The sequence below is a fragment of the Allobosea sp. 10L417 genome (genome assembly GCF_056395485.1).
The window spans coordinates 562,990-620,660 of sequence record NZ_JBFTJP010000002.1 but is presented as its reverse complement, the minus strand read 5'-3'; the positions used below and the strand labels follow the sequence as shown (position 1 = coordinate 620,660).

Sequence of the window (57,671 nt, the reverse complement as noted above, 5' to 3'; positions counted from 1 at the left end):
TCGAGCAGGCTGGCACGAGCTTCCTGCTGCTGGTGACGCTGACCTCGGAAGACGGCCGTGTCGATGCCGTCGGCCTCGGCGATTATCTCAGCCGCAACGTCCTCGGCGAGATTCGGCGCGTCTCCGGCGTCGGCAGCGCGACTTTGTTCGCGACCCAGCGCTCGATGCGCATCTGGATGGATGCGGAGAAGCTGCTCGGCCTGAAGCTGACGGCGAATGACGTCATCGCTGCCGTGCAGGCACAGAATGCGCAGGTCGCGGCCGGCCGCGTCGGCGCCCAGCCAAACCCGATCGGCACGCAGCTTTCGGCCACGGTTCTGGTCCGTGGCCAGCTCACCACGCCCGAGGAATTCGGGTCGATCGTGCTGCGCGCCAACACGGACGGCTCCTCCGTCCGGCTGCGCGATGTCGCGCGGGTCGAGGTCGGCGGCGAGTCCTACAATTTCTCCACCCGCCTAAACGGCCAGCCGAGCGCGGCCATCGGCGTGCAGCTCTCGCCGACCGGCAATGCACTGGCCACCGCGACGGCGGTACGCGCCAAGATGGACGAGCTCGCCCGCTTCTTTCCCGCCGGGCTCAAGCACGAGATCCCTTACGACACATCGCCGTTCGTGAAGGTCTCGATCGAGAAGGTGATGCACACGCTGCTCGAGGCGATGGTGCTCGTCTTCGTCGTGATGTTCCTGTTCCTGCAGAACTTCCGCTACACGGTGATCCCGACGCTGGTCGTGCCGGTGGCTCTGCTCGGCACCTGCGCCGTGATGTTCGCCGCCGGCTTCTCGATCAACGTGCTGACCATGTTCGCGATGGTGCTGGCGATCGGCATCCTCGTCGACGATGCCATCGTCGTGGTCGAGAATGTCGAGCGCATCATGGCCGAGGAAGGGCTGCCGCCGAAGGAGGCGACCCGCAAGGCGATGGGCCAGATCAGCGGCGCGATCATCGGCATCACGCTGGTGCTGACGGCTGTGTTCGTGCCGATGGCGTTCTTCCCCGGCGCGGTCGGCATCATCTACCAGCAGTTCAGCCTGACGATGGTGGTCTCGATCCTGTTCTCGGGCTTCCTGGCGCTGACACTGACGCCCGCACTCTGCGCCACCTTCCTGAAGCCGATCGCCAAGGGCGGTCATCACGAGAAGAAGGGCTTCTTCGGCTGGTTCAACCGTAGCTTCGATCGCGCGACCCATCGCTATGCCGGCGCCGTCGGCGCGATCACGCGCAAGCCCGGCCGCTACATGGTGATCTATCTCGCACTGCTCGCCGGCCTCGGCTGGGGCTTCCTGCGCCTGCCTTCGGCCTTCCTGCCGAACGAGGACCAGGGCTATCTGCTCGTCGACATCCAGGCCCCGCCGGAAGCCAGCGCCAATCGCACCCTCGAGGTTCTCCAGCAGGTCGAGAAGATCGTACTGGCCGAGCCCGCCGTCTCCCGCATGGTCGGCATCTCCGGATACAGCTTCGCCGGAGCCGGCGAGAACGCGGCGCTCGCCTTCATCACCCTGAAGGACTGGAGCGAGCGCGGCCCGAGTGATTCCGCCGCGGCGATCGCGCAGCGCATCAACGGCAAGATGTTCCAAATCAAGGACGCGCAGACTTTCGCGCTCTCGCCTCCGCCGATCTCGGGCCTCGGCAATTCGACCGGCTTCAGCTTCCGCCTGCAGGATCGCGGCGGCCTCGGCCAGGAGGCGCTGTCGGCGGCGCGTACGCAGTTGCTCAACGCCGCCACGCAGAGCCCCGTGCTGGCGGGAGTGCGCGTCGAGGGCCTGGCCGACGCGGCCCAGGTCAACCTGATCATCGACCGCGAGAAGGCGAACACTTTCGGCGTCGCCTTCGCCGACATCAACGCCACGATCTCGGCGAATCTCGGCTCCTCCTATGTCAACGACTTCCCGAATGCCGGCCGCATGCAGCGCGTGACCGTGCAGGCCGAGGCGAGTCAGCGCATGCAGGCGGCCGATCTCCTGCGCCTCAACGTCCGCAACGTGCATGGCGGCATGGTGCCCTTCTCCGCCTTCGCTACGGTCGAATGGCAGAAGGGCCCGACCCAGGTCGTCGGCTACAACGGCTATCCCGCCGTGCGCATCGCCGGGCAGGCGGCGCCGGGCTATTCGTCAGGTGCGGCGATCGCCGAGATGGAGCGGCTGGCGCGCGACCTGCCACAGGGTTTCGGCTATGAATGGACCGGCCAGTCGTTGCAGGAGATCCAGTCGGGATCGCAGGCGCCCTTCCTGATCGGGCTCAGCATCCTGTTCGTTTTCCTGCTGCTCGCGGCGCTCTATGAGAGCTGGTCGATCCCCATTGCAGTGATGATGGTGGTGCCGCTCGGCGTCATCGGCTCGGTCGCGGCGGTGACGCTCAGGGGCATGCCCAACGACGTCTACTTCATGGTCGGCCTGATCGCGATCATCGGCCTCTCGGCCAAGAACGCGATCCTGATCATCGAGTTCGCCAAGGATCTCCATGCCGAGGGCAAGCCGCTGCTGGAGGCGACTACCGAGGCCGCCCGGCTGCGCTTCCGCCCGATCCTGATGACCTCGCTCGCCTTCACCCTCGGTGTCGTGCCGCTGGCGATCGCTTCCGGCGCGAGCGCCGCGAGCCAGAACGCCATTGGCACCGGCGTGCTCGGGGGGATGATCTCGGCCACGATCCTCGCGGTCTTCCTCGTCCCGGCCTTCTTCGTCTTCGTGATGAAGCTGTTCAAGCCGAAGGAGCACTCCAAGCCGATGCCGCTGGAAGTCGCAGAGCAGAAATAAGAGCCGGGGCGGCTTTTCAGCCGCCCTTCGGCCCTTCCAGGCGCAGCCAGCAGTGCTCTGACGAAGAGGCGACGGCGCACTCGATGAAGCGGACGCCGCGGGCGCCATCGACCACGGTGGGGTAGTCGGCATCCAACGCATCGGCCACGCGGCCTGCCTGATGGGCGCGGATATCGGCGAAGATGCCGCGATAGATGTTGGCGAAGGCCTCGATGAAGCCTTCCGGGTGACCGGGCGGAATCCGCCCTGCCCGGCGCGCCGCTTCACACAGCCAGGGCGTGGCGCGCGTCAGGATCTGCGTCGGGCCGTCCTGGCGGTGGTGGACGAGCCGGTTCGGCTCCTCCTGCCGCCATTCCAGCGTTCCGAGCTCGCCCGAGACACGCAGCCGCAGGTCATTCTCGAGCCCGGCATTGATCTGCGAGGCGATAAGCACACCTCGCGCGCCTCCGGCGAAGCGCAGCAGGATACTCGCGTCATCATCCAGCGCGCGGCCGGGCACGAGCGCGCCGAGATCGGCGACGAGTTCCTCGATCGCCAGACCCGTGACGGCCGAGACGAGGTTTTCGGCATGCGAGCCGATATCGCCCAGCGCTCCGGCGATGCCGCTGCGGGCGGGATCGGTGCGCCACCCGGCCTGCTTGTTGCCGGTCTTCTCCAGCGCGCTGGCGAGCCAGCCCTGATTGTACTCGACCACGACCTTGCGGACGGCGCCGAGCGCGCCCGAGCGCACCATCTCGCGCGCCTGCCTGATCATCGGGTAGCCGGTGTAATTGTAGGTCACGCCGAAGACCGTGCCGACCGCCTCGACCGTCTCGACCAACGCATCGGCCTGGGCGCTGGTATGAACCAACGGCTTGTCGCAGACGACGTTGAAGCCGGCCTCTGCAAAAGCGTGCGCAATCGGGAAATGGCTGTCGGTCGGCGTGACGATGACGACGGCATCGACACGGGCCTCCAGCGGGCGCTCCAACTCCGCTTCGAGCAGCGCCTGCCAGCTTGGATGGTTGTTCATATCGCTCAGGCCGAGCGCACGCCCGGAGGCCAGGGCCTTCTCCGGCGTCGAGGACAACGCACCGGCCGTCAGCTCCGCCTCTCCGTCGAGGGCGATGGCATGGCGGTGCACGGCGCCGATGAAGGCGCCGTGACCGCCGCCGACCATGGCGTAGCGCAGCCGGGGGGGGAATGCGTCGGTCATCGGCCTGTCCATGCGTGAATCTGGCGGCCGCTCCGCGGACGGAGCGGCCGGGAAGAGCCCTCAGCGCCTCAGAACGGCGAGTCGGGGAAGTAGAAGTCCTTGGCGTTGCTCTTGTCGATCAGCACCGAGGGGATGATCGTGGTCGCCGGCAGCTTCTCGCCCTTCAGCCGCGCCTCGGCCGTCAGCTTGATCGCGTCGTAGATGAATTTCGGCGAATAGCTGACATTGGCCTGGATGCGCGGGTCCTTGTTGTCGAGGATGACCTTGACCATGTCCTTGGCGCCGGCACCGCCGAAGATCACCTTGATATCCTTGCGGTTAGCCTGGTCGATGGCGCGGATCGCGCCGAACGCCATGTCGTCATCCGCCGCCCAGAAGGCGTCGATGTCCTTGAAGCGCGTCAGGAAGTCCTGCGTGACCTTGTAGGCGTCGTCGCGGTTCCAGTTGGCGAACTTGGCATCGAGCAGCTTGATGTCGGGGTTGTTCTTCAACACGCTGTTGAAGGCGTCCATGCGCTCGGTGTCGAGCGTGGTCGGGATGCCGCGAAGCGCGACGACCGTGCCCTTCCCGTTCAGCGTCTTGGCGATGTACTCGGCCGGGATCTTGCCGAAGGCGGTGTTGTCACCCGCGACATAGGCGTCCTGGGCGGAGGTATCGGTGAGGCCGCGGTCGACCACCGTCACATAGGCGCCCTTCGCCTTCACATTGGCGACCGGCCGGGTCAGCGCCGCCGACTCGAAGGGGAAGACGACGAGCGCGTTGATCTTGTTGACCGTGCTGAGATCCTGGAGCTGGTTGGCCTGCTCGGTCGCGTTGGCCGCCGTGCGGATCGTGATCTTGAGGTCCTTGTGCTTGGCCTCGAGATCCTTCTTCGCCTGGTTTGCCCAGTAGTTGATGCCGCCCATGAAGCTGTGCGTCGCGGCGGGAATGGAAACGCCGAGATTGACGGGCTCGGCGGCGGCACTCGTCGCCGCGAAGGCGAGGCCCGCTGCGGTAGCGGCGAGCAAGAGGCTGCGTCTGGTCTGCATGGACATCGCTTCTCTCCCTGTGTGGCCAACCTTCAGCGGCGGCCTTTCTGCAAAAACGCGACAGTGATGATGACGAAGCCCTGCACGGCAGCGTTGAGATAGACGCTGATCAGGCTCGTCAGATTGAGAATATTGCCGATCACCGAGAGCAGGATCGCGCCGACGACCGTGCCGGTGATGCTGCCCTGTCCGCCCTTCAGCGCGGCACCGCCGACGATAACGGAAGCGATCGCCTCCAGTTCCCAGAGCAGGCCCGTGGTCGGTGATGCCGAGCCTAGACGCGGCACGTAGAGCAGCGTGGCGATACCGACGCAGATACCGAGCAGCATGTAGGTGAGGATCTTGACCCGCTCGACATCGACAGCCGCATAGCGGGCAACGGTCTCGTTGGAGCCGATCGCCTGGACATGGCGGCCATAGACCGTCTTGTTCAGGATCAGCGCCCCGACCACGGCGACCAGCAGGAAGACGATGACGGGGACGGGCACGCCGGCCAGGCTGCCGTAATAGACCGGGGCGTAGATGTCGGCGAGGCTGTTCTCCAGCGTCAGCGCGCCGCCATCGGCGAAATAGGTCAGATATGCGCGGAAGATGCCGAGCGTGCCGAGCGTGACGATGAAGGGCTCGATGCGGCCCTTGGCGATCAGCACGCCATGAATCAGGCCGAAGACGGCTCCGAGCAGCACCGCGAGCATCGCCCCGCAGAGGACCGCGAGCACAGGCGATCCCAGCGCGCCCGCCGCCCAGTTGATGAACATGATGACGCAGCCAGCGATCAGCGCCGCCATCGAGCCAACCGACAGGTCGATGCCCCCGAGGATGATGACGAAGCACATGCCCACCGCGATGATGCCGATAAAGGCGGTGCGGGTGAGCACGTTCAAGCCATTGTCGAGCGTGGCGAAGTCGCCGTTGAGCAGCGCACCCAGACCGCAGAGCAGGATCAGGCCGACGATCGGGCCAATGCTGGCGATGCGCTCGGCGAGTGGGGTTCCCGCCTCCCGGCGCGCTGCCGCCGGCCCGGCCTGCAAGGTCTCAGGCTGCGACATGGCGCGCTCCCGTTGCATAGGCGATCATGGTCTCTTCGGTGAGTTCGTCGCCACCCACCACCGTCACGAGCCGGCCCTCGCGCATGATCGCGACGCGATGGGCTAGCCCGATCAACTCGATCAGCTCGGACGAGATGACGATGACGGCAAGTCCCTGGGCCGCCAGCCTCTGGATCAGGAAATAGATTTCGCGCTTGGCGCCGACATCGACGCCGCGCGTCGGCTCGTCCAGCACCAGCACCTTCGGCTGCGGATGCAGCACCTTGGCGAGCGCCAGCTTCTGCTGGTTGCCGCCGGAAAGGGAGGCGGCGCGAGCCTCCAGCGAGCCAGCGCGGATGCCGAACTCGGCGACGGCGCCCTTCAGCGCGTCACGCTCGGCGCCCTGATCGAGCCAGGGCCGGGAATAGCGTTCCAGCGCCATCAGCGTCAGGTTGGGGCCTAGCGGCAAGGCGGTGTGCAGCCCCTTTCCCTTGCGGTCCTCGCTCAGATAGGTGAGCCCGTTGCGAGCGGCGTCGCGCGGCGAGCGCAGCGCGACCGGCTTGCCGCCGAGCCGGATCGCGCCACTGCCCGGCCTCAGGCCCATGAGGCCTTCGAACAGCTCGGTGCGGCCGGCGCCGACCAGCCCGGCGAAGCCGAGGATCTCGCCCGGCCGCACGGCAAAGGAAATATCCTGCGCCCAGCCCGGGACCGTGAAGCCCGCGACCTGCAGCGCCGGAGCTGCCGCCGCCTCCGGCTCTACCTTGTCGGGGAAGAGATCGGCGATCTCGCGGCCGACCATCATCGTCGCCATGTCGTGGCGGGTGAGCGAGGCAGTGGACGCGCGGCCGACCAGCCGGCCGTCCCGCATCACCACCACTTCGTCGGTAATGCGCTCGACCTCGTCGAGCTTGTGCGAGATGTAGACGATGGTGACGCCCTGCGCCTTCATCCGCTCGATCAACCCGAAAAGGCGCGCCACTTCCGAGGGCGTCAGCGTCGCGGTCGGCTCATCCATGATGAGGAAGCGCGCCTTGCGCGACAGGGCCTTGGCGATCTCGACAAGCTGCTTCTCGGCAACGATCAGGCGACGCACCGGCTCGTCCGGATCGCGGGCGAGGCCGACCTCCGAGAGCGCCGCCTGTGCTTCGCGGTGCATGGCGCGTTCGTCGAGGAACCAGCGCTTGCGGCGCTCATGCCCGAGGAAGATGTTGCCGGCGATCGTCAGATCCTCGGCGAGGTTGAATTCCTGATGGATCAGCACGATGCCGCGCGCCTCGGCGTCGCGGGAGCCGGAGAAGGAAACGGGCTCGCCATCGATCAGCACCCGGCCTTCGCTCGGCTGCTCATAGCCCGCGAGGATCTTCATAAGGGTGGACTTGCCGGCGCCGTTCTCGCCGAGCAGCCCGCAGACGCGGCCGGGCTCGAGGACAAAGGAGACGCCATGCAGGACCTGGACCGACCCAAAACGCTTCACGATCCCGTCGAAAGCGACGGAGAGGCCCGCTCGCTTCTGCGGCGCTTCGCTCATGCCGGGCTCCCGCTGCGCAAGGCTTCGCGCATGGCGAGCACGCCCGCGCCGATCAGGCCCGTCTCGGAGCCGAGCGGCGCGGCGGTGATCTCGAGATGGCGGGTCGAGAGGGCGAGCGAACGCTGGTTCACGCTCTGCCGGATCGCGGCAAGGAACATCGGGCCGATGGCCGCGACGCCACCGCCGATGAAGATGTGGGACGGGTTGTAGAAATTGACGAGCGCCGCCAGCACCTGCCCGATCAGCCGGCCGGAACGACGCACGATCGCATCGGCCTCGGCATCGCCGGCACGGGACGCCGCGCCGACATCGACCGCCTCCACCCTGCCCATCTCGGCGAGCTTCGCGGCGAGCGCCGGGCTGCGCCCGCTCTTGGCCGCCTCCATCGCCATCGCAACGATGGCGGGCGCAGCCGCCATGGCCTCGACGCAGCCGCGATTGCCGCAGCGGCACAAAGGCCCCTCCGGATCGGCGCAGATATGACCGATGTCGCCGGCCGAGCCGGTGGCGCCGCGATAGAGCTCGCCATGGCAGACGATGCCGCAGCCGATGCCGGTGCCAACCTTGATCACCAGGAAATTGTCGATCTGCTTGCGCTGCCGCCAGAGCACGCCGAGCGCCATGAGATTCACGTCGTTGTCGACGAAGACGGGGGCAGCGGTGATTTCGCGCAGATCGTCGCGGATGGCGTAGCTGTCCCAGCCGGGCATGAGCGGCGGATTGACGAGCTGGCCGATGGCGAAGTTGACCGGGCCGGGCACGCCGATGCCGATGGCGAGGACGCGGTCCGGCGCGATGCCGTTCTGCGCGAGCATCGCCGGCAGCAGGCTGCGCAGCCGAGCCATGATCGGGCCGGGCCCGGCGCCGACATCGGCTTCCTGGGAATGGCGCGCGATGATCGAAAGGTCCGGCTGAAGCAGCGCCACGTCGAGGCTGGTCGCGCCGATATCGACGCCGACGAGGACGCCGATGCGGCCATTGACCCGCAGCGTCTCGGGGCGGCGCCCGCCGGTCGAATGCTGAAACCCGGCTTCGTCGAGCAAGCCCTGATCGAGCAGCCCCGCCGCCAGCGCATTGGTCTTGCTGCGCGAGAATTGCAGAGCATCGGCCAAAGCATAGCGCGCAACGCCGCCCGACCAGAAGGTCGCTTCGAGCAGCGCGAGCTCGTCCGGGCTCAACCTGTGCCAGGGCAAGGCGATGGCCGTCCTCCCTATCCATTCGATCTTGTCGCGACCGATTACCGAACAGGCTAGGAAAGCCGCCGCGGAGGCTCAAGACCGAACTTCGGCTAGATTTCGGCCGAAGTGCAATCAAAGCCGCTTATGACTTGCGAATTTGCGACGATCCGCCCGAGCAGATCGCAACCGGCGCGGCAGCGTGCAGGCGACAGCCTCTCGAGAGAGCCGACGACGCGGCCCGCAACTCCGTCGCGATCGCCGCCGGTTCGAACGCCTGGCGTCCGGGCTGGGGATGAGATCACACGCCTGACAGAACGGGCATCGGCGACCTCCTGCGCACTGCGCAGGCAAACTCCTGCCGACGAAGGGCCGCGCGGCCGGCAATCTGCGTCGGCCAGATCTCCGTTCATGCGCCTTCGGTCCATCAGAAGGCCGCTACCCAAGACCTAGCGGACTCCGTCAGACTTGATAAACGCTGGCGGCGGACTTCATGAGCGCTTTGTCCGCATCGGTGGAAGAGAACTGGGAGTTGTTGTTCGCCGGCTGCAGCTGCAATGCGTTGTTCATTCCCCAGATCGCAGCCTGCGTTCGGTTCTGAACCCGGATCTTGCGCAGAATGGCTTTGACGTGAACCTTTACCGTCGCCTCGGCGATATCGATCTTTCGCGCGATGGACTTGTTGGCGTCCCCTTCGATCAGACAACGCAAGATCGCCATTTCCCGCGGAGAAAGCAGCGGCGCGCCCGCACTCTCAGGCGGAGAGCATGACGCAACCTGTTCATCGTCGTTGGGAACGGGGACGGCTTTAGGGCGGCGATTTTTTTTGGCCGAGGAGGCCGCCGATGACGGGAATGCAGGCGGGAACACTGTCTCACCCAGCATCACCAGCTCGATCGACTTGACGAAGGAATCGCAGGAAATGACGTTGGCGAGGTAACCGCTTGCCCCAGCCTTGAACGCCAAAGCTGGCTCGTTAGGCTCATAGTGATCCGTCACCACGGCGATCGGCACGTTCGGGTGCTGGTCCTTTACCAGCTCGATTTCCGCCACTGCGAGATCGAAATCATCGCTGGTATGGGCGATGAGAAACATGTGCCTCTGGGCTCGAAGCTTGCTCGCCAATTGCTCTTCATAGGATGACGCAGAAAGAATGCGAAAATTCTTCTCTAGAAGAACCCGGGCGATGCCTTCTTTCATCAGGGAGTATTTTCCAATGAGGACGATACCATACGCTTTACTCTCCCTCATTAGCCCCTCCTGAATCATCAGGAAAACTCATATCCCCTCGAGATAGGCCAGGCGCCGTCTTTAACCGTCATCATCAATATTCGTCGACAGATAGCATAAGGCTTTACTTGCAAATATCAGGTTCGACGATATTCGGCCAACAGATACTTGCGCAACGCACTCTCGCTGCGGTCGATATTTGATCGGCCCTATATTTGCCTTGAATCGTCAGGGAATTTTTCAGCCACTGAAATGCCCGTAACGAATTAGTCATCAGCTCGACGTGGAGTCGAACGGTCGGCATCGGCAGAGATCATTGATAGCTAAAATTCACACGACCGGCAAGCCAATTAGCAAATCATTTACCATTGCCCCAAGACTTCGCACCGACTCTGCCCTTGCGTCACGTCGCACCGAACCTTGATTATCGGCTTGTTTTTTATCGATTAAATTCCACAGCACCCATGGGTTAACCTAAAATGCAGACGACATTCTGAGCATGTGCCAAGAGCTCCGCCTCTTGCCCGATAGCTGTGTGCCGCACCGAGGCAGATTCCCGAAAGCTCAGCCTACCATCCCCACAAGAACAGCGCTGCTGGGTGCGATCAAAGTCGGCTCTTCAAGCCTGGAACATGGCCGCCACCCCAACATGCCGGCCATCGGCAATCTCGCAAACGACCCTGTGAGAATTCCCAACACTCCGCCCGTTGGAAATTCCATGAAATTGCTCCGGGCGTCGTTCGCACTCGACTTTCTCGACCGAAGCGAGCTTCGAGCCAAATTGAAGCAAACCCTTGAGGTCGAGCGTCATCCACCTTTCGATGTCGCGCGCGCACCTCTCAGCATATAGTGCAAGCGAATTCGCCCGCTCAGCATCTGGAATGTCTCTTTCGGGTTCAAGATCAGATCGAATGCTTTTGCCACAATTCCCATGGACAGCTTGCGCCCGTCGAACTGATATCCGAGATCACGCAGGCGCTCGGCGTGATAATCCCAGAATTTCCTATCCTTGAATTTGAACGCACTGGCGGACAAATACGAATAGTATTGGTCCAGCAGCTCCCCGATACGCTCCTCGCGTTCGCGTCTGGTCAGGTACCAGTCGCCATATTCCTGGCAGTCGCTGATCTCTGCCGAGACATAGGCATTGAATTCGAGAGAGGAGGTCGTTGCTCTGCGATAATGAATTCGTTCGTACGCGAGAACCTGATGCACGAAACCGAAATCCGCATATCGCAGATGCTTAAGGCAGGCGCTGATATCTGCTTCCTGAGTCGGGTTGGGAAAGAACGCTTCAGTATTCCGCACCAGATCCGAGCGATATAGAACCGATGTCGGGTTTCCAAACACTCTCTGCGTCCCGAGGAGGTAAGAACGACAAATGTCTCGACCCGAAATAACGGTCTTCGAATACGGCAATCCGAGATTCCGGACGTACCATATGTCCCGGCCGCCACTCAGTTGATACGCACCGACAATACCGACATTCGGGTTCTCCTCAGCGAGACCCACCATTTTTTCCAGGCATTCCGGGTAGATCCAATCCTCTCCCAGAACCATCTTGCAATACTTACTTTTCTCTGAAATCAATTCAAAAGCTTTATTATATCCCGCAATACCTTGTTGCATATCTTTGTTTTTATAAATTTTAACGCGATTGTCTCGCCGACTATATTCGTCAGCAACACGCAAACTATCTTCATCCGCTGAATTACTCAGAATAATGTACTCAAAATCATTATAAGTCTGCGAAATGACACTCTCGATGCACTCCCGAAAGAATTCACCGCCATCCCCCAACGGCGTCACAACGCTTACAAACGGACGATGTTTATTTTTCATATTGCATGACCTCTTGGAGGCATTCTATTATATCGGATCGAATCCATTTTTACTTTATAAGACATAAGACAACCCGTCAGAAAAAGACGCTCTAAACCGAACGTCGCGACTGCCCGTACGAGCCAAGACTTCGTCCATGCCGGTATCAGGTGATCCGCCGCGCGCCTTAGCTCCTCCGCATCGCCGCGAAGGCGAAGCGCCGCGCATCAGCACGCACAGGATCAGTGCGTCGCAACTCCTCCGCATGCCGTTCGAAAATTCGCGTTGGCGTGGCTGCGGATGGGCTGACGCCGGCTCATGGCCTGACCACATCGTATTCCCGCCATCGTGCGAATTCCTGTCACGGATAACCGGCGCCATGCCTTCGTCCCAGAGGCCGCCCGCCGGACCGCGGCCGGCCATTCCGTTTTCAAGCACGATGACGTTTGGCATGGATGCACGTCCTTTGGGTGCCGCGCTCCTTTACGAGGTCAACCTTTGGCCATCGGAAGCAAAGGCATCGGCGGGCCGCGTTCTGGCCGCGTCCTGCGCGGCATAGTCCTGAAGCAGATATTCGTAGCGCTCGATCTGTCGGCGCGTAAGGGATTGGAGATCCTGCCCTCCTTGAAAGGCGTGATACCATTCGACGGTCCAGGCCAGGCCCTGATCGAGCTGGAGGACCGGATGCCAGTCGAGAGCCGCCCTCGCCTTGGCGGTATCAAGACGCAGCAGCTTCGCTTCTGCGGGATGAGCCGTCGCGTCGAGCGTCCAGGAGGCGCCGTCGCCCCATAGCTTCACGAGCTTTTCGACGATCCAGGAAACCGGCTTGGCATCCGTCTCCACCGGCCCGAAATTCCATCCCGATGCGTAGCGGGCTCCGTCCTCGGCGAGCCTCTCGCACAGCAGCAGGTAGCCGTGGAGCGGCATCATGACGAACTGCCAGGGCCTGATCGCCGAGGGGCTGCGAATGCGGCAGGGCCGGCGCCCCAGGAAAGCCCGGACCAGATCCGGGATGAGCTGATTGGCGGTCCAGTCACCGCCTCCGATGGCATTTCCCGAGCGAACGCTCGCCAACGCGACGCCGTGCTTGGACAAGGTTTCCGGCGAGAAATAGGAGTCGCGATAAGCGCTGTTCACCAGCTCGGCACAGCCCTTGGAATTGGAATACGGGTCGTGACCACCCATCGGATCACTTTCGCGATAGCCCCAGACCCATTCCTGATTCTCGTAGCATTTGTCGCTGGTTACGTTGACCACGACGCAGGGGCGCTTGAGCTGGCGCACCGCCTCCAGCAGATGGACAGTGCCCATGACGTTCGTCCCATAGACCTCGACCGGCTCTTCATAGCCGCTGCGAACCACCGACTGGGCGGCCATGTGGATGACCACGTCGGGCCTGCATTCGGCGAGCGCCAACTTGAGGTGAGCGAAATCCCGGACATCGCCGCGGATCGAGCGCACGCATTCGCCGACCCTCGCCTGCTCGAAGAGGTTCAGCTCGGACGGCGGCTCGAGCGCGTAGCCGGTGACCTCCGCCCCGAGCGCATCCAGCCACAATGACAGCCAACTGCCGGTGAAGCCCGTGTGTCCGGTGACGAACACTTTGCGGTTCTGCCAGAAAGAACGATTCAGCATGGCTGATCTAGCTCCAGACTGATCACGTCATCGTCTATTCTGAAGCGCCTCAGGGCCCACGGACGTGCTCGGCTGCGCTACAGCTCCTTAGATCACGAGGCTGCCTCGACGCAGACGCGGCGCCTCGAAGCCTGCACCATCCCGATCGGCCGCCGCAGTTGCTGTTCGCACCACGTCACGCCGCAGCGACGTCCTGCCGGCGCAGTGACATCGTCGAACGAGGCCATCCGAAAAAACCCGCAACATCCGTCACACGGTCAGATAGGGGGTAGAGGCGACATGGCCGAGCACATGTGCTGCCGGCGGCCAGTCGCGGTCCTGCTCAGAAATCTCGGTTACGTCCAAGGGCCACACGATGCCGAAGACCGGATCGTCAAAGCGCACGCCCCTGACAGCCGTCGGCGCATAGAAGGCCGATGTCATGTAGTGCATCTCGGTATCCGCCTCGAGGGTCTGGTATCCATGCGCGCAACCCTCGGGTAGGTAGAGCATGCGCCCGTTGTCGCAGCTCAGCACCACGCCGTGCCAGGCGCCGTAACTCGGCGAATCCGGCCGCAGATCCAGGACCACGTCGAACATCGCGCCCCGCGTGCAGCGCACCAGCTTGGCCTCGCTGGCCGGCGCTTCCTGGAAGTGCATTCCGCGAACCGTCCCGCGTTTCGTGCTGCGCCCCATATTCGCCTGGACAGGCTCGAACGCGATCCCCTGATCGGCGAATTCCTTGAGACACCAAGCGCGCATGAAACGCCCGCGGATATCGGCATGCGGAGCGGGTTCGATTACCATCGCCCCATCGACGCTTGTCTTCGCGAAGTGCATGCGCCACCTCTAAATTTCTGCCCCCTGTACATCAACAATGCCCGTCATATTTCCGGAGTTCCGGCACAAGACTGTACTCGAATATGAATTTCCTTTTTGAACCGGGGGATTTCGCGACCTCGCCTGCTTGGCATATCGGCTGCCGTGGTAGCGAGCGCCGGGCCCGCGGGAGTAGCAGCTGCGTCAGATGGGAGACGTAGCTCCCGCGTTGCGAAAGAGATCAAGATGCAGTGCCTTCTCACCTGCGATGAGAAGCAGTGCCGCGACATAGGTTGCGCCAAACGAGCCCAGATCCAGCGCAAGACGCGACAGCGGCGACAACGCCGGCGCGGCGAGCGCATGCACCACATAAGCGATCATTCCCGCGACCAGGCTCGCAGCCAGCGGTCTCGCCAGTGTCCCGACAAACTCACGGTATCGAACCCCGGTATCACGCAGCGCCCAAATGGTCACCGGGATCACCTTGAGCACCATGACGGCGGAATAGGCCATTGCGACACCGCGTGGGCCGTAAGGAAGCCCGATCAGCACGCCCGTGATCATAAGTGAGACGGAGAACAGCCCGATATACACCCCGCGCTTGACCATGCCGAGCGCATTGAGCAGCCAGCCGAGCGGATTGGAAATTGCAAAGACCAGGATCGTCGGAGCAAGGATCCTGAATATTTCGGCAGCGCTCGCCCATTTCGGCCCCAAGACCACCACGATCAGATCGTTGGCGAAGAGCGTGCAGACGACCGTCAGGGGCAAGGTCAACGTCACCACCAGCGAATAGGCCTTCAGGAAGAAGCGCCGGAAGCGGTTGAGATCGCTCTTGGTCCGCGACAGCGCAGCAAAAGCCACCTCCCCGATGGTGGTGCTCAGACTCTCGGTCGGAAAATTGATCAGATAGAAACTGCGACCATAAAGCCCGGCGGCTTCGGTGCCCCAGACGCGGCCAAGCAGAAGCTTGTCGATATTGTTCGTGACATAGGAGAGGAAACCGGTCAGCGTCGTGCCGATGCCGAACCGCAGTATCGAACGCAGGCCGGCCGCGCCCCGCGGGCGGCCTGGAATCCAGCGTGTCGATAGCCACAAGCCGATGGTCGTGACGAGCGGCAGCGTGATGGTCATCGACACGATCGCCCAATAGCCGTAGCCGGTCCTGGCCATCTCGATCGACACGGCGGTCGCGATCAGCAAAGCGCAGATATCGACCTTCGCCGAGGTCCCGAACGACATCCGCCGCTGCAGCATCACGCCATGCTGGATGCCCGCGGCGGTGATGACGAAGGTGAAGGCGATCACGTCCATGATCGCGAGAAGGCGCGGCTCGCCGTAAAACGCGCTGACCAGGGGGGAGGCTGCGAGGGTAATCAGCGTGAGCAAGGTGCCGGATGCCATGTTCAGCCAGAACAGTGACGAGGACTCTTCTTCGCTCAACTCGTCGCGCTGAATGGCGGCCTGAAACAAACCGAAGCAACCGACCATATTGAGTACACCGGTGAAGGCTGTCACCATGGTGACCAGGCCATAGTCTTCCGGCGTCAGCAGTCTCCCCAGAATCATGAGCGACGGGATGCGGATCATGAAGCCGAGCCCGCGCGCGCCGACATTGATCAGCCCGGCGCGCGCAGTTCTGTTCTTTAAGTCCTGCATCTTGTTCTCGAGTGCCGGTTCAGAGCATCAACTTTCGGGCATAGAATGCCTCGGCATATCCACTGGGCGCGTTGCACTCGATTCCGCGCAGCCGCATCAGTGCCATGAAGGTCGAGCGGTCAAACCAATGCTTGTTGCTCTGGGATTTAAAGGTATTGAGGATCAAATCGACTTTCTTTTCGCAGACATCGTCTGAAAGAGCATTGAAGACGATCGGCTGCCCGAGATCGCCGTCATACTTCGGAATCTCGTATTCCAGGATCAGGTGACTGCGAAACGTGTTCCAAGTCAGCTCGGCGATCAGCCGGTGATCCTGATGGGAGTCGTGACGGTTGTGCGTGAAGATGATGTCCGGAGACACTTCTCGCTTGAGCTCTTCGAAGACGTTCTTGATGTCGGCTCCGACGAAAGGCATGTAGCCATCCTGAAAATCCTTCAGGATGACCCGCTTCATGCGGGCGGGGTCGACGAATTGTCGCGCTCCGCTTTCCGCTTCCGATGCGCGAACCCCGTTCGCGCTAAAGACAACCCAATGGAACACGGCGTCCGGGCGCTCCGCTGCGAGCTGCAGCACTGTTCCGCCGCAACCGATCTCAATGTCGTCGGAGTGACAGCCCAGGCACAGGACCTGCAAAGGGGCAGCGCCGCCGCCATCCGGCTTCAGGCGAAGCATGATCACCCCACCTGCATCATCGTGGGAGCCGCTTGCGGCATCGTGGGGGCCGCTTGCGGTACCGCGGGAGCGACCGGCGTCGTCGCGGGGCATGAGACGGCGGCGCAGTCCTTCCACACCTTCCACGGTGGATTGGTGTCATTGAGTTCCTCAAGGCGCTGCTTGTCCTTGAAGGTGTCCATGCACTGCCAGAAGCCGGTACATTTATGCGCCAACAAGGCTTGTTGCTGGATCAGCCGCGCGAAAGGCTCCCGCACCAGTTCGTCGCCGGGATTGATGTAGTCGAAGATCTCGTTCCGGAAGACGAAGAAACCACCATTGATCCAGATATCGGAGTGACTCAGCGCCGACACCTCGGCAACCTTGCTGTCCGGCGTCGTCCTGACGATATCGAAGCTCGCCGTCGGCTGCACGAGAAGCAGGGAGCCAACTGCGCTGCTCTGCCGCATCTCCTCGATCATCGTCGGAAGGTGCAGATCGCTGAGACCGTCGCCGTAGTTCGCGAGGAAATACTCGTCGCCACGCAGATAGGGCTGCACGGCCTTCAGTCGTTCGCCGATCGTCGCGTGCAGGCCGGTCTCCACGAAGGTGATCGTCCAGTCGTCGCTGTCGCGGTTGATGAAGTCGATCTTCTGGCCGCCACGGGACCAGACGAAGTCGTTCGAGATCGACTCGTCATACTTCAGGAAGTAATCCTTGATGGCATAACCCTTGTGGCCCAGGCAGAGGATAAAGTCCTTATGGCCGAAATGGGCATAATACTTCATCAGATGCCAGAGAATGGGGCGAGAGCCGATTTGCACCATGGGCTTAGGCACATCATCAACATAGCCCCGGAGCCGCATGCCGGCACCACCGCAAAAGAGCACGACCTTCATGATACTCTCCTTCCGTAAATGCCCGCGGACCGCGGCTCGGCTTTTCTTGTCTCAGGAAGCGGTCTCGACCTTCATTTCTTCAGGCCGTCTGTATCCATAACGTTTCATCGCCGCTTCATCGGCCATGTTGAGCACCGTGCCGATGAATTTAGGCCGGGCCTGACCAGTGGATTGAAAAGCCTGCCGGACAAGCTCGGATTCCGTGGCTCCCCATTTCACGACGAGCAGGAAGCCATCCAGGGACTGAGCAGCCGCCCGCACCTCGGGACCTGCCACGAGCGATGGCATATCGACGATCACCAGGTCATAGGAGCCTTCGGCCGCTCTCAGGATCTCGTCCAGCAGATCGCGCCGCATCGGACGGAGCCTTCCCTCGGGCCGTTCGGCCAGCGGGAGGACATGCAGCCCGGCCTGCGCCTTGACGCTGTGGCCAAGCGCTTCGGTCTGATCTGCTCCAGGACCGAGCGGAGAGCGCGAGAGGCTCGCAGCCCAACGCGAGACCGAGGGGTTTTCCGGTACGGCATCGATCAGCAGGACACGCTTTCCCGAGGCTGCCGCCATCTTCGCCAGGCCGATGGCAAGCGTCGTTGCCCCCTCGCCCGCCAAAGTCGACGTCACGCCGATCGTCCGCAGCCCCCGCAGGGAGGTGCCCTGCAACGTAGCAGCCACGCGTCGCAAGACCTGGGCTTCGGATGCGAACAGATGCCGGGCGGCGGCGTCCTCCCCCGATGAACCCAGGCTCGGGAAGCGCGGCACCATGCCCAGGCACTCCAGGTCGAGGACATATTCCATCTGTTGCGCGCTGCGGACCGTATCGTTGATCACGTCGAGCAGGATGGCGGCGGCCGCGGCGGCGCAGAGGCCAAACAACGCCGCGGCAACGAGGATCAATATCGCCGGCGGTCCGTCTGCCTTAACCGGCGGCTCGGCTTCCGAAACCACCTGAGCGCTCGGGCCGAGGTTCTGATAGAGCTCGCGTAGCGTAGGCGCCTTCGACGAGGCCGCATCCGATGCCCGTCCGCGCTCCTGCAGATAGACACGGATCACGCTGTTGACGATGCGCGCAGCCTTCTCGGGGTCAGAGGCTTTGAAACTCACCGTGATCATATGGCTCGTTCCGACCTGACGAACGCCGAGTTTGCTGTTGATCGCTTTCAGCGTCGCGCTATAGGCGGGCCCGTTCTGCGCCGCTTCCGAGGAAGCCTGCGCGGCATCGCCCTTTTGCGGCCCCGACGGGGCCCGGCCATCGGCGGCGAATTCTGGGTCCTGGGTCAGTTGCAGCGCGTCAATCACCTGGGTCAGCACATTGCCGGAGCGAAGAAGCTCCATCTGGTTCTGAACCATCGGAAGATCCGCCCGGCCCGGCAGGACCGCCATATCGGGGCCCGTGAGGACCTGTCTGATGTAGACGAGCAACTGGCTGGAAGCGGTGTATGTCGTCGAACGGGATCCGACATAGATGCCGGCGATCGCCAGACATAGAAGCGCACCGATACCGAGAAGTCGTTTGCGGCTCCGGAGGCTGCCCAGGCCGAACGACGGCCGCGGCCGTCTGTCGATCCGGTAGCCGGCTCCTTCAGCACTCTCTACGACCGGTGGATGGCTGCTCTTGTCCAGCATGGGGCTCAATCAAAAAGAGGGCCGCGATTCCTACGCCCGGCGCGGCCTGACAAACTTGCGGATGAGGAGAAGCACCCTGCCGGCGCGGTCGCGTCGTGATACGACGATAACGTCAGCGCCTGACCTTCCCCCCACCCGGCGCCGTCCGCCTGCAGTGGCATTCACAGAGCAAACGCTGGAGGATCAGCCTCCGTTCCTGCGGTGGAGCTTCAAAGCCGCATCGACAGCACCTGACGACGGGGAGAGAGGCGAGGAAACGGCGGGACGAGCCGACCCCGTCCGGACCTGCTGAAGCCGGCGGCCAGAGCGCGATCGTTGGGCAGCGAAGTCGGCTGGCAGCTTTCGTTGCGACACGGCCGGCCACGCGAGCGCCTGCTCGGCGCTACATGATCATCCGGCGATTTCTATTGGGCGCCGCCGCAAGCATTTCCTCCCGGCGTATCCAGGCACACATCGTACCCATGATAAACCAGAAGTACCAATTGAACGACAGATAGAAGTGCATGTTGTCCGAATAGGACTCAAGCACATAGGCAACGAGAAGGCACAACATCACCAGAAGTCCTGGCGGATCGCGCGGCATCGCCCTCACCAGGCGATAGGCCACCCAACCAATCAGCCAAGCGAACGCAAGAAGACCAAGCAGCCCCAGTTCGAAGCTCATCTGCAGATAGAAGTTGTGGCCGTCGATGCCTTGAGGGCCGATCAGCGGAAAGAAGCTCGGCGTCGCCGGCTTGAACGACTCCAGGCCGTGCCCGAGAAGCGGCCGCTCCAGCGCCTGCGGAATCGCGGATTCCCACAGCGCTTGCCGCCAGACGTATGAGTTCAGCCGGTTGCTTTCGTTGAGTTGGTCGAAGTTGTCGACCTCCGTTGCAGCCGTGATGTCCGTCAACCGATCCATCAGGCTGGGATTTGCGATGAACAGTACCGGAACCAGGAGAAAGCCGGCGAGAAACCGGCGGTCGATCTTGAGCGCGTAAACCAGAAACATCAGGCCGCACGCGCCCCAGGCGCTGCGCGTTTTGGTGAGCATCAGAAATGCTGTCAGGAGCGGGATGTAGAGCGTGACCAGCATGTAGATGCGCGGTGTCACGCGAATGATCCGCGATGCTCTGACATAGAGCGCCAGCCCCAGCACCAGCACGAGATAGAAGGCATAGATGTTCGGATGCGAGAACGTGCTCTGCAGACGGAACTCGGCAAAATCGGAGAGACCGCGTGCAATATCGACAAACGCGTAAAGCGTGGGCGGGATGGACGATCCGATTACCACGAGGACGAACTGGGAGACATCGCGGACCGACCGCAAGATGAAGAACGGAATCGCGAAAAACGCCCAGTAGGTTAGCAGCACGAAAGCAATCCGCGCCGCAGCGGTGAAGTCCGGCGCGTAAAATGTCGAGCCGAAGGCGATCAGCAGGAACGGTCCCCATAGCGCCAAGACGGCAAACGGCGCCCTCATCGGCTCCCGCGCGAGAAAGACGACTGAAAGCGCGATCACGAGCACATTGAAGAGGGCGCCCACGCCCATCGACGAGCCGCCGGCGTCTCCCGTCAGCAGATTGAAGATCGGGTCGGACGAGGCCCGGATCAGCAGGACGCCGAACACCGTGGCGCGCAGCAGGCTCCAGATCGCCTCACTATTGGCCGCTCGCACAGAGGTGGTCGGCGAGACGCGATCCGCGTCGCCCTGAAGCGCACCGCCCGGGACAGCGCCGACCATGCGGAGTGTCGGTTTCATGCTTCCCGCTCCCTGGCCCCGATCCAAGCTCGAGGATGCTGCGTGCTCACCTGGCTGGCATCGCGGATCGGTTGCAGCCAGAGTTCGACCTCCTGACGCCAGGAGATGGGGACCGCGGCCGCGGCGCGCGCCTGACCGAGCCGATCCGTAATCTGCGGCGCTATCAGCGCGGCGGCGACGCGCGGCAGTTCCCGCCATTTGCCGTGCCTGAACGCGAGCGCCGCGAAAATGGTAGCGGCGCGCCACCGCGCGCCACCGCGCAGAAGCTGCCTGGCGAGATAGCGTTCATGCCCCGCCTCGTCCGAGCTGACGCTGTAGGCCGCCGCCAGTGCCGCGTACCGCTCGGCGATGACCAGACGCCCCGCCCGCATGGGATTGATGTTCATCGACAGCGATTGCCGGCCCAGGCGATAGGCAATCAGGGGCCGGTCAACGGCCGCCAGCGGCGAATGCCGCGCCAGCCTGATCCAGAGATCCCAATCCTCGGAGCCCCGCAGCGCAGTGTCGAAGCCTCCGACCTCCCGGACAAGGTCGCGTTCGGCGATCACCGTCGATCCCGTCGGGATCCGATTGCTTTCGAGCAGAGCTGCCAGCACATCGCCCCCCTCGACGTGATGATGACCGATGACGCCCAGGTTCTCGTCGACGACCGCGACACCCGTACACCCCCACCGCGCCGAACCCGCGCGCAAGGCGCCTAGCTGTTTAGCCAGCTTGTCCGGCGCCCATAGATCGTCATCGTCGCAGAATGCCACCCAGCGCCCCGCGGCGCGCGCAAGACCGGCGTTCCGCGCGCCCGATATGAAGCGCGGCTGTTCATGATGCACGACCGCAACGCGCGGATCCGTAGCCGCGAGGCGATCGAGCCACGGCCGCGTGTCGTCGGTCGAACCATCGTTGACCACAACGAGTTCGATTGAAACGCTGTGCTGGCGCAGGACGGAATGGACTGCCTGGGGCAGCATGTGCCGACGATTATGCGTTGGAACGATGACGGTGACGTCAACCACTCAGGCGCTCCTCTTTCCTCTCGTGGCCCATCACCGCGTGATCACCCATTCGCGCAGGCCGAGTGGCCGGGGCGAAGCGTGACCACGTTGTCAGCTCTCGCTCCATGACCCTCGGCGGTCGCCGCTTCATAGGCGCTCGCGGGCTCATCGACCTCGTCTGCCCCGTCAATCGGCGCCGGATCAAACGCCTTCGCCCTGAAGAGAGCTGCCAGCTTCCGGCATTCCTGGACGATGTCGTGCTGCTCGAGCACGCGCTTTCGCCCGGCCGAGCCCATGGTCTTCACGAGTGTGTCGGGAGCCATCAGACATTGCCTGATCGCGCCCGCGAGTTGATCGATATTTCCGGCCGGCACGAGCCAGCCGCAGGCCTGCTCCGTGACCAGCTCGGGAATGCCGGCGACATAGGTCGTGATGACCGGGCGGCCGAGCGCCAGCGCTTCCATCAGGACCACCGGCAATCCCTCGGCGAAGCTCGGCAGAACCAGCGCCCTCGCCTCGCGTATCGCGGCGCGGACCTGGGCGTTGCTCATCCAGCCCGCCAGCACGACCTGCTTGTCCAGCCCGAGTTCCCGGATGCTTCGCTCCAGTTGCGGCCGCAGCGGACCGTCTCCGGCCATGGTCAGCCTGAACGGCACGCCCTCGCGCGCCAGGACCGCAAGGGCATGGAGCAAAACCAGTTGCCCCTTCTGTTCGCTCAGGCGGCCGACCGTCACCAGCTGCGATTTCGGAACGATTTTGAGCGGCTGCATGTTCAGGAAATCGGCGTCCAGCCCGCAACGCACCAGCTTGATCTTCGACCACTCCTCCGGGGGGATCCAACGGCAAAGCTGGCTTCCCGTAAACGAGCTCACGACACAGACGAATGCGGCATGCTTCACCTTGGCGGGCAAGCCAAGATATTCGGGCCTGTCGAACTCATCCGGGCCATGTATTGTGAAACTGTAGGGCACGCCGGTGAGAATATGGCAGAGCATGGCGACTTCCGCGCCATTCGTTCCGAAATGCGCGTGGACGTGCTGAATGTTCTCCTGCAGCACCCATCGCGCGAGGACCAGCGCTTCGGCAAGATAGGCGAGGTGCAGAGGTGCCGGGCGACTTGAGCGCCGCATCATTTTCAATGCAGCCCAAGTGGCTTTTGCCAGAGCTTTTGGCCTCTGCACCAAGGCGTCGGCAAAGGCGGCGGCGAACTTGGCGCGGTTGCCGTCGAAGATGTAGCGCGTGCGACCCTTCTCGCTAACGTCGTCCGGATCGACCAGCTTGCGGCCACTATTGCGAAGCGAGACGCGGAGAACGGAGATCCCGTTCTTCTCGAGCTCGACGATCTCGCGCCGAATGAAAGTGTGCGAGACCGCGGGATATTCAGATACGAAGTAACAGATCCGCATCGACGCTTCCCTTGTCGCTCAATATGCGTTGGTGTACGCGCGCTTCGATATGACGGTCAGGACCATGATCTTCAGATCAAAGAAGAATGACCAGTTATCGACGTAGTAGAGATCGTGTTCGATCCGATTCTGCATCTTCTCGAACGTATCGGTCTCGCCGCGAAGGCCGTTGACCTGAGCCCAGCCGGTGATCCCCGGCTTGACGTTATGCCGGCGGAACATTCTACGGATCTGGTCTGCAAACATGTGATTATGGGCAACGGCATGCGGCCGCGGCCCGACGATGGACATCTCGCCCCTGAGGACATTCAACAGCTGAGGCAGCTCGTCGATGTTCGTCCGCCGCAGCACCCGTCCGATGCGGGTTACGCGGGGATCGTTCCGGACGGCCTGACGAAACTCGTTGGTCGCGTCGTCCAAAGTCGTCATGCTGCGGAACTTCAAAACCAGAATCGGCTCATTGTTGAAACCCAGACGAGTCTGCCGAAAGAGCACCGGGCCCCGCGAGTCGAGCTTTATCAAGGTTGCGATGACAACGAAGAGCGGCCACAGGAGGGTCAGTGCCGAGGCGGCGACGATGATATCGAAACTGCGCTTCAGCAGCCGATCCCGCAACGAGCATGGCCCGCAGAACAATTCGAGCACCCGCTGCTGACCATAGTGTCCGATGCGGCTGCGGCGCATGAGCTCGGCCAATTCCACCGGCAAGAGCTGGATGCGGACGGGAAGCTCCGACAGCGCCCCAACGGTGCCGGCGACAACCTCCATATTGTCCGAGCCGAACAGAATGAGCACCGCGTCGATAGGCAACGCCCGGCATTCGCGCCGGATCTCCGAGAGCTGCTCCTCCAGGGAAGCATTGCCACCCGCCTGCCCGGACGCCGAGGGAAAGTCGTACCACCGCAGGATATGCTCGTGCCGTGCCGCCAGCCGCGCGCGAATATCGCCTACGGCCTGTGCGCCGGGCATGATCAAGACGACCATACTTTCCCGGCGCCATTGCCCGCGCCGGCGCACATGATCAATGACTTGCCAGAGAACCGCTCTGATCGCGATCTGGCCCAGCAACGCGGCCACCAGCTGCGCGAGGAACGTGCCGCGAGAATAGTCGTCGAGATTGTCGGTCACGTAGCCGATCGTCAGCAAGATGACGAATGAAAGACCGATAGCGGCGCCGCCCCGCGAACGGCTGTGCTCGTTCCATTCCGGGCCGAGCAGATCATACTGGTTGTCGGCGAGACACAGGGCGACGTACAGCGCTCCCGCCGCGACGGAAGCCAAGGCATATTCGGCCCGGAAGAAGATCACGCCGTAGACAGCCGCCGAATACGCGACGAATGCGCCATAGGCGCAAGCAACGACCACGACCATCTCGAGGCCGGCCACCACCACGGTCCAAAACACCTGCGTCCTGTGATTGAGCGCAGTTGCGGAATGATGCTGGGTTCCGGGAGAAACAACATTTGTTGACATTGGCTCGCCAAACGCTCCCGCAGTTTTCCAAAGCCTCTCGACGCCCGCACAAGCTCAATGCGGGCGAGAGGCGCGGGTTCTTTACGTTCGGTGAAGTTTGGTCTTCGCACGAGATCGTGAGCGTAATCGCCGACCAAAAGCGCAACCGGTTGCGCATTTGACCGACCCAATTCGATGCATGACGCAACGTCATCATTCCCGCTTTCTTGGCGATAAGCCAGATCATCCGCGCCAGCGGCAAGTGGCTCGCGGCGAACAAATCACCGACTCCGACCGTTAGCTATTCAGACGGCGTGCAGCGCAAATGCGCGACGCCCCCCCGCCGCGAAGGCTGGTGATTCAGCCATTGCCTTCGCTTGAGCACTTTTGCCTGAGGGATTTTCCATGCCGTCAGACACAGCTCAGCTTGCCTCACCTGAAGCAATACCTCCCGACCGGACGCAGATTCTGAATGGTCGCTTCGACAAGCTCTCCACGGAGCAGACCGTGGAAGAACTCATTCGGGCCATCCAGGCGGGAGAGCGCGGCGTCCTGGCGACGGTGAACGTCGCGATCCTGATGATGATGCGATCGAACGCGCGGCTGCAGCGCTTCGTCGATTCATCGCGCTGGACGGTCGCCGACGGACAGCCGCTCGTCTGGGCCTCGCATCTCTGGCAACAGCCTTTGCCTGAGCGCGTAACCGGTATCGACCTGATCGACCAACTCTGTGCACGCGCCGCGCAGGAGCGGATCGGCGTCTATTTTCTCGGCGCCGAGAACAGCACAGTGCGCGCGACGGTCGAGGCGCTGCAGAACCGGCATCGCAGCCTCGATGTCCGCGGCTATGCCGATGGCTATTTCGGGCCCGAGCAGGCCGAGGCCCGCGCGAAAGCCGTGGCGGAAAGCGGAGCCGGGCTTCTCTTCGTCGCGATGGGCGTGCCGCGACAGGAATGTTTCATCGAGGAGCAGTGGGACAATCTCGGCGCCCGGATCGTCATAGGGGTCGGCGGCAGCTTCGATGTCATCGCCGGCCTGCGAAAACGGGCGCCCGCCTTCGTCCAGCGCATCGGGCTCGAATGGGCGTATCGACTCGCCCAGGAACCCCGCCGGCTGTTCAGGCGCTATCTGGTCACGAACTCCCAGTTCCTCGGCCTGATTTCCTGGAGCGCGATCGCCCAGGCTTCCCATTTCCGGCGCGTGACCCCGCGACCCTAAACGAGGGCTGAGATGGCTTCCCGCAAACGCATTCTTGTCGTGATGGGCACCCGACCCGAGGCAATCAAGCTTGCCCCCCTGATCCTGACGGCGCGAGCCGACGCCGAGCGCTTTGAGATGCTGGCGGTGCGCACCAGCCAGCACAAGGAAATGCTCGATCAGGTCGTGGCCTATTTCGACCTGCCGATTCTCGCCGACCTCAACGTCATGCGCAAAGATCAAAACCTGGCGCATATCACGATGGCTGCGCTGGAAGGGCTGCAACGGGTGATCTCGGAGGTCCGACCCGATGTCGTCGTCGTACAGGGCGACACGACGACAAGCTTCGTCGGCGCACTGGCCGCATTCTATGAGAATGTTCCCGTCGCGCATGTCGAAGCCGGGCTGCGAACCTACGACAAGCAGGCCCCTTTCCCCGAGGAAGTCTATCGCCGCCTAACGAGCGTCATCGCCGACTATCATTTCGCTCCGACCGAAACGGCAAGGTACAACCTGCTGAAGGAGAATGTTCCGGCAGAGACGATATGGGTCACCGGAAACACCGCGATCGATGCGTTGCTGCTGACTCTCTCGAAGTCGGCCCCTACGCTGGCGCGCGCGTCCTCGCCGACCTTGCTTCTGACGACGCATCGCCGCGAGAACCATGGCGAGCCGATGCAGCGCATCTGCGAGGCCGTGCTCATCCTGCTCGAGCGTTTCCCGAATTTGCGCGTGGTCTGCCCCGTGCACCTCAGTCCGCGCGTGCGCCAGGTCGTGGAGCCGATGCTGGGCTCGCACGCACGCGTCTCGCTCATCGAGCCGCTTGCCTACGAACAGTTCGTGCTCGCGATGAACAGCGCCCACATCATCCTTTCGGATTCCGGTGGCGTTCAGGAAGAGGCGCCGGCTCTTGGCAAGCCCGTCCTGGTCCTCAGGGACACCACTGAGCGTCCGGAGGCTGTCGAAGCCGGCACTGCGCGCCTTGTCGGCACCGAGGTCCATACAATCGTCTCGGCCTGCGAGGAACTGCTTACCGACCCCGAGGCGTATCGCGCGATGGCGCAGGCCAAGAACCCGTTCGGCGACGGCCACGCTTCCGAACAGATCCTTGACGTCCTGGCCAGGTCGCTGGGCGGCACCGAACGCCGCGGCAAGGCCGATCCGACAAAAGCACTCGCGAACCTCCCGCGCGATCGAAGCGTGCCTGCCGAAGCAATCCTCCAAGCGGCACTCGCAGCGGAGGCGACGGCACGGATGCCAGCGAACGTTCCGGGGCCAGGGTCATCATGACGGCCGTGATCGGAACGGTCACCTTCGCATTGGTCATACTGGGTCTCCTGATCGCGATCGCCGTCGCTTTTCTCGCTATGCAGATTGGCGCGGCACTCCTGCCGACGCGGCGGTTGGCGGCAGCGCTCTCGACGCCCTGCCCACGCTTCGCGATCATCATGCCCGCCCATAATGAAGAAGCGATCATCGCGCACTCGATCGCTTCGATCATGCCTCAATTGCCCCCGGTCGGGCGCCTGCTGGTGGTGGCCGACAACTGCTCCGACGACACCGCGCAGGCGGCGGCGCGCGCAGGCGCAGATGTGACGATCCGCCGGGACACGACGCGGATCGGAAAAGGCTATGCCCTCGATCACGGTGTCCGGGCGCTCGGCTCCGATCCGCCGCAGATCATCGTCATCATCGACGCCGATTGCGAAGTGATGCCCGGCGCGCTCGAAACCCTGGCCAAGCAATGCGCTGCGACGGGGCGCCCGGCCCAGGCGCGATACTCGATGCTGGCGCCTCCATCGCCAAGCCCGGCGGACAAGGTTTCGCGGCTGGCCTGGACGATCAAGACCTTCGTGCGGCCATTGGGCTCCGCGCGTCTGGGGTGGCCGTGCCAGCTGATGGGCTCGGGGATGGCGCTGCCCTTCTCCCTCGCCAGCCAGCTCGAGCTCGCAACGGGGCATCTCGCGGAAGATCAGAAATTCGGTGCCGAGCTTGCCATTGTGGGAAAGCCGCCATCCTTTTGCCCCGACGCGCAGATCGTCAGCCAGCTTCCCCAGGGCGAGACCGGAAAGCGCCAGCAACGCACGCGATGGGAGCATGGCCATCTTGCGATCATCGGAGAGTTCTTTTTTCCGCTGATCCGGCACTCAATATCAAAGGGCAGCCTGAATCTGTTCGCCTTCACGCTCGACCTCTGCATTCCGCCGCTGACGCTGCTGGCGTTGTCAATCGTGGTGATGTGGGGCCTGAGCCTGTCATGGTTCGTCATGACGGGGGCTGCGAGCCCGCTTGTCGTCGCCTCGAGCGCGCTCGCCTGCTTCGCAGGGGTCATCGGCGTCGCGTGGTGGCGTTTCGCACAGGAGATCATTTCCTGGCGTGAGCTGGCGGCGGCGCCAGCCTATTGCCTGCGCAAGCTTCCATCGCTCATCCGCTTCTTCGTCAATCGCCAGATCAATTGGGTCCGGACGGAGCGATGAAGGCGTACCGCCGCCTGGATACGGGGGCGTTTTTTTGAGGCAGTCGGTCGATGGGATCGTATCGCATATCGCAAAGCCTGCGAGCTCTGCCCTTCCCGGTTCTGGCCCTGCTCGCCTGCCCATTCGCGATCGCTGTCGCCGCATGCTGGTCATCCGCTTCAGCAGACGACACACGGATCGCCCTCGGCGACAGACCGGGTGGTCAGTTCACCCTCGGCCAACGGCCATTCGCGGCCAGTTCGTCGTGGAACACGCCCATCGCACCGAACGCCACTTTCGAAGCGATCGATTGGCCAATGGGCGCCCGCTTCGGCGTCGCCTGGAGCAGCTATTCTCCCGCCATTCATGTGAGCTCAGCATCGGACCCCGTTGTCTCCGTCGAGCATCCAGCAAGCTGGGGGCTCCCCGCCGGCACCCTCAAGATCCGCATTCCCGCGTATGCGGATGGCGCGCCGGGGACAGACGGAGAATTGCTGGTGATCGACGGCGACACCGTTCATAACTTCTGGCAATTCAAGCGGTCGGGCCCCGAGACGGCGGCGGCTCAGTCCTACGCCGCAACGAACCTCGTCACCGGAGACGGCTGGGGGCGCAGGTCGCCCTTCCTGGGCGCCGGCATCGTGGCCACCGGATCGAGCCAGCTCGCCGGCCTGTTGGTCGAGGCGGAAACCGATCGCGGCGATATCCAGCATGCGCTGCAGATTGCGATCGATGCGACCTATGCGAGACCGGGCAGCGTCGGCGAGGCGATCAATGGCGACGGCAGAAACCCGGACGGTCTGGTCCAGGAAGGAGAGCGCCTGGGCATTCCAACCGGCGTTGCGATGCCGCGAGGCCTGTCGCCTCTCGGGCAAAAAGTCTTTCGCGCCTATCAAGTGTACGGTGCATTCGTGATCGACGTGGCCGGAGGCGTCACCAATTTGCGCGCCCAGGCAAATGGCTACGACCGGATGACGATCGTCGCGCTGCAGCAGGATCTCGCCCGGATCTCCCCGCTGCTTCAGCGCCTGGGGCAGCGGCGCCAGGGAAATCCGTGACCTCCGGATGACCGCAAGCCAAGGCCCGCTCGAAACGAGCGCCCTGAGAGCATTGCATCAAACGCATAGCTGTCAAACACTCGCGCTTGAGACTTGCGCCCCGCGCATCTCATGTCCATTGTGATTATCGGGAGAATCGTTGATTCTATAGAGCGTTCAGCCAAAGAAGCGGATCATATAGTTAAGATATCCCCAGATTTTTGTGCCCAAACAATTTCATTTTGGCATCACATTCCAAACACGATATCTGGCCACGTTCGCTGGTGGATGGGCCTTTGATTCGCCACCAGATATGGCGATGACCCGTCATCCGACCGCTAATCGCGCGGCGTGCCTGTCTATTTCGCTGCGTTTCCATGGAACGGCGAGGACTACCCGGCTGGCCTACTAATTCCGCTCCCGTTCCTTTCTATATAAAACTAAGGAAAATAGGCTTATGACCTCACTCGAAACTCGGCCATTTACTGCGTCTTCGAGTTGGAATACACAAGTTGCTAGTGACGCAACATTCACAAAACTCAATTGGCCCGGATCAACTGGATACAATTACGGCGCCGCCTGGAGCAGTTACTCACCTTCGGTTTATGTTGCTTCATCTTCCGATCCACTTGTCCAGGTCACGTATCCACCGGGATGGGGATATCCTGGCGGCACCATCAGCATTCACATGCCGGCGGCCGCGAACGGCGCCGCGGGTACCGATGGCGAACTGATCGTCATCGACGGTGACGTTGCGTATAACTTCTGGCAGTTCAAAAGGACGAGTAACACGACCGGTTCGGCCGCTTCGTTCGGGGCCGAAAACGTCGTCACCGGTGACGGGTGGGGCAGCAAGTCGCCCTTCCTCGGCGCGGGCATCACGGCTGTCGGCGCGAGCCAGCTCGGCGGCCTTATCGTGAAGGACGAGACCAACGATGGATCGATCGATCACGCGCTGCAGCTCGCGGTCGACTTCGGCCTCGCCAAGCCCGGCGCTGTCGGCCAGGCCATCTCCAGCGACGGCAGCAACGCTTCGGGCATCGTCCAGGAAGGGCAACACCTCGCGATTCCGCCGGGTACGCCGATGCCGGCTGGCCTCTCCGCACTTGGCCAGCAAGTCTTCAAGGCCATGCAGCAGTACGGCGCCTATGTCGTCGACGTAGCCGGCGGCACGACCAACGTCCGTATGCAGGCCAACGCCTTCGACGAGGCAACACACTCTGCGTTGTTGAAGGACGTGCAGAGCATCACGCCGTTGCTGCAAGCCGTGAGTGGTGGCACGCCGGGCTCGGGAAATCCGGGGACCAATCCTACCAATCCGACGAACCCGACGAACCCGACCAACCCCACTACCCCAACCAACCCGACAACCCCGACCACGCCCGCAGCCGACACGACTGCGCCGACGGTGCAGTGGGTTGCGGCCAACGGGACGGGGGTCACGAATGGTACCGGCACGGTCAAAGCCGGTGACACCGTGAGCCTTACGCTGAAATTCAGCGAGTTGGTCAACGTCAGCGGCACGCCGACCTTGTCGCTGAACAGCAACGGTACCGCCAAGTATGTGGGTGGTTCCGGCACCGACACCTTGCGGTTCGACTACACTGTTGCCGCGGGCGAGAATGCCGCCGATCTTGAGATCAGTGGTTTCAACCTGTCGGGGGTGAAGGACCTGGCCGGCAATGTTGCCAATGTCGCCTACGCACCGCATCAGCCTGCCGGAACGCTGGCTGTCCAGACCCAGGCGCCGATCGACCCCACGCCCCCGGTAAACCCAACGACGCCGGTCACCCCCACGACTCCGGCCGATACAACGAAGCCCAAGGTGCAGTGGATCGCCGCCAACGGCTCCGGTCTCACCAACGGCAACGGGACGGTTCGCGCCGGCGACACCGTTCGGTTGTCGGTCAACTTCAACGAGGCGATGACCGTCAACGGCACGCCGACCTTGTCGTTGAACAGTAACGGCACCGCCAAGTACGTCAGTGGCTCCGGCACCAACACCTTGCAGTTCGACTACACGGTGGGTGCCGGCCAGAAGGCCTCGGACCTCGCGGTCACCGGCTACAATCTGGGCGGCGTCACGGATCAGGCAGGCAATAGCGTCAACCTCTCCGGTGCGCCACTTCAGCCCGCCGGAACGCTTGTCGTCAGCGCGACGTCGTCGGCCGATACCACCAAGCCAAAGGTCCAGTGGATCGCGGCCAACGGATCCGGTCTCACCAACGGAAACGGCACCGTTCGCTCTGGCGACACCGTGTATTTTTCGGTCAACTTCAACGAAGTGGTCACCGTCAACGGTACGCCGACCCTGTCGCTGAACAGCAACGGCACCGCCAAATACGTCAGCGGCGCCGGCACCAACACCCTGCAGTTCAGCTACAAGGTGGGAGCCGGTGAGAAGGCCTCCGACCTTGCGGTGACCAAGTACAACCTGGGTGGTGTTGCGGATAAGGCAGGCAATAGCGTCAACCTCTCCGGTGCGCCACTTCAGCCCGCCGGAACGCTTGTCGTCAGCACGACGTCGGCCAGTCAACGGACGACAGCGCTCACCTCGTCGGCGACCGCTCTTGCGGCCCCTGCGACGGTGGCGTCCACTGTCGACCCGTCCGCGACCGCTTCGTCGTCGGCTTTGCCGACGACATCGGACGCTTCACTTGGCAACACCAGCCAGGCGAATCTGACGGACCTGACGTTCGGCAGCCGCAAGACGGTTGGCTTCCCCGGCTTCCAGGACAATGGTGCAAGCGCTGCACCGTCCGACAGCTCGGTGACGCCGAAGCTTGCCCTGTTGAGTCAGTACGCGGCCTCCAGCTTCGCCGCGCCTTCGGCGACGTCCACCGCTGCTCAGATGCAGGGATGGTTGAACAACGTCGCCCAGACGCTCGCGAAGTCACACGCGTAATGCATCGGCCCGAAAGGTGGGTTTCCCACCTTTCGGGCATCCGACGCGTCAAGACTGACGCCGTGCGTCCGCAAGGGCGCACGGCGATCCAAGACGACGATCCAAGTCAGCGAAACACCGAATTCTGGCGTCTTCGTATCAACGCGGCATGAGAGCGTTTTGACGCTCGTCGTAGTGTGCACGTGGGCAACTCCCCGCGCGCATGCGTCAAACGATTTATACGCGGGACAAAAAGCTTGAAAAAGCCCGATAACGATACCCTTCCGTTGCCTGATGGCGGCCTGGCCGCGCTCATGTTCATCCTGAGCAGTCAGGGCGTGAGCGTAACCCCGGAGCAGATCCAGCATCAGTTTCCAGGTCGCCGCATCGGCGTCACGGAGATGATCCGCTGCGCCAAGAGCCTGGGCCTCAAGGCCCGCTCCATAACGACGAATTGGGAGCGCCTGGCGCATACGCCGCTCCCCGTGATTGCCGCCATGCGCGACGGGAGCTTCCTGCTGCTCGGACGCTGCGGCGAAGACAGCATCCTCGTCCAGGCGCCGAACGCCCCGCGGCCGAGCATGATGTCTCGGGCCGAGCTGGAAGCGGCCTGGGACGGCCGGCTCGTGCTGATGACGAAGCGGGCTTCGCTGACCGATCTCGCCCGCCGTTTCGACGTCACATGGTTCATGGGCGCCATCCACAAGTACCGGTGGCTCCTCACCGAAGTTCTGGTGGCGTCGTTCTTCCTCCAACTCTTCGGCCTGATCTCGCCGCTGTTCTTCCAAGTCGTCATCGACAAGGTTCTCGTGCATCGAAGCATGAGCACGCTGGACGTGCTCGCTTTCGGCCTCGTGGCGATCGCCGTGTTCGAGGTCGTCCTCGGCGCCTTGCGAACCTACCTGTTCTCCCACACCACGAACCGGATCGACGTCGAGCTCGGCGCGCGCCTGTTTCGTCACTTGCTGGCGCTGCCGATCGGCTATTTCCAGGCGAGACGCGTCGGCGACTCTGTCGCTCGCGTGCGCGAGCTCGAGAACATCCGTAACTTCCTCACCAGCTCGGGGCTGACGCTCGTCATCGATCTGTTCTTCACGGTCGTCTTCGTCGCCGCGCTGTTCTTCTATTCGCCGCAGCTGACCTGGATCGTGCTGGCGTCGCTACCCGTCTATGTCGCGATATCCGCGGGCGTGACGCCGCTCTTTCGTCGGTACCTCGACGAGAAATTCGCCCGTGGCGCGGAGAACCAGGCCTTTCTGGTCGAGAGCGTGACGGCAGTCGAAACGCTCAAGGCCATGGCGATCGAACCCCAGATGCAACAGCGCTGGGAGGAGCAGCTGGCGGCCTATGTCGCAGCAAGCTTCCGGGTGCTGAGCCTGGGTAACGTCGCCAGCGAGACCGTTCAGCTCGTCAGCAAGATCGTGACCGCAGCGATCCTGTATGTCGGCGCGAAGCTGGTCATCGGCGGCAGCCTTTCGGTCGGCGAGCTCATTGCGTTCAACCTGCTCGCCGGGCGCGTCAGCGGCCCCGTGCTGCGGCTGGCGCAAATCTGGCAGGAATTCCACCAGACGCGGCTGTCGATCGCCCGCCTCGGCGATATTCTCAACACCACGCCAGAGCCGGCCTACAACCCCAGCCGCACGGCCCTCCCCTCGGTCCGCGGCGACATCTCCTTCGAGCATGTCACGTTCCGTTACCGGATCGACGGGCCGGAGATTCTTCGCGACGTCAGCCTGAATATTCCGGCCGGGCAAATGATCGGCATCGTGGGCCCGTCCGGGTCAGGCAAGAGCACCTTGGCCAAGCTCGCCCAGCGGCTCTACGTGCCGGAAAGCGGCCGGGTTCTGGTCGACGGGGTCGATGTCGCCCAGATCGATCCTTCCTGGCTGCGCCGCCAGATCGGCATCGTCTTGCAAGACAATATCCTGTTCAACCGCTCGATCCGCGACAACATCGCCTTGGCCGACCCCTCCCTTCCGGCGGAAAAGGTGATCGAGGCCGCGACGCTGGCAGGCGCGCATGAGTTCATCCTCAAACTGCCGGAGGGCTACGACACGATCGTCGGCGAGCGCGGCGGCAGCCTGTCCGGCGGGCAGCGCCAACGCATCGCCATTGCCCGCGCCCTGGCGACCAATCCGCGCATCCTGATCTTCGATGAGGCAACCAGCGCGCTCGACTACGAGAGCGAGCACATCATCCAGCAGAACATGGCGCAGATCGCGCGCTCAAGGACGGTGCTCATTATCGCGCATCGCCTCTCCACCCTGCGGATGGCCGATCGCATCGTGACCATCGAAGGCGGCCGCCTGATCGAGGATGGCACGCATGAGACGCTGATGCGGACGGGCGGGCGCTACGCCACGCTACACCGCCTCCAGTCCGGACTGCCTGAGGCCGGAAGCCCGCCGGCGACGGCGAGCCACACGGCCGCTCGATCCGCGACCGCGAACACCATCGACTCGACCGCCCTTTCCGTAGCCCAGGGGACACATGCGGCGCGCTGATTTCCCGGAGGGAAGCAGCCGCGGCGAAGCAAACGCCATGCACGCGCTCACAAACGATCAATCTGGCCTTCTTGCCCTGGAGATGCTGCTGCGACTGCGCGGCGTCGCCGCCACGGTAGAAGAGCTTCGCCGCCATATCGGCAACGGAGCCGTCGGCATCGCCGAGATGCTGCGCGGTGCACGGGCCTATGGCTTCGCAGGGCGGTCCCAGTCCGTCACCTGGGACAAGCTGTCCGAACTTCCGCTGCCCTGCATCGCAGAGCTTCGCGGCGGCGGGTTCCTCCTGCTCGGCAAGGTGGGAGAGGAAAAGGCCGTCGTCGTGGCCTCAAACCTCACGGAGCCTACCCTGCTGACGCGGGCCGAATTTGAAGCCCAATGGGCCGGGCGTCTCGTCCTGCTGAAGCAGGCCGAGGCCGCTGCGGGTCTCACGCGCTTCGACAAGGCTGTCGCCATCCGGGCCAAACAGGCTCTGACGACGACGGCACAAGGCCTCGCGACCCGCTCGCAAGCCCTTCAGAAGGCCATTGTCGCACGATCCATGAATGAAAACCGTATGAGATCTCAGGAGCTGGCGTTCCTGCCCGCGGCGCTCGAGATCGTCGAAACCCCGCCTTCGCCTTTGGGACGCACCATCGGCCTGACCATCATCGCCGTCTTCGCCGTCGCGCTGGTGTGGGCCTGCATCGGTACGGTCGACATCGTCGCCGTTGCCCCCGGCAAGATCATACCCAGCGGCCGCACCAAAACGGTCCAGCCGTTCGAGACCGGCGTCGTTCGGGCGATCCGGGTCCATGACGGCCAGAGCGTCAAGGCGGGCGAGGTGCTGGTCGAGCTCGATACGACCACCTCCGATGCCGAGCTCGGACATCTGCAAAACGACCTGATGGCTGCACGCCTCGACATCGCCAGACTGCAGGCGGCGATCACCAACAAGGACGATCCGCTTTCGGCCTTCGCCCCGCCCGAGGACGCTCCGCCGGATCTGCTCCGGATGTACCGCGGTTTCCTCGTCAGCCAGAACGGCGAGCAAAAGGCCAAGCTCGCTGCCATCGACGGTCAGCTCGCGCAAAAGGGAGCCGAACGCGACACGATCCAGGCTTCCGTCGACAAGCTGAAGTCTACCATCGTGCCGCTCCAGCAGCGCGTCGAAATCCGCGAGCAGCTTTTCCAGAAGGAGCTTGGCTCCAAGGTGACTTACCTCACCGAACTGCAGGACCTCGTCGGCCAGCGCCAGGATATCCTCGTTCAGGAGAAGCGCGGCAACGAGACGAATGCTGCAGTCACCGCACTCATGGAGACACGCACGAAAACCATTGCCGAGTATGAGCGGACCCTTTTCGACGAGCTGACCAAAGCGCAGCAGAAGGCCGCGGGCCTCAAGCGGGATATCGTGAAGGCCGAGCAGCGCAAAAACCTGCAAAGGCTGACGGCACCTGTCGACGGCATCGTGCAGCAGCTCGCTATCCACACGATCGGCGGCGTGGTGACGCCTGCGCAGTCGCTGATGCTCGTCGTTCCGGCGGAAAGCCGGCTGGAAATCGAGGCGATGATCTCGAACCGGGATATCGGCTTTGTCAGCGCGGGCCAGGAGGCCGCGATCAAGATCGACACCTTCAATTTCACGCGCTACGGCCTGCTGCGAGGAACCATTCTCAACGTGTCGCAGGATGCCATCGCGCGCGACAAGATCCCCGACAGCTCAGCCGACAAGACGTCGGGCGCGAACACCGACAGCAGCGAGCCGCGCGGCCAGGAACTGCTCTATTCCGCGCGCGTCTCCCTCGACCGCACGCAATTGGCGATCGAGGACAAGCAGGTCAATCTGTCGCCCGGCATGGCCGTGACGGCGGAGATCAAGACCGGAAGGCGGCGGATCATCAGCTATCTGCTCTCGCCGCTCTCCCGCTACCAGCACGACAGCTTGCGCGAACGGTAAGCGCGCGGCGGTCTCGCACGGGTTCCGTGCGAGACCGCTCGGAGATCGTAAGGTACGGCGCCGGAGCCTCGATTCTCCGGCGTTCAGAAAAGCCACCGCGTGGAATCCATGCCCTGATGGCCGACCATGACCGCGCGGGTCTGACTGTCGGAACCGATCTCGGCTACGCTATCGATCGCAAGCAACGCCGCCAATCGCGAGCGAGCCCGGTTGATCCTGCTCTTGATGGTTCCGGTCGTGGTGCGGCAAAGCGTGGCCGTATCTTCGTAGGATAGCCCGGCAGCCCCGACCAGCAGAAGCGCCTCGCGCTGGTCGAACGGAATCTCTCTCAAAGCCGCGCAGAATTCCTGATATTCCAGCTGGCCTTCCTGTTCCGGCGCGGAGCGCAACGCCTCGGAATAGCACCCGTCAGCGTCCTCCACCTCATGGCGGCGGCGCCGGAGATCGGAGAGGTAGCAGTTTCGCAGGATCGTCGTCAGCCAGGCGCCAAGGTTCGTGCCCGGCCGAAAGGTGTCGATTTTGCTGATGGCGCGCAGCAGCGTTTCCTGAACCAGATCGTCGGATCGGTCAGCGCTGCGGCTGATGGACATCGCGTAGGCACGCAGCTGCGGCTCGAATGCCAGCATCTGCTGTTGAATCGAGAGCCCGTCACCTTCCCTCGTCTTCCCGTAGTCCTTGTCGCCGAAGGCCATCGTCGATCTCCCACTCACATCAGCGCACGCAACAATCCATGACTCAAAAGCAAAACGGGGCCGGGCGCACGGCTACGCAGATCGCGCAGCCGCGCTGCTATTGCTTGACCCGAGCAGGCACCATGATGTTGGTCTGTTCAGGCGCGCCTATACCCAGCCCGCTCGGAAGGATGCTCCTCTGAACCCTGAGCACGTCTCCGGGCAGCAGTTCGGTGCTCTCCTGCGCGTCAATCGTCTGCGCCTTCCCGTCCTGCATACGCACCACCGTCAGGCTGCGGGTTTCGACAGTGGCGTCGGAATTGCCGACCAGGGTCGGGATCGTCACCTGGGCCTCGACGAGAAGGCTCCGGTTGGTCTCGAACTTGACGCTGATGTCATCGAGATCCATCCGGACTTTCTGCACTTCGGCGGTCAAGGACGCATTCCGCTCGCTCTTCAGATCGAAGATCCTCTGATCGACCTGCGTGATGTTCTGGCGCGCCCGCAAGATCAGCGTCTGCAAGCCCTGCTCGTTCATGTCGAGCTGAGCCTGCATGCGTTCAAGATTCGTCAAGCGGCTGAGGGTCGACAGACCACGCCTGACCAGATCACGAACTTCCACGAGCTCCTTTTCAGCGCTTGCGTATTGAGCCTTGTTGGCTTGGATCTGGCGTTTGACTGCGTCGATCTCGCGTTCATACAGGTCGCGATTCTGCTCGAGGCTCTCGATCTGCGTCTTGAGTGCGTCGACGCGGATGTTCAAAAGAGAGCGCTCTTCGTCGATGAGTTGCCGCAGCCCGGTGTCGTTCTGCGACCGCATCATAAGATCCGGCGGAAACTGGATATCGGCCTTCATCACCAGTTCTGCGTTCAGGCGAGCCCGGCGCGCCGTCAGCTGCTGGTACCGCTTGACGAGAGTCCGCATTTCACCGGTTATGGTGATGCTGTCCCGATCGAGCCGCATGAGGCCGGGGTCGTTGAACCGCAGCCACCCACCGGAGAGGCTGACGACCTGCAGGACGGTCATCCCTGGTCGGAATGGATACTCACCCGGCTTCTGCACATCGCCCAGGACATAGACCGGCCGCGTCTCGAGAATTTCAACCGACGCGCCAGGCTTGTCGGAGATCCCCGCCCGCACGAAACGATCGGAAATCTGGTTCGCGATCTCGTTGGCCGAAAGGCCGTTGACCGGAATATCTCCAACGGGCGCGATGGAAATCGTACCGTTCGCGCGAACAGTGTATTCGCCGCTCAACTCAGGATATTGGAAGATCTTGATCTTGAGCTTGTCGTTAGCGCGAACGCTGTAATCAGATGTCGCACGGACTGCGCTTCCACTCACCACGCACAGAACCAGAGAAATTGATCCCGCGACATTAAGCCATGAACGGTTCCGCTTCATCGTAGCACCTTTCCGATTCATGATTGCCCCGCGACAGGCTCCGCTGGCATCGCCAGTCCGAAGAGGCCTCGTCGAATTGTCGTTGCTGCTTCCGCCTCCCAGAGCTTGTCCCCGAACTGTCCGATCATCCGATCGTCCATCATGTTCAGGACTGCTCCGATGAAGTCCGATGGCATGGCGCCCGATACCGCGAAGGCGCGCTGGACCTGCTCCATCTCTGTTTTACCCCATCTGATAACGAGCAGGATTCCGTCGAGGTCCTGCGCGGCCATGCGGAATTCGGCTCCGCGTTCAAGCGGCGGCAGGCTCACGATGATGAGGTCATAATCGGCCGAGAACTTTTGATTGCTATGCATCCACCAGTTCGCGGGCGCTTCGATGCTGTCCCAGGCCGCAGTCACAAGAACATCAGGGCCGCTTGCACGATTGCTCCGACGAGTACCGTCGCTCGGCCGCTCATTCGTCCCGGAAACAGGCACTCCGCCCGGCGACGGGGCCTGAGCGAGGGCGCGCGGCGTCTCGTTTCGATCGAGCTCCACAAGCAGCACTCTCCGCTGGCTGCGAGCCGCCATATGTGCGAGCTGCCTTGCAACCGTGGTCGCCCCCTCGTTACCGACCGAAGACGCAATGCCGACGACGCGCGCCTTCGATGCTTCAATCGCGACCGTCATCCGGAGCAAAGTCTGATTCAGCAGCGGAACAGGCAGAAACGGATCCTCCCTCCCCTGCTCCTTCGTCGAGCGAGGCGACCGCGAAGCCGCCGAAGCACCGCATTTGAGCAAGGGGATCGCGCCGATGCATTCCAGGCCGAAATCCTCAACCTGCGCGGCGGTGCGGATCGTCTTGTCCTTGAAGTCCAGCAGCAGAGCCAGCATCGATCCGGCGACAAGTCCAACAATGAAGGCCCCGAGGATGACGAGGAGCTTGCGCGGTCCGCTCGGCCTGTCCGGAGCAAGGGCCCGCGTCATCACATAGACGCTGGGACCCAATCCCTGCAGGCGCTCCCGCAGCAGCGGCGACCTGCTGCCGTCCTGGTCCGCGCTGACCCGCGCCTGAAGCATGACCTGGCTGATGCCGTTCGCGATCCGCTCGGACTTCTCCGGGTCGGAAGTCGTTACGTTGACGAGGATGGTGTGGCTCGTTCCAATCCGCTTCAATTCGATGCGCTTGGTGAGCGCGTCGACGGCGAGTTCCTGTCTGTTGCGGCTTTCATCAGACGTCGCCGACGGCGCGCCGAACAGCCATTGCGCGATGCTTTGCAGGGACGTCGCTGGCGGAACGAATTCGGGATCCTCGGACAATTTCAGCGACTGCGCCACTTTGGTCAGCGTGCCGCGCGAGCGGATGATCTCGATCTCGTTCTCGACCTGTGTGAGATCGGCACGCCCCAGAAAAATGACCAGGTCCGGCCCCGGCTGGACTTCCTTCACGTAGATCAAAAGCTGCGTTGAAGCGGTATAATTCACCGGCCGGAGTAACGAAAAAAGCAGTCCGAGCACCGTTGAGAATACAACACAAGCAGCAACCAGCTTCCAGCGGCGACGGAGGCAATCTAAGCCGGACGGCATTAAAGATTGGCGCTCTCCAAAATAGACCGTCATTGGACTCCCGATCTCTATTCGTCTGCTGCCAATGCCCGCTCTCGGCTCGCTCGATACAGCGGCTATAGTGCCATCACCCTACTTCGGCACCGCAGGCAATTAACAAAAAGCACGCAACAATATTCACTGCAATTTGGCTGGCAGCGCCTCAAAGTTCTGAGGGGCGGGCGCGTTTGATAGTGTGAGCTCTACCCGTTCGGAATCCACGATCTGCGCAGCTCTCATCCAGACGAAAGCCCGGTTCCAAACCTCCCAACTCGTTTCTTCCATGATCGTCTCGTAGTCTTGCGGGCTGAGACGGCGAAGAATCAGCTCAGCTACCGCCCGTGCTCGATCGCCGCCGGCATTGCTGCGTTTCTCTTCAGTCGTCTTCAGAGTTTCAGGCTTGGAGAAGAACGACGAGGACATCCCTTCGCGTATCGAGCGATCGCCGGCGTCCGCCTTAGCCGTCGTCCTCGCATCCGAAGCCTGAGAATAGATTTCGTTGCGCGAGATGCGCTCGCCGTTCTCGAGCCGTTTCAGGATCGTACTACGGACCGCAGGTGGGATTTTCTTGGAAAGGTAGACGCGCAGCGTCGACGGAACCATCAGCGCGACGAGCTTCTCATCGGAATGCGCCTCACGCGCGAGCTTCATCAGGTCCTGCGCGGTTCTGATCTTGAACTCGCACGCCTTTTCGACCCACTTAACGAAGGCACCGTGAGGCATCTTTTCTTTAATGCTGAGTAGTTCACGCCCGATTTCCACAGCGTGTTCGGTCGCGGCCTTTCGAAGTTCCTTGATCCTCTGCGCGGTATCATGCAATTCCGTCGCCGAGATTTCTGCGCTCGATGCCACGATTACATCCTCACTACTCAACCCACGAGAGCAATGAGCTTACGCTTGGAGCAGTGCACAACGAAGCGAGCAAAGGGATTCCCGCCCGCACACATGAGGTAACCCTTCCGGATTACCTCAAAATTCGTCCGGCTTCTCTGAGACGCAGCCAAGGCATTGGACGAAGGCCATGAACGACTGCAGATCCGCTCCCCAAAATGACCACAGTCGCATTCCGGCCCGCTTCGGAGCCCCCAGAATGAGGCATGGATCAACGACGTTGCATTTTGGCTGATACGCGCAGTTCGCGGCGTCTGAGCCGAGCCGCCGTCTGTTCGCTTCGCGGACCTTCGGTTCGGCCACATCCGCAAGCGTCCAGGACCAGTGCGTGTTCAGGTCTTCTCCGTGGAAGCACCGTTCGCGGGATCAGGCACGACGATGGGTCAGCGCCGCCCCGCGGACGCACGACCGAAGCCAACATGCTGGCCAATGCCGGGACCTGCCCATCACTTTCTTGCTCGGCAGCCGCCATGCCGCTGATTGCACCAAAGGAGGCGGTCTACTCCGGCAAATACTTCCGCGCGCCCTTAGGCGCTGCGCCATGGCTCAAACGCGCAACGGGTTGCGCTTTTGCTCGGCGTGGGCTCCGACAACCGCCTTGTTGGCACAGATCGAAGCCCCCAAGCTCCCGGATTTCATCCGACAACGAGAAATGCTTCCAAGGCTGGGTGGTGGTCAGTCGTCCGGGCCGCAGAATCGCGCGTCGAAGCGACTCGCTCAGCCTGTGATCTCCGGAGAGTATTCGAACCCGATCACGCGCCACCGCGTTAAGCAAAGAGGGGCAATGGAGCCATCAATTCACCATGGAGAACCTTCGGGGAAAATCCATCCACGCCGGGCTCACAAAAATAATAGCCCAAATTGGACGAGTCATCATAAAAATACTGTCAACAATGGTGCTGGCGCGCCTGATTGCACCGAGCGACTATGGCTTGATCACCATGGTTGTGACTTTCACTGGCTTCTTAGGACTTTTCAGCAGCCTGGGGCTTTATCATGCTGCGATCCAGTGCGACTCGATCTCGGCGGATCAATCCTCGGCTCTTTTCTGGATAACCCTCCTCTTCGGCTTGATCCTTTTCGCCGTATGCGTCGCACTGGCCCCTGCTATCGCCTCCTTCTACGGCGACCCCAGACTTGTTGCTGCGACGATCATCATCGGAACTGGATTCATATTTTCGGGTGCCGGCATACAACATGGGGCGATGATTTCCAGGCAAATGCGCTACGGTAGAGTAGCGATAATTGAACTTACATCCGACCTGATCAGCGCAGCAGTGGCCATTTATTTCGCCTGGATCGGGTACGGGTATTTTGCTTTGGCATATATGATTGCTTTGCAGCCACTCATCGCAACTATTGGTGTGTGGTACAGCGCGAGATGGGTTCCCAAAATTCCGGGTATCGACGTGCATGTTACGATGATGTTGCGCTTCGGCAGGACCATGACGCTTACAAGCGCGATAACTTACTTCACCAGCAATTTGCAAAATGTCCTGATTGGAAAATTCTGGGGCGAAGAAGCGATAGGACTCTATGGACGCAGCAACTATTTAATATCGTTTCCAATAGATACTTTAAATAACGCCATAGGGGATGTCGCGTTCAATGCCTTGGCCCAAGTCAAGCGGGATCGCGCCCGCTTGCGGCGCTCATTCCTGCAAATCTATACATGTGTTGTTGCGTTGACGCTCCCGCTGACATTCGCTTGCGCGCTATTTGCGGACGATGTGATCGCGGTCCTCCTAGGCCCGAGATGGAGCGAAGTCGTGCCCATATTCAGGCTTTTGACGCCAACAGTGCTGGTTTTCGCAATCAACAACCCGATCGGATGGCTATTGAGCGCGCTTGGGATGGCTGAAAGAGGTTTGAAAATTGCGCTGGTCTCAGCCCCCCTGGTGCTGGCCGGGGTGATGATCGGACTACCTTACGGACCAGAGGGCGTCGCCTTGTCATACTCCGCCGTAATGATGCTGAAGGCCATTCCAATAGCCACTTGGGCACTGCGGGATACGGGAATTCACTTTCGGGATATCATGACGGGGCTGAGCGGCGCGCTTGTCGCGACTATCGCTGCCGGAATCCTATGCTACGTATTGGAAGCCGAATTATTGTCGTCAATGACGCCGCTCCTTCGACTGGCGATGCTGTCGCTGGTTTTTGCCGTAACTTACGTGCTCGTTTTGATGCGATCCGCGACGCACAGGGCGGTTTTTGCTGAAGTGCTGCAGGAAGCAAGAAATCTCGGTGTCGCTCCTCGAAAGTTTGGTTTCAAGCGCGCAGCTTGAACGGCAGGAAAGCGACTAGGGCGACCGAGTGCGCGCGCTCCGGGCCAGGCAGGGGGAAGAGTCCGAGCTTCTCGATTTCCAACTCAGCCGCGCGATCAACGCATCCGTGCTGCTGTTCGCAGCCCCTCCCGCGCGGAGACCGCTCTGGAACAGCGGCAATCGGCTGTCGTTATTTTTTTGAAGCTCAGGGGGACTGGAGCATGCGTCGCCAGGCAATGAGCCGCTCGCCAGATGCGACCCAAAATCCAAAGGCGCTGAACGCATCGAGGATGAGCACAGCAGCTCCAGCCGACCCCACACTGCGCCGACCAGCGACAGAACTCCCCCGATACCCCGGAACTCGGAATGATAAAAGCGCCAACCGCTCCTGCGGCTGGCTCGGACAAGACTGCACCGAATTCTAAACTGAACCTGCCAAGAGCCTCCTGGCATCGTCAGATGACCTTGATAAAGCGGATGGATGGAGTTTCCAAATGGCAACGCCAAAATTCAGCGTCTTGATTGCAAACTACAATAACGCTCACCTCATTCGGCAGGCGCTCGATAGTGTCCAAAAACAAACAGTTCAAGATTTTGAAATTATCGTCGTCGACGATGGGTCGACGGACAATAGCCGGTCAGTCGTCAATGAGGCGTCCGCATCGTTCGGCGGCAAGCTTCGATACATATATCAAGCGAACAAGGGCGTTTCTGGAGCGCGAAACACCGCCATCGGTGCGTCGATCGGAGATTACATCACGTTTTTGGATCCGGACGACTATTGGCATGACCGACGCCTCGAGGCTCACGCGGATGTTCTGGACAAGCATGAGAACGTCGATATTTGTTGTAGTGACTTCGAACGCCTCCATGAAGACGGCCGCTCAGAACGACACTTCAGCAAATGGGTTGCATTTCCGGACTTCCCATTTGAGAAAGAAATTTCGCGACAGGATGCGGTGAGATGGCTCCTTCGCGTCAATTTTGTAGGAACCAATGGGATTACCATTCGAAGATCATGCGCTTTGGCGGTGGGATTGTTTAACGAAGATTTGAAACAAGCCGAAGATTATGATTATTGGTTGAGATGCGCGACGAATTCGAATTTCTATGTTATTCCGCGCGTCTTACACACATACCGCATTCATCAGGGTGGGCTGACGAAGAATTTTCTTGAGAATTGTGAATATAGCCAGCGCGTCGTGCAGGAGTATGAAAGGGCCTATGGCAGTTTCATAAAATCGCACGGGCTGGAAGACGCGATCAAAAACTCGATCTCGCAACGGTGGTACGAGATCGGCAATTTGAACTTCGACAGCGGGCAGACGAGCAGAGCGTTTCGCTCGTATGTGACGGGACTTCAAGCGGAAATGTCGTTCGCGAACTTACTGCGGTTTATGTCGGTAACATTGCGCAAGACGGCCCGGCTTGCCACGTTCGATGCTCTCTCAAAAGAGCGCCTTGCTTATCGCTCCTGATCGGCAAATGGCCGCCTCTTGCCCCGCGGGATCTGCCCCCGCACCCGCCCCCCCCCGGGGGCGTTCGCCGGGGGCCATTTCTGCGATCTGCGAAACATGATCGCGGACGCGGCGACGCGTGAGGGGCACTCCAGCTCCGAAAAGCTTGGGATTATCCGGCTCTTAGACCGGTCGCGTCTGCCGCTACGCCAAAGGCTCGCCTATATTGGTCATCCAATTCGTCGCGAAACTCGAGCACTTTTTGCGCGATTTGGGCTTTGACGTCGCTGGCATCGGCCGTCAAGAGCTCGAAAGTTTGGATGAGCGCGTCTGAATCCAATGCGTGTATGTCCAAACAATAGGCCGACATGCCCATCGCAGCCATCAACGATGCGCATTTGTGATGAAAAGAAATGGCAATGACCGGCTTTCCGCCGAGCAACGCCAGCAGGACGTTGTGAAAGCGGGTCGCCACGACAAAATCCGATACGGTAAGCGCCGACAACAAGCTCTCGACCGAGGTGACAGGCTCATCAATGATCGCGTCGTCGTCCTGTGCTTGTGCGCCTTCGCCCAACAATTGAATAAAGCGGTCCCTTGCCGATACGTCCACTGTATCGCCGATGAGGGGCCTCACATTATAACCCTGGGAAATCAGCCATCTGGAGAACCGAACCAACTTGTCCCAGTAATCCTGGTCAGTCGATGCGCTGGGATTGGGGACGCTGTAATTTCCCGCGTAGCTCATGACCCCCAGGCCGATTTCGTGGGCCTTATTTCCCTCTGACGGCAAGGCCGGGATCGGCAGGCTAAATGCGAGATCCGGGTAGACTGGATCGCAGCCGGCCTTGAACCCAATACTCGCGAGGTATTCGCGGCTCGAAATCTCCCGATATGAGCGGAAATCAGCCAGCGATAGAGCCGACTTCGCGAAGAACCGGCCGAGCCGGCGGTAGAGCGGCCCTACACCTACACTCAGAAACAGCAGCCGGCATCCACAGAGCTTCGCAATAAGCGCCCATCTGAAGAGGCCGTAGGGCCCGCACCCCCCCAGCCCGAAGACATCCGTGAGCAATCCCGTCCCCGGGACGATCAACATTTGCGCGCGTCTCAGCACCATAATTGCGGAAATGCACCGCCACAGCTCGGCGGGAAACCCGAGAACGGCTCTGCGCACAAGCCGCCCCAGGGACGTCTTGGCCACCCAGAATTTGAACAGCTCTTGGTTGACTGGAACGGCTTCAACGTCGTCAGCTTTTGCAGCGTTCTCGTGATCATCGGTTATGCAGATAAATTTCGAACCGGGGTATAACCGACGAAGATTGTACAGAGCGGCCTGAAGACTACATTCATTTCCAAAATTCGTTGAGTTGAAATGACCGAAGAAAGCGATGGTCCCAGGCCCATTCCTACGCATGGCCTTGCCTTCCAAATATAAACGCCGCTTGACACGAAATTAACGCAGTCGCACATTAGCATATCTTCATGTATTTCTCAATCTGATAACGCCCTGACGAACCATCTGATCCCGCAGGCACCGCCATTTCGATAGCGCGGGCGTTACAAGGGGGGCGGGCCTATTGATCGGCAACCGCGATGCCCAGGCGCAGATGGCCGTCAACGAGCGGATGCTGTCCCCCAACCATCTGAGGGATGCTCTCGGGAAACGCACGATCGCGGGGGGCGCCATTGCGATAGGCGCCCAGTTCGTGCGCCTCGCGCTGCAGCTGGCCGGCTCGGCCATGCTTGCGCGCCTGCTTGAACCGAGCCAGTTCGGGCTTGTCGCCATGGGCAGCACGGTGACGGCCTTCGTCATCGTACTGACCGAACTCAATGTGGCGACGGCCGCGGTGCAGCGAGAGGAACTCGACCAAAACACAGCCAGCGCCTTGATGTGGATCGCCCTCGGCATGGGATGCTTGGCGTTCCTGCTCTCGGCGGTCGCTGCGCCAGCATCACTTTGGTTTTTCGAAGACCGGCGCTTACCGCTCGTTGTCCTCGGGCTCGGCCTGAACGCACCGATTTATGCGCTCGGCGGACTGCCCACCGCCCTGCTCACCCGTAACATGCGCTGGCTCGATCTGCAGATCGCCTCGCTTGGCGCTCTTGCAACCGGTCTCGTGGTCGCCGTCATCGCGGCTAAGCTGTTCTCCGCCGGCTATTGGGCGCTCGTCATTCAAACATGGGTGACGGCCTTCACGACGACGGCGGCGGTCTGGATTCTTTGCCCCTGGCGGCCAAGCATTGTGAAAGACTGGTCGGCCGCGAAAGCATCACTCAAATTTGGCTTCCATCTGACCGGCGCGATGATTCTGAATTACTTCCATCAGCAGCTCGATAATATTCTGATCGGAGCCCGTTGGGGTTCGGTCGAACTCGGCTTCTATTCGCGGGCCTACAATCTACTGGTGATACCGCTCAACTTTCTGAGCGGACCATTGGGCTCATCAATGGTGCCAGTGCTGAGTCGGCTACGCCGAGAGCCCGCAAGGTGGCGCGAAGCCTATCTCGATGCATTGAGCGTCGTCACGCTCGTAGGCGCTGCGATGGCCTGTCTCCTTTATGGAGGCGCCTCCCCTATCGTCGACATCGTGCTCGGCCCCCAATGGCAGCCTGTCAAGCTGATCTTCAGCTGTCTGGTGCTCGGCATGCTGGCATCCGTGCCGATGGGCGCGACCGGTTGGATCTATATCTCGACGGGTCGCACCGATCGCATGTTCTATTGGAGTCTGATCGGTGTCCCGATCTATGTCAGCTCGTTCTTGATGGGGCTTCCATATGGCCCGGTGGGCGTAGCGCTGTGTTACAGCATTTCGCGTTACGTCGCGTTCTTTCCTTCGATGCTCATGGCCACTTATCAGACGAATATCAGTATTTTCGATATCCTCGCCGTGATCGCCGTGCCGACGCTAACCGCAGCCGCGATCGGCTTCGCGCTCTCGCTGATAACCGCAAGTCTCTCGACGGCACCTGCGCTGGCAGCCATTGCGGCCGCCGGGCTGCTTTACGCAGGGGTTTGCGCCCTCGCCGTGCTGCATCTTCCAGTGTATCGACGCCTGCGAAGCCGCGGCCTTGACACGCTCAGCAGCGCCTATGTGCGTCTTCTACGACGCCGGCCGACCGGCTGAGATCACGCCGCAATCTTGAGCAGATCCTCGAGCCAGGTCTCGCCACGGAAATGGCGATATTGCTCAGCGCGAAGCGTGTCGGCTAGCCGTCCGGGCGGCAGGACGATGTCGTCATATGTCAGGACCTCGTCCTTCGCGATGTCGCGGACGAGGCGGCAGCCGGCGACCAAACCCTCTGGCAGATAGCGCCCGGCGCTCATTTCATCGACATTCACCGCTTCGCCATAGGTCATGTACATGCCGTAGTCGTCGAGCGTCTCGCCGGCCTTGAGGTCCCGCTTGGCGATCGCGCAGACCTCGACCACCGGGCCTCCGAGCGGCGGCGCCAGCTCATCCCGGAACAGAACCACCCGCGCAATCGACAGCGGCGTCTCGAAATGGACGAGGTGGTAAGGCGTGAAGAACGAATAGAGCGGCCCTTCGCCCATCTTGTAGAGATTGAGGTAGTGCTGCTGTTTTGGATCAGGATGCTCCGCGAGCACGAAGACTTTGGTGAGGGGGGTGCCGACGACATAGTCGATGGCGCCGCCGAGCTCTCGCAACTGGTCGATGTCGTATAGCTTGCCTATCGCCATGACGTCGTCGCGGTATTCGCGCCCGCGCGACATGCCCCGTTGAAGCACTTTGAAGCCGGTGGCATTTGCGACGATGGATTGCTCAAAGCTGATCTTGGAGCCGTCGGCGAAGCTCGTCACCATCGCCGCATTCTGCCCCCAGCGCTCCGCCCAGGCTTTTTGAGTGGTCGGGGTGCGGTACGGATCTTGTAGACCCTTGATGTTGCCGATGAGGCGAGGCGTCAGCCCCAGGCCCCGCACCCAGCGAACCAGATTCATCTGCACGCCCGGTTCATCGCCGTCGCAAGCGGAAAGAATCCGGCCATATCGGTGCGCATGCACCCGCAGGATCGGCCCGATGGTGGCATCGATCTCGGCGTTCATCAAAACCACGTCTTTGCCGTGTTTGAAAGCTTCCAGCACGAGGTGCGCGCCGAACTCGACCGAGCCGGTCGTATCGACCAGCACATCGATCTCCGGCGAGCGCGCCAATAGCATGGCATCTTCCGTTGCCGCCGGCTTTCCGGAGCGGATGATCTCATCCAGCTCCGTCTGCCTGTCCGATAGCTTGCTGTTCTCGAAGCCGGCATAGGCAAGAACGTTCAGGGCCCGCTCCGGACGGCGATTGGAGATCGCAGCCAGGCGCATTCCCGGCACGGAATGCGCGAGCTGGTTTGCAAGTCCCTGACACATGAATCCCGCGCCGAGAATGCCGACTCGGATCGGGTTGTTCTCTTCCGCACGCCTCTTCAGAGCAGTATCGACGATCAGCATGGCGCTCTACCCCTGTTCCTTCAGCCGGCCACCGACACTGGCTTGGAGCCCATTTTGGCCTTCAACTCGGTCTCGACCGCATCGAACGGCGCAAAAGCCTGGTCTTTGGGCGAGATGACCGTCACGGGCAGCGGCCATGTCAGGCCCAGACGCGGGTCGTTGTACATCAGGCCGCCTTCAGCGCTCGGCGTATAGAATTCGCCGACCTGATAGCTGGTGTCCGTCCCGTCTTCGAGCGCCTGATAACCATGCGCGAAACGCTCCGGCACGTAGAGCGCACGACCGTTCTCCTGGCTCAGCTCCACCTCGATATGCTCCAGGAATGTGGGACTCTCCGGACGCAGGTCGACGATAATATCGAGGATTGACCCGCGCGTGCATCGCACGAGCTTGGTTTCCGCCGCCGGGGGATATTGGAAATGCATGCCCCGCAGCGTGCCCTTGTGGATGTTCGAGGCGAGATTGGCCTGTGCGATCGTCGCCTTGAGGCCGTGAGCTTGGAATTCGTTCTGGCAGAAGGTCCGTGCGAAGAAGCCTCGTTCATCCTCCCTGCGTTCGAGCTCAAGGATGAACGCCCCCGCGAGCTTAGTAGCGACGAATTTCAAATCAGCCCCCCAAGATTCAGTTAAATGACACTGGCGAGCGATCCCTGCGGATCAGATCTAAGACTATAGCAAGCTTCGAAGCTTGGGCGCATAAAAAATGATCCCTTGCGACCTAAAAATCATACGCCAGCGCGGCACCGAGACATTCTTCCCTTAGGTAATTAAATCTGCTAGTAATAAGTCGCGATTTTGCGGCATGATGATCTCGTTGAGCAGCGTGTCGTGAGGCAGAGGCGTATGTGCTTGATCAGCCAGGCCTGCGGCTTCGAAGTCCCGGATCGTGCCGATGCGTGAACTCCACGCCGGCCTCCTTTGCTTCAGCAACTTAATCCACGATATGCCGGTGCGAGCGGGCTGTACCGCTGGCCAACCCGATCGCCGGATAAAGGGGTGCGCTGCCATGTGAAGCTTTCGCGCGTTGGTATGTTGGGAACAGATTAGCTGGTTTCTGATGGCTGGGGTCTAGACATGCGTGTGCTGTTTACTGGCGCAGATGGATATATCGGCGCGCTTCTTGGTCCGTATCTGATCGAGCAGGGTATCGAAGCCGTTGGCCTCGATACCGGCTATTACCGCCAGGGTTGGCTCTATCCGATGAGGGGACCGCGCCCGGCAGTCATCACGAAAGATTTGCGTGAAATCACAGCCGAAGACCTTGAAGGCTTCGACGGGGTCGCGCATCTCGCCGAACTGTCCAACGATCCGCTGGGGCAGCAGGACCCCCAATTGACACATGAGATCAATCATGGCGGATCGGTACGGCTGGCACAACTCGCGCGCAAAGCCGGTGTCAAACGCTTCGTCTACATGTCCTCATGCTCAGTTTATGGGGTCGGCGCTCCAGACCAGATTCTCGACGAAGAGAGCCCGGTGAACCCGCAGACGGCCTATGCGGAATGCAAGGCCAAGGTCGAGCACGATGTCTCCGCCATGGCCGGGGACGACTTTGAACCCTGCTTCTTGCGCAACGCGACTGCTTATGGCGCCTCGCCGCGCCAGCGTTTCGACATTGTGCTGAACGACCTCTGCGGCCTCGCATGGACCACCAAGCAGATCAAACTCCTCTCCGACGGCTCACCTTGGCGACCGCTCGTTCATGCGCTCGATATGTGCCAAGCCGTGCATCTGTCGCTGACCGCACCACCCGATCGTATTCGCGGCCAGATCTTCAATGTCGGTTCGAACCAGCAGAACTACCGCGTTATCGAGATCGCACGCATCGTCGCGAACGAGTTTTCCGGTTGCGAGTTGATTGTCGGCGAGCCGAGCGCGGATAACCGTTCCTACCGCGTGAATTTCGACAAGATCGGCCACGTGTTGCCGACATTCGAAGCGCGCTGGACTGCGGAATCCGGCGCCCGCCAAATGCATGATGTATTTGAGCGTATCGCCATGAGCGAGGATGACTTCCGTGCGCCGCCCTATACCCGGCTCAAAATGCTGATGAAGCATCGCCAAAGCGGCCTTCTCGACGACAAGCTGTTCTGGGCTTATCCATAATACGTCCATTTGGCGCTCGCCGGATCGTCGCCGGCGAGGCCGACGCAAACATCACCAGAGGCGGCCAAGGCCAGGAATCGCGAGGAACTCACCGAGCGCTTCCTCGACCTGGACGATCACGCTTCGATCGCCTCTTGTGAGACCTGTGCGCGGGTAGGCGTAGACGGCGCGGATTTGGCGGTTTGCGGCCCGCTCGATGCGAGTGTTGGGCGCTGGGTTACAGTGGCCTTTTCCGCGCTCAAACGGCTGCCATGACGATTGAGCGGGTCCGTTTGAGATTGTAGGCGATGGCGGTGAAGTGAACCTGGGCGGTGGCTTTGGCGAGGCCACGCCATCGCTTCCCGCGCCTGCCATAGCAGCGTTTCCAAATCGCCCCGACGCCCCGGAAGCAGAAGAGATGCACGCTCATGCTGGAACAGGTGGGCCGCTCGGTCGAGCGCATAACGACCGCGCGGGCATTTCTGCTTGGACAACGGCGCGCGCCTTTACCTTGGCGCCGAGCGATTTTTACTGAGATTCGAAACCGCAAGAAGCCGCCCCGTCAAGGCAGCACGACCTATGTCCTCACCTGGGATATGAGGTTCAGATAGAATGTTTTCTGACCCATTACGACAAGCAGCATTGCCGAATAAGTTGCTGCCATGACGCTCGCGCTGAGAGCAACCCTCAACAGAGCAGGCTCTGTGTGACCGACGAGAGCCTCAACCGCGACAGCGGCAATCGTCGCGACAATCGCCGAACCGAAAGGAGGCCAAATTGCGCCAAGTAGATCGGTCATCGTGATGCTTGTGCCTTTGACGCACCACATCATGTGCGGAACAAGCCACAAGGACAGCGCGATGGAAAAAGCCGCAGCCACACCGGTCGGTCCGTAAGGCAGCCCGGCGAGATAGGAGACAATACAAATCGGTGCGAGAACCAACGCAATATTCAAGCTTCGCCGTTGCAGGCCGCTCGACATCAGAAACCAGGCGAGCGGATCGACCAAGCCAAAGAACAGAACGGTTGGCGTCAACAGGCGAAAGATCGTCGCCGCGGCCTCCCAACGGGGGCCCATTACGACGCGAATGATGTCATCCGCGAATACGGCAGAAAACAGTGTGATTGGAGCCGTCAAAGCAACGACGAGCGAGTAACCTTTGATGAAGTAGTTCTTATATCGCGCAGGCTCATTCTGAAGGCGCGACAAGGCGGAGAACGCCACGCTTCCAAGGGCACCGTTCAGTTGCGTCGTCGGGATATTGATAAGTTGATATGCTCGCGAATAAAGACCGAGCGCATCAGCTCCCCAGAATCGACCGATCAAAATCTTGTCGAGGTTATAGGCGATATAAACGACGAGGCTATTCAAGCTCGTCGTTCCGCCGAATTTCAGCATCGCCATCACCTTGGCATCGCGGTGCGGCCAACCCGGCCTCCAACCCACGACGAGCCACATCACGACAGTATTGATAACTGTTATTCCAACCGAGGGTACAACGAGCGACCAATAGCCCCAGCCGGTGGCAGCCATCGCGATTGCTGTGACCGTATTCACGAGAACGCTGAAAACGTCGATCAGAGCCAGCGTGACGTAACGCAACTCGCGGTGCAGTATGGCCGCATATTGCGCACCGGCGGCGCTGAACAGGAAGCCGCCGGATATCACCGCCGTGACCCCGAAAAGACGAGGTTCTTGATAAAAGCGAATGAGAATTGGCGCAGTCAACAGGCAAAGTAGGGTAAGGGTCGCGCCTATGAGCATGTTGACCCAGAACAGCGTGGACTTTTGCTCCTCGGTGACGGTTGCTTGTTGGATGGCGGCCGCCGAAAGGCCCCCGTCCCGAAACAGGTCGTAAATTCCGGTTATGACTGTGACCATGGCGACAAGGCCGAACTCCGACGGCGAAAGGAGCCGCGCCATCACCACGATGTAAAACAGCCGCAGCGCAAACGTTATCCCCTGGCCGACAAGCTTGGCGAGGCCGCCTCGAATTGTACGCTGCTTCAGGACTTCCATATGCTTCCGTTCCCGGTGGGTCGGGCGGTGATTTCGAGCCGCGAAGGTCTTCGTTCGCAAAGTTGTTCGCGAACCCTACGTCGTGTCGATGACGATTACCATGGAATTTTCCCGTCAAATTGGATATCGTCTGGGATCACCGCGCCTCCGGGTGGGCTTGATCGAGCGAACCACGTATCAACAGAAGGAGCTCAACATGAAGATGCGAGCCGGTGACTGGGTCGAGGTACGAAGCAAGGAGGAGATCCTTGCAACGCTCGATAAGGGTGGCCGCCTCGATGGACTGCCGTTCATGCCGCAGATGTTCGAATACTGTGGTCAAAAATTCGAGATCTATAAGAGCGCACACAAAACCTGCGACACGGTCAGCGGAGATTATGTCGGCCGCCGGCTGCCTGACAGTGTCCACTTGAATCATCGGTGCGACGGCGCGGCTTACGGGGGGTGCCAGGCAGGATGCCTGATCTTCTGGAAGCAGGCTTGGCTCAAACCCGTCGAAAAGGGCGAATTCGCGGAAATATCCGACGCCGGGCGCCTCTCAGCAGGCTGCACCGAAGAGGACGTGTTGAAAGCGACCCACGCATCGGACTCCAAGCAAAATACAAGGTATTTCTGCCAGGCCACCGAGCTTCTACAGTATACGCGGCCGCTCAAATGGTGGGACGCACGCCAGTATATCGAGGACTATGCGTCCGGAAATAATTCCCTGCCCAGGATGATGCGTGGTTTTTTGTACTTCGCATTCATTTACATGACCATGGCCAAGAGGCGAAGGTTGGGCCGTCCTGGACGTTGGTTCTACGATCGGGTTCAATCACTGTGGGGCGGCGTTCCGTTTCCCAGGCGGGCAGGAGACCTTCCGCCTGGCGCGATCGGGCCGGTATCAGACCTTAATTTACAAGCCGGGGACTGGGTCCGGGTCCGATCCTTTGAGGAAATCCGGAAAACGATCGACGCGTCCAATCAGAACCGAGGCATGAGATTTGATGCTGAGCTCGTTCCCTATTGTGGTAAGGTTATGCAGGTAAAAACGCGCGTGGAGACTTTCGTCGATGAGAGGACCGGGCTTATGCGGCGGCTCAAAACACCCGCTGTCATTCTGGAGAATTCGTACTGCCGCTCCAGTTACAGCGAGAATAGATTGTTTTGTCCAAGAAATATATACACGTGGTGGCGAGAGATCTGGCTAGAAAAAGTTGACGCTGTAAACGGCAGTGGAGAGGTAGGGAAATAAATTTCGTCTGGGACTTCGCGCTAACATGAACTGAGAGAAGCGGATCATGCGCTCAAAGTCGGCATTCCCGCTCGTCGTCATCGCGACGCCGGTCTACAATGGCGAGAAGTATTTGGCTGATACCATAGCGTGCGTGCAATCGCTCGATTATCCAAATCTCGTTCACGTCATTCTGGACAATGCTAGCACGGACGCCACTCCGGAGATTATTGCGCAGCATGCGAATGGCCGAGTCCCGATCCTGAGCCATCGTAATCCGAGCACGATCCCCATGGCGGCGAATTTCAACGCTGTCCTCAATCTTTTGCCGGCCGAGGCTGGCTATTTCCGGCTCCTATGCGCCGATGATTTGATGACTACCGACTCTATTCGCCGACAAATCGAGCTCGCAGAACAGCATCCCGATGTGGTTGCGGTTGGTTGCCTCGAATACTCCGACCACCTCCGCGACGAAAACATTCCTCGAAATCAGACCGTTTTCGACGGAATATCAATTATTCGCGCCTATTTGCGCGAGGATAATACGGTATTTTCGGGGACGCATTTTCTGTTTCGTCGATCCCTGATCGACATGAGCCGTTCATTTTATGACGAAAATCTTCTTCCTTACCTTGATGCTGAGGCTGCTTTACGCGCTTGCCTGCATAACAACCTTGCGTTTATCCATGAAGGTCTGGCAATTAGGCGGATTCACGATAGCAATGCCTATGACGTTCATGTAAAGCTCGGATTTGCGCTTCTCGATCGGCTGCAAATTTTAGTCCGGTACGGCCCGATCGTGCTGGAGCAGGAAGAGTACCGTCACCGTCTCGTTCAGCAGAGGCGGCGCTATATTCGCCGCCTTCTTCGCCTGCGTTGGTTCGAACGTGACAAGGCTACCTTCAGCAATCACTTGGAAAGGCTGAGTGCCACCGGCCATCCAGCCCGTTGGTTCGATTTCGCCGATGCCGTCGCCGATTGGGCCTTTCTTGCGATGGCAGGGCGCAGACACTTGGCAAGGGGGAAAACGTAACAAGGCTGTAGCGTCGGGTGCCCATTGCCCGATTGGTTCGGGACAGGAAGCGGTCTCCTCGCAGCAATCGCCGGCTCGGTTTATCTGAACAGTTTCCGGCCTGTTGCTAAGTGGGTTCCAGCCTCGATTATGCCGCAGCCGGGATTGGCAGCAGCGTGTTGAAGTATGCTTGGTCGGGGGTTTGGCGCCCCAGCCCCTGACAAGGCCTCCGGCCGTTGTAGAAGTCGAGATACCGGCCGATCGAGGCGCACGCCTCCGACACGCTGGCATAAGCGCGCAGATAGGCCCCCTCGTATTTCAGCGATTTCCAGAGGCGTTCGACGAAGACGTTGTCGCGCCAGGCGCCCTTGCCGTCCATGCTGGTCCTGATATTTGCGCCGATCAGCAGGCCGGTAAACTCGCGGCTGGCGAACTGAGTGCCCTGGTCGGCGTCGCCGCGACAATGCCGCGGCTGAACCAGTCGATGACAGCCGCGAGATAGACGATGCCTCGCGCCATCGGGATGCAGGTGATGTCCATCGCCCAGACCTGGTTGGTGCGGTCACCGGCAGCTTGCGCAGCAGGTGGGGAGAGATCGGATAACCCGGAACCCGCTTCGAGGTGTTCGGCCTGCGATAGAGCGCCTCGATCCCCATGCGCCGCATCAGCGTGACAACATGCAGGCGCCCCACGACATGACCCTCGGCATACAGCAGATCGCGGATCGTGCCGATCTGGTTCTCGACTTGACCCTTCTCCGAGCTGGCCGCCGATGTGCAGGCCACCGGCTCGACCAGGCGATGCGGCAGAGCTGAAGGAAGCGCCGGTTGAACTCCCGGGCGCGGCCGACGAAGGCGGTCTCCACCGCCGTCTTCACGTTGTCGTAGATGCCGCCGGCAACCCCGCCACAGAAGGCGAAGGCCTCGTCATGCGCATCGAAGACCATCTCCTGCGTCTGGCAAATAGGCGCGCACGCTCGGCATGCGGCTATAGGCCAGCCACATCTGGGCGACCTTCACGACGACGGGCAGCCCGTGGAGTTCGATCGCCTCATGGCTCCAGTCGAACTGATAGGCCTCGCCGGCATCGAAGCGCAGCCGAATGAAGGCCTGCGCCGGCATTCGTGCGCGGTCGGCACGCCAGCCCCCCTGTAGCGGGGGACAGAAATGGGGGACATCGCGGGGAACACCCTCGATTTTTCGCATCATTTTATCGTTTGATTTCAGCTACTTAAGCCACCCTTAAAAGAGTGGCGCGACCTACGGGAGTCGAACCCGTCTCCCCAGCGTGAAAGGCTGGTGTCCTAACCGATAGACGAAGGTCGCTCTGCCTCGAACCGGGAAGGTTCGTGCCGAAGCGGGGCGAGGTATAGTGGCAGGCCTGCCGCTCTGCAAGCGCCCGTTCACAAGAAATGTGGATGACTCGGTTTCGATGACGATCTGCTAGACCGGGCGAGCGAGATCGAGGATGCGCAGCTCCGCCGTCTCGTTGCCGCCCCAACGATTGAGCGAGAGCGTCGCCGCCAGATGTACGGTTTCGCCACGCGCCCCGAACAGAGCCTGCCCTAAGGGCTCCTGCGCCGCGCGAAAGGCAATCCCGCCAACGCTGGCACCATCGCCCGAGCGCAGCTTGATGCGGACATGGCCACCGCTGCCGATCTCGACGGCGTCGGTCAGGCGATGCGCCGGGAAGACGAAGACCGGCTCCGGGCTGCCCGAACCGAACGGCCCGGCCTTCTCGATCTCGGCGATCAGCCGCGGACTCGCGCCGCCGGCGCTGAGCGCCGCGTCGACGAGCAGCGCCTCGGCCTCGCCGGCGGCGCCGACCTCGCGGGCGAGATGGTCGTTCAGGAACGCGTGGAACGGCGCGGCCTGCCCGCTAGCCAGCGTCACGCCAGCCGCCATGGCATGGCCACCGCCCTTGACCGCGAGCCCCGCCTCGACGGCGGCGCGCACGGCCCGGCCCAGATCGACGCCAGCGACTGACCTG

42 protein-coding genes, 1 tRNA gene and 1 pseudogene (2 of these 44 only partly in view) are annotated in these 57,671 nt (G+C 61.4%); 14 read left to right on the top strand and 30 right to left on the bottom strand.

Features of this window, described 5'->3' with window-relative positions:
• Positions 1–2,750 carry the 3' portion of a multidrug efflux RND transporter permease subunit gene (locus AC1DE3_RS09090; RefSeq protein WP_441511279.1) on the top strand. It extends 385 nt beyond the left edge of the window, so the window shows 2,750 of its 3,135 coding nt (coding positions 386–3,135); the start codon falls outside the window, past its left edge; it ends in the stop codon at positions 2,748–2,750.
• Between the two features lie 16 nt (positions 2,751–2,766).
• Here AC1DE3_RS09090 and AC1DE3_RS09085 read toward each other — a convergent pair whose 3' ends face one another.
• From AC1DE3_RS09085 to AC1DE3_RS09000, 18 genes are all read right to left on the bottom strand, one after another.
• On the bottom strand, positions 2,767–3,945 hold the full coding sequence (locus AC1DE3_RS09085; protein ID WP_441511278.1) for a Gfo/Idh/MocA family protein: 1,179 nt from the start codon (positions 3,943–3,945) through the stop codon (positions 2,767–2,769).
• 68 nt (positions 3,946–4,013) lie between these two features.
• Positions 4,014–4,979: a substrate-binding domain-containing protein gene (locus AC1DE3_RS09080; protein ID WP_441511277.1), complete on the bottom strand. Its 966-nt coding sequence runs from the start codon at positions 4,977–4,979 to the stop codon at positions 4,014–4,016.
• A gap of 26 nt (positions 4,980–5,005) precedes the next feature.
• Positions 5,006–6,022: an ABC transporter permease gene (locus tag AC1DE3_RS09075; RefSeq protein WP_441511276.1), complete on the bottom strand. Its 1,017-nt coding sequence runs from the start codon at positions 6,020–6,022 to the stop codon at positions 5,006–5,008.
• Positions 6,009–7,529: a sugar ABC transporter ATP-binding protein gene (locus AC1DE3_RS09070; protein WP_441511275.1), complete on the bottom strand. Its 1,521-nt coding sequence runs from the start codon at positions 7,527–7,529 to the stop codon at positions 6,009–6,011. The genes AC1DE3_RS09075 and AC1DE3_RS09070 overlap by 14 nt, the downstream gene beginning before the upstream one ends.
• Complete coding sequence (locus AC1DE3_RS09065; RefSeq protein ID WP_441511274.1) at positions 7,526–8,722, bottom strand: ROK family protein; 1,197 nt, start codon at positions 8,720–8,722, stop codon at positions 7,526–7,528. Before AC1DE3_RS09065 ends, AC1DE3_RS09070 begins: the two co-directional genes overlap by 4 nt.
• Before the next feature lie 444 nt (positions 8,723–9,166).
• Complete coding sequence (locus AC1DE3_RS09060) at positions 9,167–9,904, bottom strand: LuxR C-terminal-related transcriptional regulator (protein ID WP_441511273.1); 738 nt, start codon at positions 9,902–9,904, stop codon at positions 9,167–9,169.
• A 649-nt stretch (positions 9,905–10,553) separates the two neighbouring features.
• A complete protein-coding gene (locus AC1DE3_RS09055; protein WP_441511272.1) occupies positions 10,554–10,745 on the bottom strand; it encodes a hypothetical protein in 192 nt (63 codons plus the stop codon).
• Positions 10,742–11,776, bottom strand: a complete 1,035-nt coding sequence (locus tag AC1DE3_RS09050; protein WP_441511271.1) for a glycosyltransferase family A protein — start codon at positions 11,774–11,776, stop codon at positions 10,742–10,744. Before AC1DE3_RS09050 ends, AC1DE3_RS09055 begins: the two co-directional genes overlap by 4 nt.
• Before the next feature lie 462 nt (positions 11,777–12,238).
• Positions 12,239–13,390 (bottom strand): CDP-glucose 4,6-dehydratase, encoded by a 1,152-nt coding sequence (rfbG, locus tag AC1DE3_RS09045; protein ID WP_476852316.1) that lies wholly within the window; start codon positions 13,388–13,390, stop codon positions 12,239–12,241.
• Between the two features lie 249 nt (positions 13,391–13,639).
• Entirely contained in the window at positions 13,640–14,209 is a 570-nt protein-coding gene (gene rfbC / locus AC1DE3_RS09040; protein ID WP_441511269.1) for a dTDP-4-dehydrorhamnose 3,5-epimerase, read from the bottom strand.
• 183 nt (positions 14,210–14,392) lie between these two features.
• Positions 14,393–15,847, bottom strand: a complete 1,455-nt coding sequence (locus tag AC1DE3_RS09035; protein ID WP_441511268.1) for a lipopolysaccharide biosynthesis protein — start codon at positions 15,845–15,847, stop codon at positions 14,393–14,395.
• 19 nt (positions 15,848–15,866) lie between these two features.
• Entirely contained in the window at positions 15,867–16,520 is a 654-nt protein-coding gene (locus AC1DE3_RS09030) for a PIG-L deacetylase family protein (protein WP_441511267.1), read from the bottom strand.
• 2 nt (positions 16,521–16,522) lie between these two features.
• The gene (locus AC1DE3_RS09025) at positions 16,523–17,398 is read right to left on the bottom strand and encodes a glycosyltransferase family protein (RefSeq protein WP_441511266.1); all 876 of its coding nucleotides are present in this window, start codon (positions 17,396–17,398) and stop codon (positions 16,523–16,525) included.
• A gap of 51 nt (positions 17,399–17,449) precedes the next feature.
• Positions 17,450–19,018, bottom strand: coding sequence for a hypothetical protein (locus AC1DE3_RS09020; protein WP_476779681.1), 1,569 nt, complete (start codon positions 19,016–19,018; stop codon positions 17,450–17,452).
• 382 nt (positions 19,019–19,400) lie between these two features.
• A complete protein-coding gene (locus AC1DE3_RS09015; protein WP_441511264.1) occupies positions 19,401–20,759 on the bottom strand; it encodes an O-antigen ligase family protein in 1,359 nt (452 codons plus the stop codon).
• Positions 20,756–21,769 carry a glycosyltransferase family 2 protein gene (locus AC1DE3_RS09010; protein WP_476852315.1) on the bottom strand — a complete coding sequence of 338 codons (1,014 nt, stop codon included), beginning with the start codon at positions 21,767–21,769 and terminating at the stop codon, positions 20,756–20,758. The genes AC1DE3_RS09015 and AC1DE3_RS09010 overlap by 4 nt, the downstream gene beginning before the upstream one ends.
• 41 nt (positions 21,770–21,810) lie before the next feature.
• Entirely contained in the window at positions 21,811–23,154 is a 1,344-nt protein-coding gene (locus AC1DE3_RS09005; protein WP_476852314.1) for a glycosyltransferase, read from the bottom strand.
• A gap of 18 nt (positions 23,155–23,172) precedes the next feature.
• Positions 23,173–24,558, bottom strand: a complete 1,386-nt coding sequence (locus AC1DE3_RS09000) for an exopolysaccharide biosynthesis polyprenyl glycosylphosphotransferase (RefSeq protein WP_441511261.1) — start codon at positions 24,556–24,558, stop codon at positions 23,173–23,175.
• A 555-nt stretch (positions 24,559–25,113) separates the two neighbouring features.
• Here AC1DE3_RS09000 and AC1DE3_RS08995 point away from each other — a divergent pair.
• The 7 genes from AC1DE3_RS08995 to AC1DE3_RS08965 all read left to right on the top strand — a co-directional run bounded on the left by AC1DE3_RS08995 (position 25,114) and on the right by AC1DE3_RS08965 (position 36,620).
• On the top strand, positions 25,114–25,824 hold the full coding sequence (locus AC1DE3_RS08995) for a WecB/TagA/CpsF family glycosyltransferase (protein ID WP_441511260.1): 711 nt from the start codon (positions 25,114–25,116) through the stop codon (positions 25,822–25,824).
• A 12-nt stretch (positions 25,825–25,836) separates the two neighbouring features.
• On the top strand, positions 25,837–27,093 hold the full coding sequence (gene wecB, locus AC1DE3_RS08990; RefSeq protein WP_441511259.1) for a non-hydrolyzing UDP-N-acetylglucosamine 2-epimerase: 1,257 nt from the start codon (positions 25,837–25,839) through the stop codon (positions 27,091–27,093).
• Positions 27,090–28,280 carry a glycosyltransferase family 2 protein gene (locus tag AC1DE3_RS08985; protein ID WP_441511258.1) on the top strand — a complete coding sequence of 397 codons (1,191 nt, stop codon included), beginning with the start codon at positions 27,090–27,092 and terminating at the stop codon, positions 28,278–28,280. Before wecB ends, AC1DE3_RS08985 begins: the two co-directional genes overlap by 4 nt.
• 50 nt (positions 28,281–28,330) lie before the next feature.
• On the top strand, positions 28,331–29,317 hold the full coding sequence (locus AC1DE3_RS08980) for a hypothetical protein (RefSeq protein WP_441511257.1): 987 nt from the start codon (positions 28,331–28,333) through the stop codon (positions 29,315–29,317).
• Positions 29,318–29,984: 667 nt separating this feature from the next.
• Positions 29,985–32,201, top strand: a complete 2,217-nt coding sequence (locus AC1DE3_RS08975) for a hypothetical protein (RefSeq protein WP_441511256.1) — start codon at positions 29,985–29,987, stop codon at positions 32,199–32,201.
• A 236-nt stretch (positions 32,202–32,437) separates the two neighbouring features.
• On the top strand, positions 32,438–34,684 hold the full coding sequence (locus AC1DE3_RS08970) for a type I secretion system permease/ATPase (protein ID WP_441511255.1): 2,247 nt from the start codon (positions 32,438–32,440) through the stop codon (positions 34,682–34,684).
• A 37-nt stretch (positions 34,685–34,721) separates the two neighbouring features.
• The gene (locus tag AC1DE3_RS08965; protein WP_441511254.1) at positions 34,722–36,620 is read left to right on the top strand and encodes an HlyD family type I secretion periplasmic adaptor subunit; all 1,899 of its coding nucleotides are present in this window, start codon (positions 34,722–34,724) and stop codon (positions 36,618–36,620) included.
• 83 nt (positions 36,621–36,703) lie between these two features.
• Here the strand turns inward: AC1DE3_RS08965 and AC1DE3_RS08960 are convergent, their stop codons facing one another.
• From AC1DE3_RS08960 to AC1DE3_RS08945, 4 genes are all read right to left on the bottom strand, one after another.
• Positions 36,704–37,312, bottom strand: coding sequence for a sigma-70 family RNA polymerase sigma factor (locus AC1DE3_RS08960; protein WP_441511253.1), 609 nt, complete (start codon positions 37,310–37,312; stop codon positions 36,704–36,706).
• 97 nt (positions 37,313–37,409) lie between these two features.
• Complete coding sequence (locus AC1DE3_RS08955; protein ID WP_441511252.1) at positions 37,410–38,696, bottom strand: polysaccharide biosynthesis/export family protein; 1,287 nt, start codon at positions 38,694–38,696, stop codon at positions 37,410–37,412.
• 17 nt (positions 38,697–38,713) lie between these two features.
• A complete protein-coding gene (locus AC1DE3_RS08950) occupies positions 38,714–40,297 on the bottom strand; it encodes a Wzz/FepE/Etk N-terminal domain-containing protein (protein ID WP_476852313.1) in 1,584 nt (527 codons plus the stop codon).
• Between the two features lie 123 nt (positions 40,298–40,420).
• Positions 40,421–41,134 (bottom strand): DUF3102 domain-containing protein, encoded by a 714-nt coding sequence (locus tag AC1DE3_RS08945; RefSeq protein WP_441511250.1) that lies wholly within the window; start codon positions 41,132–41,134, stop codon positions 40,421–40,423.
• An 842-nt stretch (positions 41,135–41,976) separates the two neighbouring features.
• Here AC1DE3_RS08945 and AC1DE3_RS08940 point away from each other — a divergent pair.
• The gene (locus tag AC1DE3_RS08940) at positions 41,977–43,461 is read left to right on the top strand and encodes a lipopolysaccharide biosynthesis protein (protein ID WP_441511249.1); all 1,485 of its coding nucleotides are present in this window, start codon (positions 41,977–41,979) and stop codon (positions 43,459–43,461) included.
• Positions 43,462–43,934: 473 nt separating this feature from the next.
• Positions 43,935–44,918 (top strand): glycosyltransferase family 2 protein, encoded by a 984-nt coding sequence (locus AC1DE3_RS08935; RefSeq protein WP_441511248.1) that lies wholly within the window; start codon positions 43,935–43,937, stop codon positions 44,916–44,918.
• Positions 44,919–45,069: 151 nt separating this feature from the next.
• Here the strand turns inward: AC1DE3_RS08935 and AC1DE3_RS08930 are convergent, their stop codons facing one another.
• The gene (locus AC1DE3_RS08930) at positions 45,070–46,329 is read right to left on the bottom strand and encodes a polysaccharide pyruvyl transferase family protein (protein WP_441511247.1); all 1,260 of its coding nucleotides are present in this window, start codon (positions 46,327–46,329) and stop codon (positions 45,070–45,072) included.
• A 148-nt stretch (positions 46,330–46,477) separates the two neighbouring features.
• Here AC1DE3_RS08930 and AC1DE3_RS08925 point away from each other — a divergent pair, with 148 nt between their 5' ends.
• Complete coding sequence (locus AC1DE3_RS08925; RefSeq protein ID WP_476779679.1) at positions 46,478–48,025, top strand: lipopolysaccharide biosynthesis protein; 1,548 nt, start codon at positions 46,478–46,480, stop codon at positions 48,023–48,025.
• 2 nt (positions 48,026–48,027) lie between these two features.
• On the opposite strand, the gene AC1DE3_RS08920 is transcribed toward AC1DE3_RS08925, so the two are convergent.
• A complete protein-coding gene (locus AC1DE3_RS08920) occupies positions 48,028–49,353 on the bottom strand; it encodes an NAD(P)H-dependent oxidoreductase (RefSeq protein ID WP_441511245.1) in 1,326 nt (441 codons plus the stop codon).
• Positions 49,354–49,373: 20 nt separating this feature from the next.
• Positions 49,374–49,958, bottom strand: coding sequence for a dTDP-4-dehydrorhamnose 3,5-epimerase (gene rfbC / locus AC1DE3_RS08915; RefSeq protein ID WP_441511244.1), 585 nt, complete (start codon positions 49,956–49,958; stop codon positions 49,374–49,376).
• A 468-nt stretch (positions 49,959–50,426) separates the two neighbouring features.
• Here rfbC (AC1DE3_RS08915) and AC1DE3_RS08910 point away from each other — a divergent pair, with 468 nt between their 5' ends.
• Positions 50,427–51,458 carry an NAD-dependent epimerase/dehydratase family protein gene (locus AC1DE3_RS08910; protein WP_441511243.1) on the top strand — a complete coding sequence of 344 codons (1,032 nt, stop codon included), beginning with the start codon at positions 50,427–50,429 and terminating at the stop codon, positions 51,456–51,458.
• A gap of 556 nt (positions 51,459–52,014) precedes the next feature.
• Here AC1DE3_RS08910 and AC1DE3_RS08905 read toward each other — a convergent pair.
• On the bottom strand, positions 52,015–53,457 hold the full coding sequence (locus AC1DE3_RS08905) for a lipopolysaccharide biosynthesis protein (RefSeq protein WP_441511242.1): 1,443 nt from the start codon (positions 53,455–53,457) through the stop codon (positions 52,015–52,017).
• Positions 53,458–53,545: 88 nt separating this feature from the next.
• On the opposite strand from AC1DE3_RS08905, the gene AC1DE3_RS08900 reads away from it, so the two are divergent.
• Together AC1DE3_RS08900 and AC1DE3_RS08895 are read left to right on the top strand one after the other, a co-directional pair.
• On the top strand, positions 53,546–54,691 hold the full coding sequence (locus AC1DE3_RS08900; protein WP_441511531.1) for a hypothetical protein: 1,146 nt from the start codon (positions 53,546–53,548) through the stop codon (positions 54,689–54,691).
• Positions 54,692–54,737: 46 nt separating this feature from the next.
• Positions 54,738–55,703 (top strand): glycosyltransferase, encoded by a 966-nt coding sequence (locus AC1DE3_RS08895; RefSeq protein WP_441511241.1) that lies wholly within the window; start codon positions 54,738–54,740, stop codon positions 55,701–55,703.
• Between the two features lie 127 nt (positions 55,704–55,830).
• Here the strand turns inward: AC1DE3_RS08895 and AC1DE3_RS08890 are convergent.
• From AC1DE3_RS08890 to recJ, 4 genes and pseudogenes are all read right to left on the bottom strand, one after another.
• Positions 55,831–56,407, bottom strand: a pseudogene (locus AC1DE3_RS08890) (transposase); the annotation flags it as partial.
• A 201-nt stretch (positions 56,408–56,608) separates the two neighbouring features.
• Positions 56,609–56,803, bottom strand: a complete 195-nt coding sequence (locus AC1DE3_RS08885) for a hypothetical protein (RefSeq protein WP_441511240.1) — start codon at positions 56,801–56,803, stop codon at positions 56,609–56,611.
• A 129-nt stretch (positions 56,804–56,932) separates the two neighbouring features.
• A tRNA-Glu gene (locus AC1DE3_RS08880) sits at positions 56,933–57,007 on the bottom strand.
• 117 nt (positions 57,008–57,124) lie between these two features.
• Positions 57,125–57,671: the 3' end of a single-stranded-DNA-specific exonuclease RecJ gene (recJ, locus tag AC1DE3_RS08875; RefSeq protein WP_441511239.1), read on the bottom strand. 1,250 nt of this gene lie beyond the right edge of the window; 547 of the gene's 1,797 nt are visible here — the last part of the coding sequence; its start codon lies beyond the right edge, outside the window; its stop codon occupies positions 57,125–57,127.

Bases quoted from the DNA above. Each gene is read 5' to 3' on its own strand.
- AC1DE3_RS09055 (WP_441511272.1), bottom strand. From the start codon at position 10,745: ATGACGCTCGACCTCAAGGGTTTGCTTCAATTTGGCTCGAAGCTCGCT.
- AC1DE3_RS08960 (WP_441511253.1), bottom strand. From the start codon at position 37,312: ATGGCCTTCGGCGACAAGGACTACGGGAAGACGAGGGAAGGTGACGGG.
- AC1DE3_RS08950 (WP_476852313.1), bottom strand. From the start codon at position 40,297: ATGACGGTCTATTTTGGAGAGCGCCAATCTTTAATGCCGTCCGGCTTA.
- AC1DE3_RS09005 (WP_476852314.1), bottom strand. From the start codon at position 23,154: ATGCGGATCTGTTACTTCGTATCTGAATATCCCGCGGTCTCGCACACT.
- AC1DE3_RS09085 (WP_441511278.1), bottom strand. From the start codon at position 3,945: ATGACCGACGCATTCCCCCCCCGGCTGCGCTACGCCATGGTCGGCGGC.
- AC1DE3_RS08985 (WP_441511258.1), top strand. From the start codon at position 27,090: ATGACGGCCGTGATCGGAACGGTCACCTTCGCATTGGTCATACTGGGT.
- AC1DE3_RS09020 (WP_476779681.1), bottom strand. From the start codon at position 19,018: ATGCTGGACAAGAGCAGCCATCCACCGGTCGTAGAGAGTGCTGAAGGA.
- rfbC (WP_441511269.1), bottom strand. From the start codon at position 14,209: ATGCACTTCGCGAAGACAAGCGTCGATGGGGCGATGGTAATCGAACCC.
- AC1DE3_RS08900 (WP_441511531.1), top strand. From the start codon at position 53,546: ATGACGATTACCATGGAATTTTCCCGTCAAATTGGATATCGTCTGGGA.
- AC1DE3_RS08965 (WP_441511254.1), top strand. From the start codon at position 34,722: ATGCACGCGCTCACAAACGATCAATCTGGCCTTCTTGCCCTGGAGATG.
- AC1DE3_RS08910 (WP_441511243.1), top strand. From the start codon at position 50,427: ATGCGTGTGCTGTTTACTGGCGCAGATGGATATATCGGCGCGCTTCTT.
- AC1DE3_RS09070 (WP_441511275.1), bottom strand. From the start codon at position 7,529: ATGAGCGAAGCGCCGCAGAAGCGAGCGGGCCTCTCCGTCGCTTTCGAC.
- AC1DE3_RS09080 (WP_441511277.1), bottom strand. From the start codon at position 4,979: ATGTCCATGCAGACCAGACGCAGCCTCTTGCTCGCCGCTACCGCAGCG.
- AC1DE3_RS09075 (WP_441511276.1), bottom strand. From the start codon at position 6,022: ATGTCGCAGCCTGAGACCTTGCAGGCCGGGCCGGCGGCAGCGCGCCGG.
- AC1DE3_RS08885 (WP_441511240.1), bottom strand. From the start codon at position 56,803: ATGCCGGCGCAGGCCTTCATTCGGCTGCGCTTCGATGCCGGCGAGGCC.
- AC1DE3_RS08905 (WP_441511242.1), bottom strand. From the start codon at position 53,457: ATGGAAGTCCTGAAGCAGCGTACAATTCGAGGCGGCCTCGCCAAGCTT.
- AC1DE3_RS09025 (WP_441511266.1), bottom strand. From the start codon at position 17,398: ATGAAGGTCGTGCTCTTTTGCGGTGGTGCCGGCATGCGGCTCCGGGGC.
- AC1DE3_RS08955 (WP_441511252.1), bottom strand. From the start codon at position 38,696: ATGAAGCGGAACCGTTCATGGCTTAATGTCGCGGGATCAATTTCTCTG.
- AC1DE3_RS08980 (WP_441511257.1), top strand. From the start codon at position 28,331: ATGGGATCGTATCGCATATCGCAAAGCCTGCGAGCTCTGCCCTTCCCG.
- AC1DE3_RS09060 (WP_441511273.1), bottom strand. From the start codon at position 9,904: ATGAAAGAAGGCATCGCCCGGGTTCTTCTAGAGAAGAATTTTCGCATT.
- AC1DE3_RS09015 (WP_441511264.1), bottom strand. From the start codon at position 20,759: ATGAAACCGACACTCCGCATGGTCGGCGCTGTCCCGGGCGGTGCGCTT.
- AC1DE3_RS09030 (WP_441511267.1), bottom strand. From the start codon at position 16,520: ATGCTTCGCCTGAAGCCGGATGGCGGCGGCGCTGCCCCTTTGCAGGTC.
- AC1DE3_RS09035 (WP_441511268.1), bottom strand. From the start codon at position 15,847: ATGCAGGACTTAAAGAACAGAACTGCGCGCGCCGGGCTGATCAATGTC.
- AC1DE3_RS08935 (WP_441511248.1), top strand. From the start codon at position 43,935: ATGGCAACGCCAAAATTCAGCGTCTTGATTGCAAACTACAATAACGCT.
- rfbG (WP_476852316.1), bottom strand. From the start codon at position 13,390: ATGCTGAATCGTTCTTTCTGGCAGAACCGCAAAGTGTTCGTCACCGGA.
- AC1DE3_RS08895 (WP_441511241.1), top strand. From the start codon at position 54,738: ATGCGCTCAAAGTCGGCATTCCCGCTCGTCGTCATCGCGACGCCGGTC.
- AC1DE3_RS08975 (WP_441511256.1), top strand. From the start codon at position 29,985: ATGCCGGCGGCCGCGAACGGCGCCGCGGGTACCGATGGCGAACTGATC.
- wecB (WP_441511259.1), top strand. From the start codon at position 25,837: ATGGCTTCCCGCAAACGCATTCTTGTCGTGATGGGCACCCGACCCGAG.
- AC1DE3_RS09050 (WP_441511271.1), bottom strand. From the start codon at position 11,776: ATGAAAAATAAACATCGTCCGTTTGTAAGCGTTGTGACGCCGTTGGGG.
- AC1DE3_RS08940 (WP_441511249.1), top strand. From the start codon at position 41,977: ATGGAGAACCTTCGGGGAAAATCCATCCACGCCGGGCTCACAAAAATA.
- AC1DE3_RS08920 (WP_441511245.1), bottom strand. From the start codon at position 49,353: ATGCTGATCGTCGATACTGCTCTGAAGAGGCGTGCGGAAGAGAACAAC.